Raw genomic sequence first — 53665 nt, forward strand, 5'->3', positions numbered from 1 at the left:
GCGCACGCGCTCTCGCTGGTTCCCGAGCGCGTCGAGACGGTAGACATCAGCGAGTCGTAGAAGAAGTGCGCTCCCGTCAGCCCGACCGTATCTCCCGCCACAGCGCGACCGCGGCGAGGCCGACCATCCCGCCGAGCACGAAGCTGTCGACCGCGACCGCCGGCGGGTCGACCGCGGCGTGGAACGCCCACGCCGCGCCCGCGAAGCCGAAGATGACGAGGGCCCGACCGATGGCACCGACTGACCGGAACCACGCCCCGACCCGCCGGCCGTAGCTGCTCGCCGCGGCCGGTCCCACAGCCGTCCCCCACGCGACGGCCCCGACCGCGAGCCAGCCCCACGAGACCGTTCCGGCCTCGTAGAGGTCGTAGGCGGGCGAGACGGCGACCAGCGCGGCGAGCGCCAGCGACCACGCCAGCGACAGTCCGCGCGACCGCGACTCGCCGCGGTCGGTCGCGTCCGATTCCATTTGTCGAGCGATTTCACCTCTGTCGGATAATGACTTCGGTCCGACGGACGGCCGAGGCGGATTCGGACGGCCCGGACGGGACCCGCGATCTCCGCCGACGCCGCCGAGCGCTCGGCTACAACGCATATCCGTGTGTGCGTGGTACCGGGGTGCATGAGCACAATCGCGCAACTCGGCGTCCCGGCCGAGGCGTTCGCGCTCCGGGAGACTCTGCCCCGGGTCTCGGACGTGGCGGTCGAGGCCGAGCGCGTCGTCGCCCACGACGACGGCCGCGTGATGCCGTTCGTCTGGGCGTCGGGCGACGACCTCGGGGAGTTCGAGGACGCGCTCGCCGACGACCCCTCGGTCGAGAACGAGCAGCGGCTCACCGAGCTGGCCGACGGCCGGTTCTACCGGATGGAGTGGGTCGAGTCGGTCGAGGTCCTGCTCCACTCGATGACCGAGCACGGCGCCGCGGTGCTGAAGGCCCGCGGGAAGGGCGACAGGTGGCACCTCCGCATCCTGTTTCCCGACCGCGAGGCCGTCTCCCAGACGGAGGACTTCTCGCGGGACCGCGAGCTCGGCATCGACGTCGAGCAGATACACGAGCTCGACCGGCGCGACACGCAGGGGCAGTTCGGGCTGACGACCCAGCAGTACGAGGCGGTCACGACCGCGCTGGAGACCGGCTACTACAACGTGCCCCGGGGGACGTCGGCCCGCGACCTGGCCGACGACCTCGACATCTCCCACCAGGCGCTGTCCGAGCGGCTCCGGCGGGGCCACGGCAACCTCGTCGCGAACGCGCTGACCGTCCGGATGGAGCCCGGCGAGGGCGAGGACGAGCCCGAGCGGGTCGTCGAGTAGCCAGTCCGTCTCGCAAGATAGTTGCCCGTCGGCCCCCGACCCGGAGGTATGACCGACTACTTCGAGGTCCACGAGCGCGACGGACCGGCGCGGATCGCCGAGTTGCGCCTCGCAGACTCGGTGACGACGCCGGCCGTCGCCGACGGCCTGCTGGCCGACGCCGGCAGCCTCTGGACCGCCGACCGCGAGCTCCCGGAGGGGAGCGACGACGTGCTCACCATCCTGCCCCACCGCGGCTTCCCGAGCGGGACCGACGAGGAGGTGATGGAGTCGTTCGCGGTCGAGTACCCCGACGTCGACTACCCGAGCGCCGCCGTCGTCGCGCCCGAGACCGCCGACGACTACGGCGCCGACGCCTACGTCCTCTCGGGCGCGCAGGGGTTCGTCGGCCACGGCGCGGGCTTCAGGGACGCTATCATCGAGACCCGCGAGGCGATTCCGGGCGACAGCGCGCTCTACCTGCCGGGCGTCGCCACCCCCGCGAACGTCGCCACGCTGGTCTACGCCGGCGTCGACCTCGTCGACACCGACCGCGCGGTGGTTGCGGGGACGCAGGGCAAGTACCTGACGAGCGAGGGGACCCACTACCTGGAGGACCTCTCGGAACTGCCGTGCGCCTGTCCGGCGTGTCGGCAGCCCGTCTCGGAGTTCACCCGCGAGGACTGCGCCGACCACAACGTCAACGCGCTCCGCGCGGAGCTCGGCATCGTCCGCGAGCGCGTCCGGAGCGGTCGGCTGCGGGACTACATCGAGGGCCAGGCCCGCCACGACCAGTGGCTCACCGCCGCGTTCCGGGAGTTCGACCAGCAGTGGTCGTACCTCGAGCAGCGCACGCCCGTGCTCCGGGACGCCGAGCTCTCGGCCGCGACCGAGGACACCATCCGCCGGGTCGAGATCCAGCGGTTCGCCGAGCGCGTGACCACCCGGTACCGCAGCCGGTTCGACAACCCGCTGGTGCTGGTGCCCTGCTCGGCCACCAAGCCGTACAGCGAGTCCCAGAGCCACGGCCAGTTCCACGACGCCGTCCAGTTCCGGGGGCACACCGTCTCGATGACCTCGCCCATCGGCGTGGTGCCCCAGGAGCTCGAGCTCACCTACCCCGCCCAGCACTACGACTCGGTGGTGACCGGCCGGTGGTCCGAGGACGAGAAGCAGTTCGTCGCCGAGGTGCTCCGGCGCTACCTCGAGCGCAACGACTACCCGCGGGTCGTCGCCCACGTCCCGCCGGAGGGGTACCGCGACGTCTGCGAGCGCGTCGAGGTCGACCTCGGAATGGAGTTCGAGTACACCGTCGAGGACCACCCGACGACCACCGAGTCGCTCGGCAACCTGATGCGGACGCTCGACGGCGAACTCAAGTTCGGCAAGCGCGAGCGCCAGCACAACACCGTCAAGGCCATCGCCGACTACCAGTTCGGGGACGGTGCGGGCGACGCCCTCTTCGAGGACGTGCAGACCGAGGCGCGCTACCCCAAGCTCCGGGTGCACGACCGCGAGGGGGAGCAGCTCGCGGCGATGGTGCCACAGTACGGCGTGCTCTCGTTCACCCTCGCCGGCGCGCGCCGGTGGGTCGAGTCGGACGCCCCGACCAAGCGCGTCGAGATCGACAGCTTCGCGCCCCACGGGAGCGTGCTCGCGCCGGGCGTGGTCGACGCCGACGACGACATCCGGGTCGGCGACGAGGTGGTCATCGAGGGACCGAAGGCGTTCGCCGTGGGTCGCGCCGAGATGTCCGGCCCGGAGATGGCCGAGAGCACCCGCGGCATCGCGGCGTCGGTCCGGCACGTCGAGGAGAAGTAGACCGGGCGTGGGGCGTCCGTCGGCTCCGGTCGGGGACGGACCGGCACCGGCGCGACGTTCGATTCAGTTTTCACTCGGCAGTCAGTAAATGCTCGGACGTATCCGTCGCATACCCCGCCGTATCCGGTGAATAACCTTGGTCCCGGACGGCGTACCCACGGCCGACATGGGCACACCGCAACTGGAGTTCGAGAGCGACGTCACCGACCGCGTCTACCGGTACGTCGAGCGCCACGGGTCGGCGACCCGCGAGGAGGTCCGCGACGCGGTCAGGGTCGAGGAGACCGTCGGCGCCAAGCCCCCGCGGTCGGGCACCGAGCCCGAGGGCCGGCTCTCGGTCCCGGAGTTCGGCGAGCACGTCGAGGAGCTGCTCGCCGACGGCCTGCTGACCGAGCGCGACGGCCGGCTCTGCGTCTCGCCCGACGCCGAGGAGCGGACCCACGGGGCCGAGGAGTTCGAGTACGTCACGCGACCGGCCCGCGAGGACGACCGCGAGGCGGTCGCCGGCCTCATCCGCGAGACCGCCGACGAGGGCGCCATCGTCGTCGACGAGCGCGTCGCCGACGTCGTCGGACGAACTCCGACGGGCAATCGGACGCAGTCCGATGACGCCATCGAGGGGGACGGCGCGCTCGTCCGGCTCAACGACCGCGAGTCCCGGATGTTCTTCGTGGCCGAGCTCCGGCGCGAGAACGACGGGGGCGCGAGCGAGGACGGGCGCGCCGACCGCGAGATAATCGGGTGGGTCCACCTCCAGGGGTTCGAGCTGCCGGCCCGGAGCCACACCGCGGAGCTGACCGTGGGCGTCGCCCCCGAGAACCGCGAACGGGGGGTCGGCGGGACGCTGCTCGAGCGCGGCATCGAGTGGGCCGAGGAGGAAGAGTGCATCAAGGTCTACCAGAGCCTGCCCGCGACCAACGAGGACGCGCTCGAGCTCCTCGACGAGCACGGCTGGGAGCGCGAGGCGACCCGGGCCGACCACTACGAGATCGACGGCGACCTCGTCGACGAGGTCCAGCTGACGACGCGGCTCGACGAGTAGCGACCGGGCCGGCTCGCGGGCGGAAAGCCCCGAGCGACCGTCACCGCTCGGCGAACACGCCGACGACCAGCCCGGCGAACAGCGCGGCGCCGGCGAGCGCGCTCGCTCGCCCGACCAGGACGACCGCCTCCGCCCCGGCCAGGGCGCCGCCGAGTTCCGCGACGAGGCCGGCGCCGACCAGCGCGATCGAGGCCAACGCAGTCCGGTCGGAGGCCCCGGGGAACGTCCCGACCGTCGGCGGGTAGAACTGGTAGGTCGCGCCGACGATGGTGAGGCCCAGGAACCCGAGGACGTTGAGCCGGAAGTGAGTCTCGATCAGCTCGAACCCCCTTCCGGCGAACGCGAAGTGAAGCCCGACGGCCACGCCGAGCGCGCCGGCCGCGACCCCCGTCAGGACCGCGTAGAACCCGACCCGGCGGCGCTCCGACCGGACGAACAGGACGGCGTAGGCCGCCCCGAATCCCAGGACGGCGAGGGCCTCGAGCGCCGCGCCGGCGCGGAACCACGTCCCGCCGTAGAGGTCGCCCGCGAGCAGCGCCGGGCCGACCGCGCCCGCGGGCAGGACGACCCCGACCAGCGCCCGGGGCGGCGATGCGACGAGAAACCGGGGAAACAGCCGGAACCCCACCGCGAAGACGAGGAGCGCGGCCGCGCCCGCGGCCAGCAGGTGGGCCGTCCGCGCGAACCCGAGCGAGGCGAACCCGGGGAGGCCGAGGGAGGGCGCCGCCGTGGCGTAGGCGCCGGCGAGCAGGTACGCCAGCACGACCGGCACGAAGGCGTTGGCGGCCCGGTCGACCGGCCGGCGCTCCGCGTTGGCGTCGCTCGTCCCGGTCTCCCGACCGGTGGGGTCGTCCCGGACGGTCCAGGCCAGCGCCGCGACGAAGACGGCGGCGCCGGCGGCCCAGAGGACCGCGCCGACCCCGGCGGCGAGGTCGGGGACCCCGGCAAGCGGCCCGGCCGCGAGCCCGAGCGCGCCGACCGTCGTGAGGGGGAACTGGACCGCCGGCGCGCGCGGGACAGCGAGCGACCGGTCGAAGTACGACGGCACCAGCGAGTAGGCCTTCCCGAAGACGGCGTGGAGCACGAACCCGTGGACCGCCAGCGCGACCCGGGTCTGGCGGGGGACCGCCGCGGCGCTCGTCGTCCCGGAGACGGTCGCGGCCAGCGCCGCTATCTGCCAGGCGACCAGGAAGAGCGCGCTCGCGGCGACGAACCGCCGCGCCCACCGGGTCACTGCGCCCGCGCCCATCTCAGCAGCAGAAGATGAACGGGTACATCAGCGAGACCCGGTCGCCGTCGCGGAGTTCCGTGTCGAGACCGTCTAAGTGCTCGTTGAACTGGCCGTCGACCGCGACCCGGGCGTACGTCCGGGTCTGTTCGCCCTCCGGGTTCTTGGCCCATTTGCCCGGGAGTTCCTCGGGCGGTTCGGCCCACCCGCGGGTAGTCGCCTCGTCCTCGGTCTCGGCGATGAGCAGGTCGGCCACGTCGTACTCGGCGAAGAACGCGTCGAGGAACGCCCGGAGCGTGGTCCCCTCGAAGGTGAACTCCTGGGTCGGCTCCCCGACCGCGGTCCGGACGTGACCGGTGCACCTGACCTCGACCGTGGTCTCGGACTGGCGACCGCTCGGCTCGGCGCCTCTCGCAGTGGTGTCCATATCCGTCGGTACGGCGTCCGCCGCCGAAAGAGGTGTTCCGAACATGTTCGGCAAGTTCCGGTCGAGCGAGTGATGCGGTCGGTCCGGGTCGCGGGAGACCGCGACCGTAGGTATTTGGGCCGCGACGGCAAAGGCCCGGGCATGGACGAGATCTCACTGACGGTGCCCGACCCCATCGCGGAATCGCTGCCGGCCGACGGCGACGACGCCGCCCGCGACATGGAGCGGGCGGTCCAGGGCTGGGAGCGCCGGCTCAACCGCGCGTTCGAGGAGGCCGAGAGCGACGACGCCGCCGCGGGCGCGGTGGTCGACGCCCTCGAGCGCTTCGAGGACCGGTGGGAGCAGTACGACGACTTCGTGGCCGAACTCCGCGCCTGGGGCCAGTCGCCCATCTACGCGATGGCGTGGCGCGACCTGATGGGTGCGCTGATGGGCCAACTGTACGACCACGAGGACCTCGGCGAGCGCATCGACCGCGAGCGCCACGCCCGCATCGTGAGCGACGGCATCCGTCCGGGCCGGTAGGACGAGAGCGGCGGTATCTCCCCGAATCCAGATGAGCGACGACAGGTCCGACGCGCTCGACCGGGTTCGCCGGGCGAAGGCCGGCCAGCGCAGCGACCGGTGGCTCGACGGCGGCGCGGTCGCGGCGGGCGTCGTCGCCGCGCTCGGCCCGCAGGCGATTCCCGCGTTCGGGGTCGCGATCAGCGTCCCCGACTCGGTGGCGGCCGCGCTCGCGGCGGCGACCCTGCTGACCGTCCCGCTCGGCGCGTACGTCGCGGGCTACCTCGGCGGGCCGGGCGGTCGCCGGGGCGCGCGCCACGGCGGCGTCGCGATCGCCGCCGCCGCGGTCCTCGGAGCGGCCGCGAGCGTCTGGCTCGCCGGCGGCGACGTGGCGGGCTACCTCGCCGGCGCGTCGTTCCCGGTCGTCGCGGCGTCGGCGGTCGCGGTCGGGTCGCTCGTCGGCGCCCTCGCGGGCGCGATCGGCGGGCGTCGCCGCGGCCCCGACGCACGATAATTTATGCTCCGGGCGTCCCTAGGTGGTGGCGTGACGCTCGAACTTCGCTTCTTCGCCAACTTCCGGGAGGCGGTCGGCCAGAAGACCCTCGAACGCGACTACCCCGACGGGACCACGGTCGGCGAGGTGCTGACCGACCTCCGCGAGGAGTACGACCTCGACGTCCTCGAGGACGGCGACATCCGGCCCCAGCTGTCGGTGATGAAGAACGGCAAGGACGTGGTCCACATCGACGGCCGGGACACTCCCCTCGACGACGGCGACACGCTCAGCGTCTTCCCGCCGGTCGCGGGCGGCGCGGGCGACCAGGCGACGGGGACGGTAGAGACGAATCGATGACCCGGGTCGAGAAGTCCTACCGGGGCATCTCCGAGCGTCTGGCCCGCCGGTACCTCTCGAACCTCGGCGGCGAGATCGCGGACGGCGACGAGGAGGGCGACGCCGACGTGGTCGCCGACGACTGGCGGGCCAGCGTCTCCTCCGAGAAGGTGAGCGTCGGCCCCTCGGTCACGCTGACCGAGGTCACGGTGGCCTTCGAGGGCGAGGAGGCGACGCTGGACTCGCTGGTCGAACAGTTCTCCCAGAAGGCGATGCGGGCCGGCGGATGAGCCCGGTCCGACCGACGACGCGGCGGCGGACGACCGCGCGTCCCCCGACTCCCTCACCAGGATGACCGAGAACAACCCCATCGAGGGCCAGGTGCTGGTCCTGACCGCGGCCAAGGCGAGCGTGGCCGGCGAGCGCGTCCCGGACCTGGTGGCCGAGGGGCGCCGGGCCGCGGAGGTCCGGGCCGACGACCTCCGGCGGCGCTACGAGTGCGTCCACGAGGACGACGTCCGGACCGTGCTGCTCGCGCCCGAGGGGTTCTGGGCCGAGGTGGGTGACGACCTCGGCTGGTCGGAGCGCGAGCGCGAGGCGGTGGCCCGCGCGAACGCCGAGCAACTGCTCCGGGTCGGCCGGCGCGAGGACCGCCGCGAGGAGTTCGAGTCCGCGCTCGAACTGCGCGATGCGGTCGTCGTCGGGAGCGACCGCGAGAGAGAAGAGCAGAGTCGGTGACAGAACTGGAACGACCGAAGTCAGTCGCTGACCGCGGTCCCGGCGTCGGTCGCCGAGACCTCCGCCTCCTCCATCGCCGTGAACCCGCGTTCGAGGTCCGCGACGAGGTCCTTCGGATGTTCGATGCCCACCGAGACCCGGAGCAGCCCGTCGGTGATGCCGAGTTCTGCCCGCTCCTCGGCCGGCAGCGGTGAGTGGGTCATGCTCGCGGGGTGTTCGATCAGGCTCTCGACGCCGCCGAGGCTGACCGCGAGCGTGAACTCCTCCAGCGCGGCGACGAACCGCTCGACCGCGGCGAGGCCGCCGTCGAGTTCGAAGGAGAGGACGCCGCCGTGGCCGTCCATCTGCTCGTTCGCGAGGTCGTGCTGGGGATGGGCCTCGAGGCCGGGGTAGTGGACCGCCGAGACCCGCTCGTGGGCCGCCAGGTACGCGGCGACCTCCGCGGCGTTCGTCTCGTGCTGGCGCATCCGCAGCGGCAGGGTCTTCAGCCCCCGGAGCACCATGTAGGCGTCGAACGGCGCCATCACGTTGCCCATCCCGACCTGCTGGAGGAAGCCGATCTCCCGCGCGAACTCGTCGTCCGAGGTGACCGCGACGCCGCCGAGCGAGTCGCTGTGGCCGTTGATGTACTTCGTGGTGCTGTGGACCACCGCGTCGGCGCCGAGTTCGAGCGGGCGCTGGAAGTACGGGCCCATGAAGGTGTTGTCGACGCCGAGCAGCGCGCCGTGCTCGTCGGCGATCTCGGCCATCGCCTCAACGTCGCAGAGCTTGAGCAGCGGGTTCGTCGGCGTCTCCATCCAGAGCAGCGCGGTGTCGTCGGTGGTGGCGTCCCGGACCGCCTCGGGGTCGGTCGCGTCCACGAACTCCACAGCGACGTTCAGTTTGTCGCGGAACAGCTCCTTCAGCATCGTGTTGGTGCCGCCGTAGAGGTCCTCGAAGGCGACGATTCGGTCGCCGGGTTCGACCGCGGCCGTGATGGTCGAGACCACGGCGCTGGTCCCCGAGGCGAACGCCATCGCGTGGTCGCCGCCCTCCAGTGCCGCGACGCGCTTCTCGACGGCGTGGCGGGTCGGGTTCGAGAGCCGGGTGTAGAGGAACTCGTCGGCGTCGGGATCGAGGTCCTCCAGCGCGGTGTCCATGTCGATGCCGTCGACCGCGTAGGTCGAGGCCAGGTGGATCGGCGACGTGACGTCGCCCACCCCGTTGTCGAGGTCGGGTTCCTCGCCGTGGGTCACCGCGAGGGTCTCGAAGCGCCTGCCGCCGGGACCGGTCGAGTCGTCGGAGGACATACGTAACCACCTGAAATCCGGTAGTCTCCCACATCATTCCTTCGACTGTCTAATGCGTCGAAAGAATATCTCCTCGCGAAAGATTACCGGACAGAATACCGGCAGAAGTTGCCAGCCGGTCGGCGGAAATTTCATCGCGGCGAGCCGCCGGACGGAACTCGCGCGCGGCCCCGGCCGACGATTGGGCGGGCGAGCCCGGACCGGCTCAGTACGCCTTGGCGTAGACGTTCTCGGTCCTGGTCGTCCCGTCGAGTTGGGTCTCGGCCTCGCCGGCCTTCTCGAAGCCGCGGTCCTCGTAGAAGGCGTTGCCCATCTCGTTGTCGGCCAGCACCATCGCCCGGATGCGCTCGGCGCCCATCGCGGTCAGACGGTCCTCCACCGCCTCGAGCAGAGTCGACCCGATACCCTCGCCCCACCGGTCCGGGCTGACCGACAGCCTGAGGACGTCGCCCTCGGTTCCGGAAGACTCGGTTCGCTCGCCTTCCGACGTTCGCGTCGCTTCGCTCCGCTCGCCCCCTTCCGTCGCGCCGTGCGCGAACCCGACGACCGCGCCGTCCTCGTCCGCTGCGACGAGACACACCTGCTCGTCGTCGCCGATGAACCGGTTCATCGTCTCCTCGGCGTACCACTCGGAGACGGCGTCGTCGATGACCGATTCGGGTACGACGTCCGCGTACGCTTCCGACCACGACTCGCGGGCGACCGACCGGATGGCCGGGACGTCGTCGTCGGTGGCGTCTCGAATGTCCATGAGTCACGTTAGCACGAGAAGCCGTTAGCCGTAGCGGTCGGATTCGTCGGCGGTCGTGGCAGAAGGTGGAGAGTTGCGGAGCTCGAAACGGCTAGCGGCCGCCGAGGGCCGCGCGCGACCGCGGAGGAACCCCCGGGCGACGGAATCACTTATGACGGTTCGGCAACGAGTCGGAGCGATGAACGACACCCTGGAGTTCGCCGCCCTCCTCCTGTTCGCCGCCGCGCCGCTCGCCGCGGTTCTCACCGGGTACGCGGTCTTCCGCGCCCACCGCCGGGCGGGCGGTGCCCGGCCGGTCCGGCGGGGCGTCGGCGTCGCCGTCGGACTGCTGGTCGCCGCGCCCGCCGCCTTCCTGCTCGTCGGGCGACTGCTGGTCGGCGGGGGACTCGCGGGCGGGCCACTCGCCGGCGGGCCGGCGGCCGGGCTCGTCGCGCTCGGTCCGCTCGCGCTGCTCGGCGTCGGAGTGTATCTCCTCGCCGGCGGTCGCCGGCCGGCGCTGTCCGAGCGAGCGCGAAAGAAACGGTGATTCGGAATCGACTGCGAGTGCGGTTCAGTCGTCGCCGGAGGCGGCCGCGCCGCCGGAGCTCACGCCGGTTCCGGGGCCGGCGTCGATGCCGAGCTCCTCGAGCTTCTCGTCGGGGACGACGCCGTCCTCCCAGCCGCGGACCTCGTAGTACTCCTCCTTGAGCTGGTCGAGCTCGACGAGCTGGCCCTCCGAGCCGCCCTGGCCCGGGATGGCCTTCTCGTCGCCCTCGACGAACCGGGCGGGCAGGTCGTCGTCGCTGCCGTCGAAGCCAGCGAGGTTGTTGTAGTAGCGCTCGAGGTTGTAGATGCGCTCGCCGGCCTCGAGCAGCTCGTCCTCCGAGAGGTCGAGCCCGGTCATGCCGTTGTACTGCATGATGTACTCCTCGATGCCCTCCGCGAAGGCGTTGAACTTGCAGATGTCGAACGAGTCGCTGATGGCGTGGAGGTCCTGGAACGTCGCACAGAGCTCGCCCTTCCCCTCGGGCTCCTGGGGGTCGACCTTCTCCGGAATGCCCAGAATCTCGGCCGCCGGGGTGTACCCCCGGAGGTGGCAGGCGCCGCGGTTCGAGGTGGCGTAGCCGATGGCCATCCCCTTCATCGAGCGGGGGTCGTAGGCGGCCATGGTCTGGCCCTTCACGTCGAGGGACATGTCGGCGTCGCCCAGCTCCTCGGCGGCCCGCATCGAGCCCTCGGCCAGCAGGTCGGCCAGGTCGTCCTCGCGGTTGGCGACCCGCTCGATCATCTCGATCATGGTGTCGGCGTCGCCCCAGTCGAGCCCCTCGTCGAGGCGGCCCTCCTCGGAGGCCTCCATCGCCATGGCCATCGTGTTGCCCATGTCGATGGTGTCGACGCCCATGTCGTTGCACCGGTCGATCATCATCGCGATCTTGTCCCGGTCGTCGTTCATCGAGTTCGGGCCGAGCGCCCACGCCGACTCGTACTCGTAGGACTCCATCCGGATGTTGTGGTCCTCGCCCTTGTGGCGGACGTTGACCTCGACCTCCTTCTTGCACGCGACCGGGCAGGAGTGGCAGGTCGGCTCGTCGACCAGAATGTTCTCACGGACGTTCTCGCCGGAGACGTTCTCGGCGTCGATGTTGGGCTCGCTGGGGTCCTCCTCGGCCTCGCTGTGGGTTGAGGTGTTCCTCGCGTTCCGGGTCGGCAGGCCGTCCATCTCCTCGGTGAGGTTCATCAGGACGTTCGTGCCGTACATCGAGAGGCCGCCCTCGTTCGGGGCGGTGACGTCCGACTCCTGGATGACCTGCATCGCCTGCTTGTGGCCCTCCTGGAACGTCTCCTGGTCGGCGGGCTTGGGCATCTTGGTCGAGGACTTCACGACGACGGCCTTGAGGTTCTTCGAGCCCATGACGGCGCCGGTGCCGCCCCGGCCCGACGCCCGGTCGTCCTCGTTCATGATGCAGGCGTACCGCACCTGGTTCTCCCCGCCCGGCCCGATGGCCATCACCGAGAGGTTCTTCCCCACCTCACCGTCGACCTCGTCGCCGAGCTCCTCGATGGTGTCGTGGACGCCCCATCCCCACACGTGGGAGGCGTCGCGGAGTTCGACCTCGCCGTCCTCCACGACGGCGTAGACGGGCTCCTCGGCCTTCCCCTCGAAGAGGAGGCCGTCGAAGCCTGCCCACTTGAGTCGCGCCCCCGACCACCCGCCGTGGTGGGAGTCGGTGACGGTGTCGGTGAGCGGCGACTTGGTGCAGACCGCGATCCGGCCGCTCATTACGGTCTGGGTCCCCGTCAGCGGCCCGTTCATGAACGCCAGCAGGTTGTCCGGGCCGAGCGGGTCGACGTCCGGTCCGTTGTCGAACACGTACTTCACGCCGAGGCCGCGCGCGCCGATGTACTTCTTGGCGTCCTCGTCGTCGATGCTCTCGTAGTCTACCTTGTCGTCACCGAGGTCGATCCGGGCGACGTGGTCTTGAAATCCGCCGAGGTCAGTCATAGTAACGGTCTATCATTGTATTAGGCCGGTATCCTGTTAGTCGTTGTCGTGAGCGCGTAACCGGGACCGGTTACGTCGACAGGCTTCCCGGCGGCTCGCGCGGGGCGGGCCCGGCCGCCGCCGACCGTCGGCTTTTACACCCCCGGGCGAGAATCTCGACGGGATGGTCCTCGCCGACGTCCGACCGCCGCGCTGGCTGCGCTGGGCGACCGTCGTCCTGATCGCGGGCGGCATCCTCTACGCCTCGGTGCTCGACTCGCCGTCGTCGGGGCTGCCCGCGCTCGGCCCGCTCGGCCTCGTCGAGATCGACAAGTGGCTCCACGCGCTGGCGTACGCCGCGCTCGCCGGGTCGCTCGCGGTCGCCCTCGCGCCCGGCCGGAGCCCCGCGGTCGTGGCCGGCGTCGCGGCCCTGCTCGCGGTCGGCTACGGCGTCGGCGTGGAGTTCGTGCAGGCCCCGCTGGCCGCGCGCCACTTCTCGGTCGCGGACATGGTCGCCGACGCTGTGGGAGCGGGTATTGCGGTTCTGGGCTACCGCGTGCTGGTAGGGCTGATGGGCGGGTCTCGAACGGAGTCGCGACCCGAGTCGGACGTGTGATACGGTCTCAGTAGGTCACGGCGCGCGGGACACTGACTTCTGGGTTTTCTGGTGCGCGTGAGCAACGCGCGCGAGGGACGACTGAGCGACCGAAGGGAGCGAAGGAGGAGGCTGGGGAGGACGAGGGTCGGTCTAATAGCGGTGCGGAAATTCACAGGTGACGGCAGTAGCTAGCGCATTCTCGGCCTGGAAAAACAGCGTGACGCTAGCTACTCCCGTCACCTATGTACAGCACAGCCCCGCAACCGCCCTGCGACAGCCACACACCTCCCCAGCCTCCTGCGTTGCTCGGCCAAAGGCCTGCGCTACTCGTCCCTCGCGCATAACGGCGCGACCACGAGGGTCGCGCCAGCACGCGCCTGAGCACAGATTTAGCTCTGCGTACGGTGACAGTCATCACCGCTTAACGGGGAACACCCAGCATATCGGACCCGAAGCCGATTTACGCGCCGGGCCGCTACCCGCCGGTAATGAGCAAGCCGACGCCCGAGGTCTACGAGCAGGGCCGGGGCATGGACGCCCACAACAAGGTGATGCGGGACATCCGGGCCCAGAAAGACAAGACGTACGACCCCCACGAGCCCACCCGGGTCTGGATCGACGAGGACCGGACGCCCGGCGGGGTCTACCAGAGCCTCACCATCATCCTCAACACCGGCGGCTGTCGGTGGGCCCGGGCCGGCGGCTGCACCATGTGCGGCTACGTCGCCGAGTCGGTCGAGGGCGGGTCGGTCGCCCACGACGCGCTGATGGACCAGATCGAGGTCTGCCTCGACCACGAGCGCGAACAGATAGAGGCCGGCGAGGCCGACGGGGAGTCGGGCCTGATCAAGATCTACACCTCCGGGTCGTTCCTCGACGAGCGCGAGGTCGGCGCCGAGACCCGGCGGGCCATCGCCGAGACGTTCGGCGACCGCGAGCGCATCGTGGTCGAGAGCCTGCCCGACTTCGTCGACCGCGAGAAGCTCGAAGACTTCACCGAGCAGGGCCTCGACACCGACGTCGCCATCGGCCTCGAGACCGCGACCGACCGGGTGCGCCACGACTGCGTGAACAAGTACTTCGACTTCGAGGACTTCGTCGCGGCCAGCGAGCAGGCCGACGAGGCGGGCGCCGGCGTGAAGGCCTACCTCCTGATGAAGCCGCCGTTCCTCAGCGAGTCCGAGGCCGTCGAGGACATGAAGTCCTCGGTCCGGCGGTGCGCCGAGTACGCCCACACCGTCTCGATGAACCCGACCAACGTCCAGCGCTACACCATGGTCGACGAGCTCTACTTCCGGGACGGCTACCGCCCGCCGTGGCTCTGGTCGGTCGCCGAGGTGCTCGAGGACACCGCGGACGCCGACGCCATCGTGGTCTCGGACCCCGTGGGCCACGGCAGCGACCGCGGCCCGCACAACTGTGGGGAGTGCGACGACCGGGTCCAGACCGCCATCAAGGACTTCGACCTCCGGCAGGATCCCTCGGTGTTCTCGGAGGTGTCCTGCGAGTGCGAGGCGACCTGGGAAGCGGTCGTCGAGCGCGAGACGAGCTTCAGCCTGCCGCTGGCGCGGTAGGTCGGGGGCGTTAATTCTCTCGCGATTGCTCGGCTTTTCATCGTCGGCGCGTCTTCCATCGTCGGCGCGTGCGAGTAACGCGCGCGAGGGACGACTGAGCGACCGAAGGGAGCGAAGGAGGAGGCTGGGGAGGACGAGGGTCGGTCCAGTTGCGGTGGGGAAATTCAGAGGTGACGGCAGTAGCTAGCTTCTCTCGTTCTTCCGCCATCGGAACCGCCCGTATTGATTTACCCAGTTCCGACAATACACCGCTTACAGTCCGCCGCACGCCATCGACGTCGAGATCGACCGGCTCTCGATGCCGTCCTCCCGGATCGCCACGTCGGTCGCCGAGTTGTTGCAGTCGAACCGTGATTTCGGAACGTCGACCGTCTTCGACCGCTCACCGACGCGGACCGTAACCGCGTAGTGTCGCGGGTCCCGCAGGTCGACGATGAGATTCGTGTCGGCGTCGAGGGCGTACTCCCCGCGGAACCACGGCTCGGCGTCGCCTTCACCGGCGATTTCGAGCGCGACGTCGCGGCTCCGGTCGGTCACGTTCCAGGCTGTGACCGGGTGGTTGTTCCCACCGCGGCCGACAGCGAGCGTCGTGAGCGTCGACTCCGCCGAGAGTGTAGGCATGGCCGACGGCGCGCTACTGTCGGGACGCAGACCCGGCACCTCCCTGACGTCGGGCGGTCCGTCGTCGACCGACAGCGACGACGTACACCCGGCGAGCGACCCGACCAGCGCCGACCCGCCGAGCGCGAGCAGGCGCCGTCTGGCGGGCCGCGCCGCGTCGTGACAGTCGTCCGGTCGCATCGCTACCCTCCTCCCGAGGCATCCGAAGTGCTCTCAGTCCCGGGCGTCGTCGTGCAGGCCATGTCGGTCGTGACCGTCCCGGTCTCGACGTCGTCCGGTTTCACGATAACGTCGGTCCCCGTGGCGTTGCACCGGAAGCGGTCCTGCCCGACCTCGACCGTCCCCTCGCGGTCGCCCGTCTCGACCGACAGTTCGTAGGCGCCGCGGTCGCGGAAGACGACCGCGAGGGGCGCGTCCGCCGGGAACTCGGCAGTCGTCCGCCGGAGTTCCGTGCCGCCGGTCGACACCGTCACCGTCATCGTCGCCGACTCGCCGGTGAGGTTCCAGACCCAGACGTGGGGCGTCTGGTAGAGGCTGCCCGGCGAGTCCGGTCGCTCGCCGACGACGAAGGCGCGGAAGGGTTCGTACGTGTCCGAGTCGATGGTCGGCGAGCGCGGGACGCCCCGGTCGGCGACCCCGGCGGGGTCGACCTCGCGGACCTCGGGCGGGCTCTCCGCGGTCGTCTCCGTTTGGGCGGTCGTACTGCCGGTTACGCCGGTCGTTCCGCCCGGCGAGCCGCCGCCGGCACCGAGACAGCCAGCGAGGCCGAGCGACACGCCTGCTCCGCAAACCCGGAGGAGTCGGCGTCTGGAGGGCACGCCCGAGCAGAGAACCCCGGCTGCCAAGTGCTTTCTGTCGCGCCCCGGACCGTCAGCGACCGCCGAGCTGTTGGACCGTCGACACGGTAAGCGGCCGCGGACGGCGTTCAATGCGGCGTTCGCGCGGCTAAGGCCGACCTACGGCCGCGCTACTCACCGGATAACAAAGTCCGCACCGACCCACTGGTTCGACCGGGGGTGGCACATCGAGGGCGGCGCCCGGCGACCCGGGGAGTTCGCCGGACGCCGCCGACCCGGTGTGTCGGGCACAATGTCCGAGGGTTGGGGCGACTACGAAACGATCTTCTGTTCGAACGGCTGGATCGAGATCCGGAACAGCGACGAGACCGACGACCAGTGGATCGCCAGCGACACGCCCGTCTCGATAGAGCGATGACGGTGACCGCAGGACCGCTCACGCCGTGGTCGGTGGTGGCGGTCGTCGGCTGGCTGGTCTGCGTCGTGGTCGTCTGGGTGCTGTTCTACGCCTACGGTCGGAGCCAGAAGCGGGGTTCGCGGTACTGACCGAGTACCACGGTGCCGTGCGACGGTAGTGTCCGAACGGATTTCCGCGCCGAGCCGTCAGGCCTCGAAGCCCCGCAGGATACCCTGGCCGTCGGTCCCGCCGACGTCGGGCAGCGAGATGCGCTCGGGGTGGGGCATCAGCACCGCCACGTTCTCGGCCTCGCCGGCGACGCCCGCGACGTTGTCTTTCGAGCCGTTGGGGTTGGCCTCGTCGGTGACGTTGCCGTCCGCGTCGCAGTACCGGAAGAGCACGCGGTCCGCGTCCGTCAGTTCCGCGAGGCGATCGTCGGCGATCTCGAAGCGGCCCTCGCCGTGGGCGATCGGGAGTTCGACGACCTCGCCCTCGTCGTAGGACGCCGTCCACGGCGTGTCGGCGTTCTCGACTCTGACGTGGACGCGCTCGCACTGGAACCGGGCGGAGGCGTTGGTGGTGAACGCGCCGGGAGTCAGCCGCGACTCCGAGCCGATCTGGGCGCCGTTGCAGACCCCGAGGACCGGCGTGCCCGCCGCGGCGGCCTCCCGGACCTCGGCCAGTACGGGGCTGTTGGCCGCGATGGCGCCGGCCCGGAGGTAGTCGCCGTAGGAGAACCCGCCGGGCAGCATCACGCCGGTGGTGTCGTCGGGCAGGCCGTCCTCGTGCCAGACGAGTTCGGCGTCGATGCCGAGGTGGTCGAGCGCGCGCCGGGCGTCGCGGTCGCAGTTGCTCCCGCCGAACTGGACGATGGCGACCGTCACGCCGACCGCCTCCCGTGGCGTCGGCAGACGGTCGGTATCGTCGAGATGGCGACCGTCACTGGAGCCACCTCCAGTGGTGGCGAACGGTCGCCATCAGAGATATCGCAACAGTCATTCTCGGGGCTCGACCTCGACGTCGTAGTCGTGGATGGTCGGGTTCGCCAGGAGGCGCTCGGCCATCTCGCCGGCGCGGTCGGCGGCCGAGTCGGCCGAGTCGGCGTCGACGTCGAGCTCGAACCGGTCGGCCGACCGCAGGCCCTGGAGCTCGAAGCCGAGCCGCTCCAGCGCCCGCTTGGTCGTCGCTGCCTCGGGGTCGAGGACGCCCTCCTTCAGGCGGACCGTGACCGTGGCGGTGTAGGCGGTCATCGGGTGAAGGTGGTCGTCCGTGCTCAAAAGCACTTTCGGAATCCGCGTTCGCACCACGAACGTGCATACCGAAGCGTCGGTGCGGCCCGGACGAACCGGCGGTGCTCCCCGAAAGTGTGCCACGAATCGGCACGCACTCGGGAATCTTGCACGGAAGCAGTAGCTTTTATCTCCGAGCGTCGTCCAGACATACGACTATGTCCTCCGCGCAGGTGAGACGATGAGCGAGCGCGAACTGACCGAGATCACCGTCATCGGCGACGACGACACCGGACTCGTCGCCAGGGTCACGAGCCTGCTGTTCGAGCGCGGAATCAACATCGAGGACCTCGACCAGGCGGTCCGCGACGACCTGTTCCGGATGACGATGCGGGTCGACGCCGCCGAGATGGAGACGACCCGTGAAGCGCTCCGGGACGACCTCGACGAACTGGGCGACGACCTCGGGGTCGACGTGCGGGTCCGGTTCCCGTCGGACCGCGAGACCCGGCGGGTCGCGGCGCTGGTCACCAAGGAGAGCCACTGCCTCCGGCGGCTCTGCGAGGCCGACGCCGCCGGCGAGCTCGACGCCGAGCTCTCGGTCGTCATCGGCAACCACCCCGACCTCCAGCCCGTCGCCACGGAGTACGGCATCCCCTTCCACGACGTGGGCGACGCCGACGGCAACCCCGACGAGGACGAACTGCTCGACCTGCTGGCGCAGTACGACATCGACCTCGTGGCGCTGGCCCGGTACATGCGCATCCTCGGCCCGAACGTCGTCTTCCGGTACGAGGGCCGCATCATCAACGTCCACCCGAGCCTGCTGCCGGCGTTCCCCGGCGCGAAGGCCTACCGGCAGGCCAAGGAGGCGGGCGTCCGCATCGCGGGGGTGACCGCTCACTACGTCACCACCGACCTCGATCAGGGACCCATCATCGCCCAGCGGGCGTTCAACGTCCCGGACGGCGCTCCGGTCGAGACCCTCAAGGAGCGGGGCCAGCCCCTCGAGGCCGAGGTGCTGCTGGAGGCGGTCCGGCTCCACCTCGCCGACGACGTCGCAATCCACCGCGGCCGGACCGAGCTCCGGGACGACGCCGCAGAGGAGCGCGAGGACTCCGACGGCTACCGGCTGGGGATGGGCCCCGAACTCGACCGGGCGACCCCCGACGAGCCGACCGACGGGAGCGTCGTCGCGCCGCCGGACGCCGGCAACTGACGCCCGACCGGCGGAATGCCGGGAGCCTATCGGCTCTCGACTGCTTCTGCTGCCGTAGTAACGAGAAACGGGGCGACGTCCGTCGACGACTCAGAGGTCCCGGACCGCGGCCACCGCGTCCACGAGCGCGGGCGCGTCGAACAGGTCGCGGCCGACGTAGGCGTTGGTGCCGGCCGTGTAGAGGTCGCGGGCCGCCCGGACCACCTCGGCGTCGAGCGGTTCGGGCTCGGCCTCGCACAGCGACTTCCAGTCGGCGACGTCGCGCTCCTTCGCCTCTCGCTTGGCGGCCTCGACCGCCTCGACCCACTCGGGCTGGGTTCGCTTGTGGTACTGCCGGACGAACTCCTTGCTGACCTGCTGGCCGTGGAACGTGAAGCGGTTCTCGTCGAACGTGCCGACCACGTCGGCGACCCGGACCTCGCCGTCGACGTAGAGGCACTCGATCTTGCCGTCCTCGTGGACCAGGTCGGCCTCGGCGGCGCGCTCGGTCACGACCCGGTTGACCTCGCGGGCGACCGCCTCCAGCTCGTCGACGTCGGCCAGCCCGGCGATGCCGTCGGCCTCCTCGCGGTCGAGGTAGCGGTCGCTCTCCTCGAACTTGGTGGAGAACTCCACGATGGGCTCCTCGAGCTGGACGACGCCGTCGGGCCACTCCGCGAAGTCGAGCGCGTGGTCTGCGGGGTCGGTCCGCCTCCGGAGGCTCGACCCGACGGGGACGCTGTTCCGGAAGACGACCTCCAGGGGAACCAGGTAGTTGTCACCCGCCGCGGCGTGGAACGCCTCGTAGTCGTACGCCCGGCCCTCGTGGGGCAGGTCGGGCACCTGGGTCAGGTCGATGGCCATCTCGACCGGCGGCGCGTCTGCCTCGGCGAGCGGGACGACCTCGTCGGTCCGAGGGTCGACGACCCCCCGGTAGTGGGTCGGGACGCCCTCGTCGGCCAGCAGCTCGAAGTTGAACGCGCCCATCGCGCAGAGGCTCGCGCCCTTGTCCGGGATCTCGTCGGGCATCTTGCCCCAGTCGAACACCGAGTAGTCGTCGGTGAACACGAACGCCCCGCGGCCCGGGGTGGTCGCGGTCGGTTCGCGTTCGACCCGGAACTCCTTGACGCTCGTCACCGCAACCACCTCGACGCCGTCGCGCGCGCCCCGTCGCTGTCGGACATGTGGGAGGGGTGGCCACGGTGAGACTAAGGCGTTTCCATTCCCGTGAGCACTTCCGCGAAGCACCGGGGAGAAATACGCATGTTCGTGCATCAAGCAGTCTCCGAATCGGCGCCAGTGATGCCCGATACTGCTCATCCGGCGCACCCCGCCGCCGGACGGCCGCCCTGCCGTAACCCGTCGGTTTTTACCGCTGCCGGTCCTCGTACCGGGTGATGGAAGACGCGGCCCGGACGAACGTCCCGCGGGGACGGTTCGACTTCGAGTGCGTGCCCGAGACCGACCAGTCGTTCGAGAATGCGCTGGCGAAGGCCCGCGACGGCGAGCGACTCACCGTCGCCGACGGGGTCGAACTCATGACTACCGGCACCGACCGCGAGGGCGTCGACCTCGCGCGCAAGGAGCGGGTGCTGGAGGCCGCCGACCGCAGGCGCGCGGAGGTCGTCGGCGACGACGTCACCTTCGTCGCCAACCTCAACAACAACGTCACCACCGCCTGCAACACGGGCTGCCTGTTCTGCAACTTCAAGGACACTGCACAGCACTTCGAAGTGAAGAACGGCGAGGACCACGCCGGCTTCACGAAGACGCCCGAGGAATCGCGGGAGATCGTCGAAGCGGCCCGCGAGACGGGCATCTACGAGGTCACGTCGGTCAGCGGGCTCCACCCCGCGCTCGCGCTCGACGACGAGCACGTCGAGATACTGGAGGCCAGCGACCGGGGCGATCTCAACTACAAGCCCGCCGACGCCTACGAGACCGACCCGGGCACCTACGTCGACCAGATGGAGGCCATGGACGTCGACGGCATCCACCTCCACTCGATGACCCCCGAGGAGGCGTACCACGCCCGCCGGGGCACCGACTGGTCGTACGAGGAGGTCTACGGCCGCCTGAAGGACGCGGGCCTCGACAGCGCGCCCGGCACCGCCGCCGAGATTCTGGTCGACGAGGTCCGGTCGGTCATCTGTCCCGGCAAGATCGGCACCGACGAGTGGATAGAGGCGATGGAGGCCGCCGCGGAGGTCGGGCTCGACACGACCGCGACCATCATGTACGGCCACGTCGAGAACGAGGCCCACCGCGTGCGCCACCTGAAGCGCGTCCGGGACCTCCAGGACCGGACCGGCAACATCACCGAGTTCGTCCCCCTCTCGTTCGTCCACCCGAACACGCCCCTCGCGGAGCGCGGGATGATCGACGCGGGCGCGACGACCCACGAGGACGAACTGATGATCGCGGTCTCCCGCCTGTTCCTCGACAACGTCGACAACATCCAGTCGTCGTGGGTCAAGTACGGCGACGAGCAGGGGCTCAAGATGCTCTCGTGCGGCGCGAACGACTTCATGGGCACCATCCTGAGCGAGGAGATCACCAAGCGCGCCGGCGGCGAGTTCGGCGAGGCCCGGTCGTTCGCGGAGTACGTCGAGATGATAACGGCGATCGGCCGGACCCCGGTCGAGCGCTCGACCGACTACCGCGAGACCCGCGAGATAGACCCGTCCGACCCGCCGTTCGGCCCCGAACTCGGTCCCGCGGCCGACGGGACGCCGCTGGTCGACGCCGCCACGGGGCCGGCCGCCGCCGAGGACCGCTCGCCGGCCGACGACTGAGGACTCGCCGCCATGATGAACACCACCCACGCCGCGATGGGCGTCGCGTTGGCGACCCCGCTCGCCGTCCTCGCGCCCGAACTCGCCCCCGCGGCCGCGCTCGCCGGGTTCGCCGGCGGCGCGTTCCCCGACCTCGACCTGCTGTCGGGCCAGCACCGCCGGACGCTCCACTTCCCGGTGTACTACTCGGTCGCCGCGATTCCGGCGGGCGCGCTGGCGGCCCTGTTCCCGACCGCGGCCACGGTCGCCGCGGCGTTCTTCCTGCTGTCGGCCGGCCTCCACTGCGTCGCCGACGCGGCCGGGGGCGGCCTCGAACTCCGGCCCTGGGAGGCCACCGACGACCGCGGCGTGTACGTCCACCCGAAGGGGGCGTGGATTCCGCCCCGCCGGTGGATCCGCTACGACGGCGCGCCCGAGGACCTCGTGCTCGCGGGGGTGTTCTCGCTGCCGGGGCTGCTGGTGTTCGACGGCGCGGTCCGGACGCTGACGGTCGTCGGCCTCGCGGTGTCGGTGGTGTACGTCGCGGTCCGGAAGCGACTGCCGGAGGTCGAGACCCGGTACTTGCGGTAGCGTCCGCCCGTCCGGGCCACTCGACGTTCCGCCGGAGCGCCAACCGACGCCGTGATCGCCCGTTCAGCCGCGTAGTTTCAAAGATAAACAAGATTGTGGGCGAGTTCAGTACACTTATAAAATGAGATACGAACCTGCCAGACACATGGACACCTCTATAAGGGTGTTGGTAGTCGACGATAGCAGTTTCTACGCGCAGATCGTCGCCGACACGCTCGCGACAGACTACGACATGACGACGATGAAGGCGAACGACGCCCGCAATGGCCTCGACCGCCTCGACTCCGCGGACGTCGACTGCGTCGTCACCGACTACCAGATGCCGGAGATGAACGGGATCGAGTTCCTCGAAGCGGCGCGCGAGCGCGGCTTCGAACAGCCGTTCATCCTGTTGACCGGTACCGGGAGCGAGGCAGTAGCGAGCGAAGCCGTCGCCGCCGGTGTCACCCACTACTTCCAGAAGGAGGAAGGCGAACAGCAGTTCGAGAAACTGGCGAACCAGATAGACAACGCGGTCGAACAGCGCCGCACCGAGCAGAAGTACGAACTGCTGGTGAACAACTCCCCGGACCTGATCGCGCAGTTAAACGCCGACGGGGAGTTCGTGATGGCGAACGCCGCGATGGCGGAGGCGCTCGACTCGACGCCGACGGCGTTGACGGACCAGTCGCTGTTCGACGTCGTTCCCGAAGACGTGGCCGAGCGGCGACTCGAAATCGGCCGAGAGGTCATCGAGACCGGGGAGACCAGGCGGTTCGAGGACGGCTACGAGGGCGAGTACTTCCACAACGTCTTCGCATCGGTGGACCTGCCGGGCGAGCGCGAGACCTTCCAGGTCATCACGCGGGACATCACCGACCGCAAGGAGGCCGAGATAGAACTGAAGGAGACGGTGGAGAAACTGGAGGAGTCGAACGCCCAGTTGGAGCAGTTCGCCTACGTGACCTCTCACGACCTCCAGGAACCGCTCCGGATGGTGTCGAGTTACATGCAGTTGCTCGAACGCGGGTACAAGGACGACCTCGACGAGGACGCCCAGGAGTTCATCGACTACGCGGTAGACGGGGCCGACCGGATGAAGGAGATGATAAACGACCTCCTGAAGTACTCCCGAGTGGACTCCCGCGGCGGCGAGTTCGAGCGGACCGACTTCGAGTCGGTCGTCGAACAGGCGACCGACAATCTCCAGATGGCAGTTCACGAGAGCGGTGCCGAGGTGACCCACGACCCGCTCCCGTCGGTAGTGTGCGACGAGAGCCAGATGGTCGTGTTGCTCCAGAATCTCGTGGGCAACGCCATCAAGTACTGCGACGAGGAGACGCCCCGGATTCACGTGTCGGCCGAACGCGACGACGAGGAGTACGTGTTCTCGGTGAGCGACAACGGTATCGGCATCCCCGAGGACGATGCGGACGAGGTGTTCCGCATCTTCTCGCGGCTTCACGGCAACGACGAGTACTCCGGCACCGGCATCGGACTCGCCATGTGTCAGAAGATACTCGACCGCCACGAGGGCGACATCTGGCTCGAATCCGAGGTCGGCGAGGGTTCGACGTTCTACTTCGCCCTCTCCGCCGGAGGTGCGGGCGATGAGTAGCGAACCGCCCGGAGAGGCGATTGAGATACTGCTAGTCGAGGACAACCCCGGCGACGTTCGGTTGACCGAGGAGGCGCTCAAACGGGGCGACGTCATCAACAACCTCCACGTGGTCAAGGACGGCGTGGAGGCGATGCGGTTCCTCCGTCGCGAGGGCGAGTACGAAGACGCCCCGCAACCCGACCTCATCCTGCTGGACCTGAACCTCCCCCGGAAGGACGGCAAGGAGGTCCTCCGCGACATCGACGAGGACCGCGAACTCCGGCGCATCCCGGTCGTCGTGCTGACCAGTTCCGAGGCCGAGGAGGACATCGTGAAGAGCTACGAGCTCCACGCCAACGCCTACATCACGAAGCCGGTGGACATCGACCAGTTCATCGACGTGGCGCAGAACCTCGAACAGTTCTGGCTCTCGATAGTCAAGCTTCCCCCGAACGATGAGTGAACAGGACAAGACGACGGTGCTGCTGATCGAGGACAACCCGGGCGACGCCCGGCTCTTCGAGGAGATGCTCCAGATGAAGGGGAACATCCTGGACGACAGCGACAACCTCTCGCCGAACCTCTCGCTGGTCCACGAGGAGCGCCTCGAAGACGGCCTCGAACGCCTCGAATCCGAGCCGGTCGACATCGTCCTGCTCGACCTGATGCTCCCGGACAGCAGCGGCGAAGCGACGTTCGACGCGGTCCTCGACCGGACCCGCGAGGTTCCCATCGTCCTGCTCACCGGACTCAACGACCGCGAGTTCGGGGTCAACGCGGTCCAGCGCGGCGCCCAGGACTACCTCATCAAGGGGGAGATCGACGGCGAGCTCCTCGTCCGCACGATGCGGTACGCGATAGAGCGCAAGAAGAACGAGCGCGAACTCGCCCGCCGGACCGAGCAGCTCGCCATCATGAACCAGATCCTCGAACACGACATCCGCAACGACATGAACGTCATCTCCGGGATGGCCGAACTCCTCCGGGAGCGAGTCGACGACCCCGACCACGAGGAGTACCTCGACCGGATGCTGGAGAACAGCGACCACGTCGTCGAGCTCACCGAGACCGCCTCGACGCTGCTGGAGACGGTCGCCGGCGAGGAGGACCCCGACCTCGAACCGGTGGACGCCGCCCGAGTCCTCGAGAGCGAGGTGCGGAAGGCCCGGACCTCCCACGACGGCGCGACGTTCGTCGCGCCCGACGACCTCCCCGAGATACGGGTCCGGGCGAACAGCATGCTGTCGTCGGTGTTCGGGAACCTCCTCAACAACGCGGTCCAGCACAACGACGCCGAGGAGCCGCGGGTCGAGGTCGACGTCGCGACCCGCGACAACGCCGACAACGACGCCGGCGACGGCACCGCCGAGATCCGCATCGCCGACAACGGACCGGGGGTCCCGGCCGACCAGCGCGACGCCGTCTTCGGGCGAGGCGAACAGGGTATCGACAGTTCGGGGACCGGTATCGGACTGTACCTGGTAGACACGCTGGTGGGCCAGTACGGCGGCAGCGTCCGAATCGAGGACAACGACCCGCGCGGCGCCACCTTCGTCGTCGAACTGGCGGAAGTGTAGACGGGTCGGAACCGCGGGGCGCCGTCGGGCGTCTTCGCGTCGACAGGCGCAGCCCGTCAGATGACCGACTGATTTTAACAGCGTGGACCGAGTACGCCCACTCGATGTCCGAGGCCCTCCGCGACGAACTCCGGGACCGAATCGGCCTCCGCCCGCTCCTCTTTAGCGCAGGACTGTTCGCGGTGCTGCACGTCCTGTTCGACGCGTCGGTCGCGCAACTCGCGGTCACGGCGATTACCGGCGCCGTGGTCGGCCTGTCGGAGGCCGTCGAGGAGGCGTACGACCTCCAGGCGGGCGTCCGGTCGCTCGGACTCGCCGTCGTGACGCTCGTCTCCGGGGTCGCGCTCCTGGCGTTCGAGGACGGAATTTGGTGGCTTCCGGCGGCGTTCCTCGTCGTCGGCGGGTGGCTCCTGCTCGACTCTGTCCAGACGCTGCGCCACGACGGCCTCGCGGCGGACGACGACGACGTCCGCGACGGCGAGGCGGTGTACCGGAGCTACGTCGAGCGGCGCGTCCACGAGACGCTGACCGAGCGGCCGCGGACCCGCCGGGAGCTGTTCGGGGCGCTCGACGCAGACGACCGGGACATCGAGCGCGCCCTCGACGCGCTCCGGGAACGCGGCGTGCTCGACCGCGAGGGCAGTGAACTCCGCGTCTCGTCGTTCGAGAAGGGACGACTCGCGGCCGCCCGCGAGCGTCTCGGCGACGGGACCAGGCGGCTGGCCCGACCGCTCGCGCTGGAGCGGGAGAAGTAGCGGGAGCCGTCCGGCCGAGAGACAACCGATTCAGTCCCCGACCACGGCGTGGTACTGTTCGTCGGTCTCGATGGCCTCCCGGATTCGTGCCGAGACCCACCCGTCGTCGGCGTCGCCGTCCGCTTCTTCGTCGATGTACCGCCGGTACACCGGGAGTCGCTCGCGCAGCGGGACGCCCGCCTCGTCGGCGATGTCCTCTAGCTCCCGGAGCGCGGGCCACGCGTAGTCGGGATTGATGTGGTCGTCGGTGACCGGCGAGACCCCGCCCAGGTCGTCGACGCCGCAGTCCAGCAGGTCGCGGGTCGGCGAGAGGTTCGGCGGCACCTGCACCGACACCTCCTCGGGGAGGGAGTACCGGGCCATCGCCACGGCCCGGCGCATGGTCTCGACCGAGGGCCGGTCGAACGACGACCGCTCGTTGGGCACGACGTTCTGGACGATGACCTCCTGGACGTGACCGTACCGCTCGTGGAGGTCGCGGATGGCCAGCAGGCTCTCGGCCCGGTCGCGCCAGTCCTCGCCGATGCCGACCAGGATGCCCGTGGTGAACGGGACGCCGAGTTCGCCGGCGTTCTGGATGGTGTTCAGCCGCTGACCGGGCGACTTCACCCGCGGGCCGGCGTGGGCGTCGACGTCGGCGGTCGTCTCGAGCATCACGCCCATCGAGGCGTTGACGTCCGCGACCAGTTCCATCTGCTCGCGGGTCTGGTCGCCGGGGTTGCTGTGGGGCAGCAGCCCCTCGTCGAGCGCGATCTCGCAGACCTCCCGGAGGTAGCTGTGGATGGAGTCGTGGCCCCACTCGGCGAGCTGGTCGTGGACCGCCGTGTACCGGTCGTCGGGGTCGTCGCCGAAGGTGAACAGCGCCTCGGTGCAGCCGGCGTCGACGCCGGTCCTGACGATATCGCGGACCTCCTCGGGCGAGAGCAGCGACGCCTCGCCGGGCGCGTCGAAGTAGGTGCAGTAGGTGCAGGTGTACCGGCAGGCGGTCGTCAGCGGCACGAACACGTTCTTCGCGAAGGTGAGCTCGTCGGCCGGGTCGACGTCCGCGGGCTCGACCCCGAACAGTCGCTCGACCTCGTCCTCGTCGACGGTGACGTCAACGCCGTACTCGTCGGCCCCCGGAATCATCGTTCCCTCGTTTCCCCGCGGCGCGGAAAACGGTTGCTACTCCGGAACCGCGTCACTCCGTCCGGACCACGCCGACTCTGCTCTCGTCGCCCGCCAGTTCGAATCCGGCCTCCCGTAGCCACCCGTAGGACGCCGACGAGCATTCCCCGTGGATCAGCACCTCCGCGAGGTCCGCGCGTTCGTCGACGTCGGTCGCCAGCCGGTGGGAGTCGACCACCGCGACCGACGCGCCGACCCCGCGGGCGGCGGCGAGGTGGTCCAGGAACGAGGTCCCGTGGTAGTCGACCCGGAACTCCGGGTGGCGGACCGCCAGGGCGTTGGTGCCGCCGCCGCGGCCGGGCGCGACGACCACGTCGCCGTCGCCGTCGAACAGTCGGCCGAGCGCGTCTGGCGTCGCCAGCGCGAGGTCGGCCATCACGACCGCGACCGGTCCGTCGGTCCCGGCGAGCACCGCGTTCACCGCCTCGGTGAGCGGGCGGTCGTCCACCGTCACCGACGCGTCCGCGTCGACCGGCGCGGTGGCGAGGACCTCCGGCTCGCGACCGGTGGCTCGCACCGCGGCCAGCACGTCGGTCAGCATCGCCTCGGCGAATGCGGTCCGCTCGTCGGCCGACAGCGCGTCTGCCAGTCGCGTTTTGGGCTCGGCCGCGGCGTACGGGACGACGACTCGCATACCTGCGTATGCTCGCGCGGCGCGGCTATAGGCCCTGTGGAATCGGGTTCGCTCGCGGCAGTCGACCTGGGTCCGCGAGGGTTTAAATCCGGGGAGGCGACGAACCCGGTCCGTGACCTGAACCGCGCCGCGAGGGCGTCGAGGCGGAAGCGCGGCCCACCCCTCGCGGTCGACCGCGGGCCGCCTGTTCGCTCAACTCGAAGCCGCGGCTCCGCGTCGTCGCGCAGCGATGTCCGGACCGAGTCGCGGTCCGGTAGAACGTCGAAGAACCCCTGCCCCCGGAATACGGTCCGGAACGACGGGACGCCGTCAGCGGAGCTTGTCGTAGCTGTCCTGCTGGGAGCGGTACCAGAGCGCGCCGCCCACCACGACGACCAGCGCGAGCAGGCCGGCGCCGCCGTAGAGCAGCATCTTCGTCTGCTGGCTCGACTGCTGGGACGAGCTGGCGCTCTCGGCGGCCTTGCCGGCGAGGTCGTTGGCCAGGCCGAAGTTCTCGCCGTCGAACGCCGAGATGGCGTCGGCGAGCGTGCTCTCGGCCTCGTCGACGTTCGCCCCGCTGTCCGCGGCGTCCTGGACGGTCGCCTCGGCGTCCTCGATCGCCGCGCGGGCGTCGCCGCTCTCCTCGGTGTACGGGCGGAACGTCCACGGGTCGGCGATGGAGTCGCTACTCCCGCCCTCTCGGACCTGGTCCAGTTCGGCGAGCAGCAGCGACTGGGCCGGGTCGTAGGTGAAGTTCTCGACCTCGGGGACGGTGCCCTCGAGCTTCACCTCGACCTCGTAGGCGTCGCTCTTCTCCAGCGCGTGGTCGAACGACTGGCCGTCGTACGACTGCTGGCCGATCTTGTCGCCGCCCTGGTCGTAGAGCTTGACGGTCCACGTCACGTCGGTCAGTCCGGTCGTCCCGTTCAGCGTCCACGAGTCGTACTCGCTGAACGGCTTCTCTACCGTGAACGTCGTCGTCACGTCCGATCCGACCTTCGCCTCGTCGGGCGCGCCGCTCGCCGACGCCGAGATGGCCGCGGCGGGACCGACCGCCGAGACGACCAGCGCGGCCGCGAGCAGCAGCGTCAGGAGCCTAGAACAGTGGTTCGAGTTCATCGTCGTCGTCCTCCACGAGTTCTTCCAGATTCTCCTCGCTCTCCTCCTGAATCTCGTCGATGTTGTCCTGGGCCTCGATGGCGACCTCCTGGAGCTCCTTGATGCGCGGGACGTTGTTGACGCCCGACAGGAGCACGACGCTGGCGACGTACTGGGAGTCGGCCACCGGGTAGTCGCCGCCCCGGACCTCCATCGAGCCGGTCTGCTCCTCGAGCCACTTCCGCCCGCGCTCTATTCCCTTCCGATTGAGGTGCCGCGGCGGCCCGCTGAGAACCAGCAGCGCGCGCTCGGTGCCCTCGATCTCGCAGGGGAGGGTGAGCCGGCCGAGCGCGGCCTTCCGAACGAGACTGGTGATGCGGTTCGTGGTGTTGGCGGTGTCGGTCTGGCTCTCCTCGCCGCCGGTGAACCGCGAGAGCAGGCCGCTCGAGGAAGCGTCGTTCTCGACCTCCTCGGCGGCGTAGCCGATGGTCGAGACCCCGCCGCCGGCGAGCGTGTTGATGATCTCGCTGGAGTCGACCACGCTCTCGGCGACCTCGTCGTCGCCGCCGACCTCCCCCGCGCCGAACAGGATGCCGAACCGCCGGACGATCTCCTCGTTGATCTCGGCGTAGCCGCCCTCGATGGACTCGCCGGACTGCCGCCAGGCGTCGTTGTCGAACACCATCAGGTTGTCGACCTCGCGGACGAACGTCTGGAACGACCGGGCGGCGTTCAGGGTGTAGATGCCGCCCTCGTCGCTGCCGGGCAGGATGCCGAGCCCGTAGACGGGTTCGGTGTAGATGCGCTTGAGATGCTTCGCGAGCACCGGCGCACCGCCCGACCCGGTCCCACCGCCCATGCCGGCGACGATGAGGAACGCGTCGACCTCGTGAACCGGGATGTTGTCGATGGCCCCCTGCACCTCGTCGATGTCCTCCTCGGCGATTTCCGCGCCGAGCTCGTTGTCCGCGCCTACGCCGTGCCCCTTCACTCGGGACTGGCCGATGAGGACCCGATTGTCCTGCGGGACGTTATCGAGTCCCATGAGGTCGGCCTTCGCGGAGTTCACCGCGACCGCCGACCGCACTATTGCGCTCCCAGTTCGCTGGTCGTACTCCAGGAACTGGTCCACGATCTTCCCACCGGCCTGCCCGAAACCAATCATTGCGAGCTTCATTTTCCGGACCGTACTCCGTTGGGAGAAATACAACCACGTAGGGGTGATAATCCTTTTGGTCCATTCCACGCCGACCCGAAACGTCTCGTTACGGGAAATCGCAAGACAGTAAGCCGACGTTTATCGTGAGCTCGAAAACAACACCAGAAGTCGAACATGTCCCTTTAAGTTTATCGGTGAGTGGAGGTGTCGCAGATCGGGAGGAGTGCGGCCGCGTCCGACGACCGTCTGACGGACGTTTCGGCCGGTTCGGCGGTGACGATTACTCGGGGAGGTCGAGATACGACCGGAGGGTGATCAGATCGGCTTCGTCGACGCCGAACGCGTCGACGTCGTTGTGAGATACCGTGTTGTCCACGTTCAGCGAGCGGTACTGGTCGGTTCCGAACGGGACGAACGGCAACGGGTCCGCGACGGCCAACCCGAGACGCGCCAGCGGCATCGGCAGCGGCAGAACCGTCACCGGCTTGCCCTCGGCGCGGTAGGCCAGCTTCGCCACGTCGGCCATCGTCAACACCTCCGGGCCGCCGAGTTCGTAGGTCTCGCCGTCGTGTTCCGCCTCGATCGACGCCGCGAGCATCGGCGCGAGATCGCCGACCCAGATGGGCTGGAAGCGGGTGCGTCCGCCGCCGGGAAGCGCGGCGACGTACGGGGTCGTCAGCAGTTTCGTGAACCCGACGAACTCGTCGCCCTCGCCGAACACCACCGACGGGCGGATGATGGTCGCCGCCAGGTCGGACTCCGCGACGATCCGTTCTGCGAGTCCCTTCGTGCGGAGGAACGAGGTCGGGGCGTCCGGGTCGGCCCCCAGGCCGCTCATCTGGACGATCTTCCGCACGCCGTGGCTCTCCGCGGCCTCGACTACGTTCCGAGTACCCCCGAGATGAACTTCCTCGTGGCTCAGCCCGCCGGTGGGTTTGAACAGCGGGGAGAGCGAGACCAGATTGACGACCACGTCCTGGTCGTCGAACGCCGCCTCGATGGAGTCGTAGGCGGTGACGTCGCCCCGCGCACGGTCGACTTCGCTCGGAAGGTCCGACTCGTCGGGGTCCCGAGCGAGCACGGTCACGTCGTGGTCCCGCTCGACCAGTTCGGCCACGAGGTTCGTCCCGATGAACCCGGTTCCGCCGGCGACGAGCACGTTCATGTAACGAACACGGGACGCGCGCAAAGTAAAGGTACGTGCTCGTCGGCGTCCGCCGCGACTCGCAGGGCTTTATACCGCGGCGAAACCACCTCCGAACATGCTGATAACCCTGGAGGGGCTCGACGGGAGCGGGAAGACGACCGTCTGGGAGGTGCTCCGCGAGGAGTTCCCCGAGTTCGTCTACACCCGCGAGCCGACCGAGTCGTGGTACGGCGAGGCGGTCGAGCGCTCCATCTCGGACGACGACGCCGACCCGGTGGCCGAGCTGTTCCTCTACACCGCCGACCACGCCGCCCACCTCTCGGAGACGGTCCGGCCCGCGCTGGCCGACGGCGAGGTCGTCGTCTCGGACCGCTACTCCGACTCCCGGTACGCCTACCAGGCGGTGAGCATCGAGGACCGGGTCAAGCGACCGCTGGAGTACATCCGCGGGGTCCACGGCCCCTGGACCCGGCCGCCCGACGCCACCCTCTACTTCGACGTCGACCCCGAGACGGGCGCGGCCCGGAGCGGCGCGACCAACAAGTTCGAGCAGGCCGCGTTCCTGAGCCGGGTGCAACAGAACTACGAGCGACTCGTCGACGCCGAGCCCGAGCGGTTCGTCCGCATCGACGCCACCCGGTCGCCCGAGGCGGTCATCGAGTCGGCGGTCGAGGCGGTCGAGCGACTGCTCGACGACCGCGGGGACGAGTCGCCCGCGGACGGGCCGGAGCGCGACGAATAGCCTTTGGCGCTCGGTGACGTACTCCGGGGCATGGCAGACGAGGACGCCGGACGGACTCGACGCCGGGACCGGACCGGAGGCCCCGAGAGTCCGCGCGAGCGCGACCCCGCCGACCGGGGCGACTCCTCCGGGTTCAGCTTCTCGCTCCCGCCGATCTCCCTCCCGGAGATGCGCCTGCCGGAGCGCATCCGCCTGGTGTTCCCCGTTCCCGAGCCGCCGGAGAGGGTCACGCACCCGACCCGCGTCAGGGTCTCGTGGGTCCTGCTGGCCGTGGTCCTCGCGGACGTGCTGGACGCGCTCGCGGTGCTCTGGGCCGGCCCCGAGACGCTGGCCTGGGTGCGCGCCGCGGTCGGCGTCCTCGTCGGGGTCGTCCTCGTCGGCGGCCCGGGGCTGCTCTACGCGTGGGAACTGTTCGCGATTCTCGGCGGATTCGGCGCGCTCTCGTTCGCGCCGACGCTGGCTGCGCTGGTGCTCGCGCGACTCGTCCTGTCGGAGTAGCGGAGCCGGGACACAGACACCGCACCCCGGACAGCCGGCTTTTTACTCCCGCGACGTCTCGGGTCGGGTATGGACGAGGCAACGCTCGCCGCGAAGATCGACCACACCGTCCTCGGGCCCGAGACCGCGATGACCGACGTCGAGCGCGTCCTCGACGATGCCGCCGAGTACGGCATGAACGCCTGCATCCCGCCGTGCTACGTCGCGGAGGCCGACGAGTACGCGCCGGACACCACTCTGGCGACCGTCATCGGCTTCCCCCACGGTCAGCACGCCACCGCGGCCAAGCGCGAGGAGGCGATCATCGCCGAGGACGACGGCGCCGACGAGCTCGACATGGTCATCAACGTCGGCCGCCTGAAGGCCGGTGACCGTGAAGCCGTGCGCGAGGACATCGAGGAGGTCGTCGCCGCGGTGCCGATTCCGGTCAAGGTCATCGTCGAGACCGCGCTGCTCACCGACGAGGAGAAGCGCCGCGCGTGCGAGGCCGCGAGGGACGCCGACGCCGCGTTCGTCAAGACCGCCACCGGGTTCGCCGACGGCGGCGCGACGGTCGCGGACGTGGAGCTGATGAGCGAGTACCTGCCGGTCAAGGCCAGCGGCGGCGTCGGGAACTACGAGCAGGCGAAGGCGATGCTCGACGCCGGGGCCGAGCGCATCGGCGCGAGCTCGGGCGTCGACATCGTCGAGGACTTCCGGCGGAACTACTGACCGGTCGACCGATTCCAGCAGCCACCGGAACGTCCGGACGGGGTCGGTCGCTCCGACCGTCTCCAGCAGGGACCGCCCGACGAGCGTCGCGGGAGTCGCCAACAGCCAGTCTGTCTCGACAGCTTCGAGTCACGAACTTCCGGCCAGATGACGCCGGTCGAGACGGCGGCCACGCCCGATGGCCGCGCGAGCAATGGGGAAAGTGTCGAACGCCGCCGGAAAGGTCGGTCGTGTGCGCGGTCGAAGTCCCGACGGAAAATGCTAAACCCCTCGACAGTAAACGTCCGGACATGGTTGGCGCTTCTGTCGCCGGGGCGGTCGAATCGATGTCGGACGACGTGGTCGGCGTCTCGGCGGTCATCGCCGGGCTCGCGTTCCTCGCCATCGGCTACGCCGCCGGGAGCGTGCTCGCCGGCGAGTCGGTCGAATCGCAGACGAGGCTGATTCCGGTCGTCGTCGGGTCCGTGGTGTCGCTGTCGTTGTACGCGCACGCTGACGAGGAGTAAGGGCCGTGGAACCGACTGTCGGCCCGGCGGCGACGTACGACCCGGACCCGTCGAGAGGCCGCGGTCCGACGGTCGTCCTGCGTTCAATCCGTCGCGCTTTTGCCCGCGTAACCGAAAGGAACCCACAGCGAATGGCCCGCTACCACATCGAGACCTACGGTTGCACGTCGAACCGGGGCGAGAGCCGCGAGATCGAGCGGCGGCTCCGCGACGCGGGCCACCACCGCGTCGACGGTCCCGAGGCGGCCGACGTCGCCATCCTCAACACCTGCACCGTGGTCGAGAAGACCGAGCGCAACATGCTGCGCCGGGCCGAGGAACTCGAAGACGAGACCGCCGACCTCATCGTGACCGGCTGCATGGCGCTCGCGCAGGGCGAGGAGTTCCGGCAGGCCGGCGTCGACGCCGACGTGCTCCACTGGGACGAGGTTCCCACGGCGGTCACGAACGGCGAGTGTCCGACCACCACGCCCGACGCCGAGCCGGTGCTCGACGGCGTCATCGGCATCCTCCCCATCGCCCGGGGCTGCATGTCCGACTGCTCGTACTGCATCACCAAGCGGGCGACCGGCAAGATCGACTCCCCGCCCGTCGAGGAGAACGTCGAGAAGGCCCGCGCGCTGGTCCACGCCGGCGCGAAGGAGATCCGCATCACGGGCCAGGACACCGGCGTCTACGGCTGGGACGACGGCGAGCGCAAGCTCCACGAGCTGCTCGACCGCATCTGCGACATCGACGGCGAGTTCCGGGTCCGGGTCGGGATGGCCAACCCCAAGGGCGTCCACGGCATCCGCGAGGAGCTGGCCGAGGTGTTCGCCGAGAACGAGGAGCTCTACAACTTCATCCACGCGCCGGTCCAGTCGGGGTCGAACGACGTGCTGGGCGACATGCGCCGCCAGCACCAGGTCAGCGAGTACGTCGACATCGTCGAGACGTTCGACGAGCGCCTCGACTACTGGACGCTCTCGACCGACTTCATCGTCGGCTTCCCGACCGAGACCGACCGAGACCACGCCCAGAGCATGGCGCTGCTCCGCGAGACCCGCCCGGAGAAGATCAACGTCACCCGGTTCTCGAAGCGGCCCGGCACCGACGCCGCCAAGATGAAGGGGCTAGGCGGCACCCTGAAGAAGGAGCGCTCGAAGGAGATGACCGACCTCAAGATGGACGTGGTGGCCGAGGCCTACGACGCGATGGTCGGCGAGACCCACGAGGTGCTGGTCGTCGAGGAAGGTACCGGCGACTCAGTGAAGTGCTACGACGAGGCCTACCGCCAGGTCATCGTCCAGAACGCCTCCGAGCGCGGCGTCGAGCCCGGCGACTTCCTCGACGTCGAGATCACCGGCCACAGTACGGTGTACGCGTTCGGCGAACCGGTGTGACGGCCCGCCGGCCGGCCCGCGGCGCGCACTGCGACTACTTCTCGTCTTTCTCCCCGACCACGATAGCGCCGACCATACCGACCGACCGATGGGCCAGGCAGTAGAACCAGTAGACGCCGGGCGTCTCGAAGGTGTGGCCGTGCTCGTGGCCCTCGTCGTACATCTCGTCGGCGTCGCCGGTCGTCCCCGTCCAGTCGGCCCCTTCGGGCCGGTCGCGGACCCTGATATTGTGGGTGTCGGAGTCCCAGACGAACTTCACCTCGGTCCCGGTCGGGACCTTCAGCGGCCGGACAGTGCCCGGCGAGAAGGTGAGGGCGCCGCCCGGCCCGACGGTCACCGGGAGGCCGTCCTCGGTGGCGTACTCCGGGGTCACGCCCTCGGGAGTAACGAATATCGCGCCCGTCATCCCGACCGTCTCGTGGGCCTCGCAGTGGAACTCGTAGATTCCCGGCTCCTCGAAGGTGTGCGAGAAGGAGTACCCCTCGTCGTAGACCTCGCCCGCGCCGCCCGGCGACCCCTGCCAGTCGGCGTGGCCGGGCTGGCGGTCGACCACGACGCTGTGGGAGTCGGACTTCCAGACGAACTCGACGGTCGTTCCCGCCCCGACGACCAGCGGCCGGTCGCCGCTCGGCTCGAAGGCGAGTCGACCGCCGGGGCCGACCTCGACCGTCACGGACTCCCCCGAGGAGGCGGTCGTCTCGGCGTCGGTCGGCTCCTCAGCGTCCGTAGTGGTAGCGTCGCCGGCCGGGGTGGTACCGGAGCCGCTCGTGGGCTTCCCGGGGCTGTCCTGACCGCCCGCGGTACAACCGGCGAGCCCGCCGGCGACGAGGACTGCACCGCCGGCCTTCAGCATCGCGCGTCGGTCGGAACGGAAGTCGCGTGACATGGGGACCACGGTCGAACGTGTTCGCCAAGATGTATAAGAATCCCAATCAGTTCTCAGCGACTGAAAACGATGCCGACCGCCATTCGGTCCGGACGGTGACGACCGGCGGCACTTCGGCGGTACGACCGGAAAATCTCCGCGGAGTGCAACCGACGACGCGCCCGATATCACCGCGCGGGCGGCTCGTCGCCGACCAGTTCGTCGACCGTCTCGTCGGCCTTCCACTCGCCGAGCTCCTTCGGGTCGATGTGGACGAACACGTCGTCGACCTCGTCGAGCTCCCGGATCGACTCCACCACGTCGGTCTCGATGTCGTGGGCCTCGAACAGGGTGCGGTCGCCCTCGACCTCGATGTGGAGGCTCACGTCGATCTCCGGGCCGACGTAGTGGGCGATGACGTCGTGGGCGCCCTCGACGTCGGGGTGGTCGAGCGCGCGACGGACGATCTCGGCCCGGAGCCCCTCCGGCGGGGCGCTCCCGACCAGGTAGTCGACGTTGTCCTGGACGATCTCGTAGCCGGTGTAGAGGATGCCGACCGAGACGACGCCCGCGGCGATGGGATCGAGCACCGGCAGGCCCACGCCCGACCCGAGGACGCCGACCAGCGCCGCGGCCGCGGTCAGGATGTCGTTGCGGTTGTCGAGCGCGGTGGCGGTCAGCGCCGGCGAGAGCGTCCGGTCGGCCGCCCGCAGGCAGTACCGGTAGAGGCCGAACTTCACGCCCGCGGTGGCGACCAGCACGGCGACGGCGGCCGGGGAGACGCCCGCGGCCGCCACATCGCCCGAGAGCACCGAAGTGGTCGCCCGCCAGAGCACCGCCCCGCCCGCCGCGAACACGCCCACGGCGATGAACAGCGAGACGAACGGCTCGATGCGCTCGTGGCCGTGCGGGTGGCTGAAGTCGGGCGGCCGAGTCGTCAGGTAGAGGCCCGCGAGGATGACGACGCTGTAGGCGACGTCGGCGAGGCTGTTGACCGCCTCGGAGCCGACCGCGAGGCTGCCGGTCGTCCACCAGACGGCGCCCTTGGCGACCACCAGCAGCACGTTGACCGCCAGAACGACCGCACCGACCCGGCGGACCGCGCGTTTGCTCATCGCGTAGGTGTTCGACTTCCGGGATGAAGGCAGTGTCGTTCGCGGACGGGGAAGGTCAGAACCGGAGGCGAACCGCGCCGTCCCCGTCGTCCGGAATCTCCGCACCGTCCTGGTCGGCGAACGCCTCGCGCGTCCGGTCGTACGTCTCGTCGACGGCCTCGACGATGACCTTCGTGTCCGAGATGACCGGCATGAAGTTGGTGTCGCCCTCCCACCGCGGGACGACGTGGGTGTGGAGGTGGTCGTCGATGGAGCCGCCGGCGCCCCGCCCGAGGTTGAGGCCCGCGTTGAAGCCGTCGGGCGAGAGCGCCGACTCCAGCGCGTCGAAGGTCCGCTGCTTGAGCCGGGCGTGGTCGAGCAGCGTCTCCTCGGGGAGGTCGCGGTAGTCGCCGGTGTGTTCGCGGGGGATGACCATCGCGTGACCGGGGTTGTAGGGGTAGTTGTTGAACATGACGAAGGCGCGGTCGCTCCGGGCGACCACGAGGTTCTCCCGGTCGTCGTCGCGCTCCGGCAGTTCGCAGAAGACGCACCCCTCGACGTCGTCGTCCCCGTCGCGTTCGACCCACTCGATGCGCCACGGCGCGAAGACCTGGTCCATGTGTCGTCGTTGGGAGACCGCGGGTTTATACTGTCGGCTGACGGTGGACGGTCCGCGCCCGCTCGCGGCGCGGACGATGCGTCCGCGACTGTCCGACCCCGGCGCTCCGAACGCGAACCCCGGCCGATTCCGGAATCGACGAGATCCCGGGCGGTCCCGGAACTCTCGAGCCAGCCGCGGCCGAGCGTGCTCGGAACGACTCGTTACCGGCGCGCGTCCGCAGGTAATGGAGCGTTGGCACGTCAACACCGGCGAGTCACCGACGGCGTAACGACGCGGAACCGTCGGCGACGGATCGCGGAGCCGCCCCACGACGACGGCGCCGACGATACTTCCCGACTCGGGTCGGAGTGGCGCTCGCGGACAGACTCGCGTTCGAGCGCGTCGCTCGCAGTCCGGTCAGTTTCCCGAGGTCGACTGGTCGGCCGACTCCGCCGAGGCGCCGGCGACTTCGGCGTTCGTTTCGCGCCTGGTGTTCCGTGAGTTACAGTACTGCGGCGGTGACACCATCGGAGAGTGGGCGACACGAAGGTCGGCAGACGTCGCCGAGAACGGATGAAGCGGACGACCCGGACGCCCCTTCGCGATGGGGCTCGTCGGTTCTGTAGTTGGGTCTGAACGCGGGAACCGGCGCGCGGCGACGTCGGCACACCGCTCGTCGTCCCGACGTTCTCCGCGCCGGCGTTCGACGATAGCCGATTACGGAGCGGCAGAAGCTATATTTAACTGTTCCGGCCGTTGCAGGCAGTTTTCGTTTCATTACTCCCGCAAACGAGTCTATAAACGGTTTCGGGCGATTTCCACCAGGTATTCGGTAAAATCGCAAGACGCGGGCCGAATGAACGGTTCGAACGCCCCCCAACGGATTGGGGTTTTTATGCTCCTATCAGCGCAAGGAGAAAGCGAGAGGAAGGTCACGATGGCTACACAAAACCAGAGTTTCCAGGCGATTACGGAAGCGTGCGAGGAATGCGGACGCGAGACGCCACACGACGTCTCCGTCCAGATCCGGACCGAGAGCCAGAAGCGGGAGAACGCCGAGTTCTCCCGGGAGCCCTACCGGGTCACCGAGTGCCAGATCTGCGGCTCGGAGTCGAGCCAGCGGATGAACAACGCGTAGCGCCGCCGTCTCCTCGCGTCCGACGGGGGTGGACCGGCGCGCGACCTGCCCGTGCGAACTATCGTCCTCTCTTGCGTTCGGGGACGGGGGCCGGGGACGCACCGTTTCTTCTTCTGAGCGCCGGAGTGTCGGGATGCGAGACGAACCGGAGCATCGTTCCGGTCGTCGCTCGACGTCGAAGCCGGACCGAGAGGAGAACTGTACACGGTCTACAGCGCCGATACGCGCCGGTGTCCTCCGATACGAGTCGGTATCGTGCGATACGCCGCTCGGTTCCGAGCGCTACCGCTCGGTCGTCACTTCGCAGCCGTCCTCGGTCACGATGAGGGTGTGCTCCTTCTGACTGACGAGGTTGCCGTCGTCCTCTTTGAGCACCGGGTAGCCGTGGACGAGGTTGTTCATCTTCAGCCGGCGCAGCGCCATCCCGGCCCGGGAGGCGTCGAGCCACCGGGTGGCGAACGGGAGCGTCTTGAACTCGTCGGTGATCTGGTCGAGCACCTGCCGGGCCGACCGGTCGCGGACCGACCCCTCGCGCTCCAGCGCGAAGATCTCCTCGTCGTTGCCCTCGTGGACCTTGCCCGTCCCGTCGGTGGCGAACGGTTCGATGGCGACCACGTCGCCGACTTCGAGCTCGACGCCCTGGGAGACGGCGCGGTTCGGGATGTTGGGCGCGACGTGCTGCTGGTACTGGTCGAGGCCGTGGCCGGTGAGGTTGACCACGGGGTTGAAGCCGTAGCCGTCGATGACCGACTCGATCTCCGCGCCGATGTCGCCGGTCTCGACGCCGGGCTCGACGGCGTCGATGGCGGCCTCCAGCGCCTCCGCGCTGGCCTCCTGGAGCTCGGGGTTGCCCGAGAGGTCCACCGTGATGGCGGTGTCGGCGATCCACCCGTCGACGTGCACGCCGATGTCGAGGTTGACCATCTCCTCGCCGAACTCGGCGTCGTCGTCGGCCGCGGGCGTGGCGTGGGCGGCCTCCTCGTCGACGCTGATGTTGACCGGGAAGGCGGGCTCACCGCCGAGCTCCCGGATGCGGTCCTCGGCGTACTCCGCGACCTCGAGCTGGGACGCGCCGACCTCGACCCGGTCGGCCGCCTCCTCGCGGACCTGGGCGAGGATCTCGCCGGCCTCGCGGTGCTTCTCGTACTTTTCGGCGTCGAGGTCCACGTCGGTGCTGCTCATGGTCCCACGTTGGCCTGAGTCCCGGAAAGAGTTTGCGTCTCGGGTGCCGACCGTGCGACCGCGCGCAGGCCGGGAGATACGTGTTTAAGTTCTTTCACTTTCTGACCGTCGATTAGGGGTGTCGTACCCGCGAGACAACTCCGTGGTAACGGCAGTAATAGCCCGTCAAAACCCCAAACGATGCGAAACGGTTGGTCCCGTTTATTGGCGACTCCGCCGATATGATTGGCTGCATATGCAACGAGAAACCGGCGCAGTGCTGATCATGACAGCCCTCGTTCTCGCCAGCGTCCCGCTGGCGACGCTCGGGGGGACGTCGGCATCCGCGCCCGACGCAGGGACGACGAACGGCGTAACGCTACAGGACGTGCAAGTCGACCAGCTGCAGGTCGGTAACGTCACGGTCGAGAACGCACAGATCCAGTCGATGCACGCCAGCAGCATCGAGGTCGAGGCCCAGAACCGGACGCTGGAGAACGCGACGCTCCAGAACGTCCGGTTCGAGCGCCTCACGCTCTCGAACCTCTCGGTCGCGGGGCTGGAGACCGACGACCAGGCGCTCGCGCAGGCGCTGAGCGGGAGCGCGTCGGCCGGGAACGTGACCGTCCAGGACCTCACCGTCCAGCAGATGAACGTCTCGCAGCTGACCGTCCAGAACTTCCGCGTCCAGACCAGCGCGGGCCAGCAGGACGGCGCCGCGGCCCAGCAGACGACGACCGAGGAGGCCGCGTTCCAGGAGGAGACCACCACCACCGCGATGGGTGAGGAGACCACCGCCGCGGAGGAAGAGACGACCGCCGCCGCGGAAGGGGAGACCACCGCCGCCGAGGCGGAGGCACAGGAGACCACGACTACGACGACGGCGGAGCAGACCCAGGTCGGTGACGTCAGCATCGACAGCGCCACCATCCAGACCGTCGACGTCCAGGAGCTGGAGATCGGGACCCTCGTCCTGATGAGCGTGAACACCGGCGGCGTCTCGACGCCGACCCAGGAGACCACCACCGAGGCAGCCGAGGAGACCACGACGGAGGAGGCTGCCGAGGAGACTACCACCGAGGCCGCCGAGGAGGAGACCGAGATGGCCGAAGAGACGACGGCGGCTGCGGAGGAGACGACCGCGATGGCCGAGGAGACGACGACCGAGGAGGCCGCGTTCCAGGAGGAGACCACCACCGCGATGGGTGAGGAGACCACCGCCGCGGCCGAAGAGGAGACCGAGATGCAGGCCGAGGAGACCACCGTCGCAGCCGATGAGGGCGCCCAGGAGACCACGACCGCCGCGCAGGCCGGCGACGGGACGACCGTCAGCAGCGTCTCCGTCGAGAGCGCGACCGTCAACCGCGCCACCGTCGGCGGCCCGACGGTCGGGTCGCTCCAGGTCGGCGACGGCCAGCTCGCCATCGTCGCCATCCAGAACCTCGACGCTCCCGCGGAGGTCCAGCAGGGCGAGGAGTACAACGTGAGCGCGACCCTCGTCAACCTCGGTAACGCGGGCGCCACCAAGCAGGTGTCCTACCGCATCGCCGGGAACGTCATCGAGGCCAACCTCGTGGAGGTGCCCGCCCAGGGCGCCGCGACCGTGACCTTCGAGGTCAGCTTCGGTCAGTTCCCCGAGGGCACCTACACCCACGGCGTCTACACCGACGGCGCGCGGGCCACGGGCGAACTCACCATCGCCGCGGGCAACCAGACCGACGGCGAGATGAACGTCGAACAGGAGACGACGACCGCGGCCGGTCAGCAGACCACGACCGCCGCGGCCGAGGAGACCGAGATGGCCGAGGAGACCACCGCGATGAGCGAAGAGACGACCGCGAGCGAAGAGACCACGACGTCGGAAGCGTAACGCGGCCCGCCGGTTCCGACTCTTTTTTCGAGCGCGACCGGAGGTCGGGCGGTCCTGACCGTCGAACTACTCGCCGGCAGTCCGCCCGTCGACCGCGGTCTGCATCGCGTCGCTGTTGTAGGCGCTCCCGGCGTTCCCGTCCCGGTCGAGGACGATGACGCCCGCCGACGAGCCGGTGAGTTCGGCGAACTCCTCGATCGCCAGGTCGGCGGCGGCCGAGGCGTCCCGACCAGATTCGAGGTGGCGGACCGCCCGACGGGTCAGCGTCGCCTTCGCGATGTCCTCGCCCGCGCCGGTCGCGCTCGCGGCGCCGGCAGGGGCGGCGTAGAACCCGCTGCCGATCTGCGGGACGTCGCCGACCCGACCCGCCAGCGCGAGCCACCGGCCGCCGGTCGAGGTGGCGGTCGCGAACGCCTCGCCGTCCGTGGCGACAGCGCCAACCGTGTCGTGGTCCTTCGGGTCGCGGTTCGGGGCGTCGTCGCCTGCCGCCGCGCCGTCCCCGGACGCGCCGTCCTCCGCGCTGTCGGGGCTCCCGCCGAAGCGGTCCCGAAGCCAGTCGAGGTGCTCGCGGGGCGTCCCCTCCGGCCTGTCGTCGAGGTCGGCCCACTTCTCGCGGGTCTTCGCCGACCAGAGGTCGACGCCGGTCTCGACCCCGTAGTCGCCTGCGAGGTCCGCCGCGTGCTCGCCCGAGACAAGGACGTGGGGCGTCTCCGCCAGGACGACCCGGGCGGCGCTCACGGCGTGCTCGACGCCCGGCATCGAGCAGGCCGCGCCCGCCTCGCGGTCGTCGGTCATGACGCCGGCGTCGGTCCGGATCACGCCGTCGCTCTGGACCGCGCCGCCGACCCCGGCGTTGAACCGGGGCGAGGACTCCAGCACGCGCACGGCGGCCTCGACCGCGTCGAGCACCGTCGACTCGGCCGCGCCGGTCGCCGCCGCCTCGTCGAGCACTGCCTGCCTGGGTTCGGGTTCGTCGGGGGCGCCGCCGGCCCCGCCGTGGACGATGACCTTCATGCCCTGGGGTGGTCCGCGCGGGTCCTTAACTTCCGGTCAAACGGGCGGGATTCGACGGGGTCGGTGTGGTTGCGGGGCCGGTCGGACGGCACCGAACTGCCTATCAGTGGTTCGCGTTCACAAACTAGGAATTTAAGGTCGTTTATCGCGTGCCGCGGCCAAACGGCAGGCCTTTTATCCCTCTCTCTCGCACGTTCGACTGTTATGAGCTACGACAAGGTTGAAGTCCCCGAGAGCGGGGAGAAGATCACCGTGGCCGACGCCGAGGACGGGCTCGACGTGCCCGAGAACCCCATCATCCCCATCATCCACGGGGACGGCATCGGCCAGGACGTCGGTCCGGCCGCTCAGAAGGTGCTCGAGACGGCCGCCGAAGCCACCGGCCGCGAGGTCAACTGGATGCGGCTCTATGCCGGCGAAAGCGCCCGCCAGAAGTACGGCGAGGACGTCAACCTGCCCGACGAGACGGTCGACGCCATCCGCGAGCACCGCGTCGCCATCAAGGGGCCGCTCACGACGCCCGTCGGCGCCGGCTACCGGTCGCTCAACGTCGCGCTCCGCCAGACGCTCGACCTCTACGCGAACGTCCGACCCACCTACTACCTCGACGGCGTCCCGTCCCCCATGAAGGCGCCCGAGGAGATGGACATGGTCACGTTCCGGGAGAACACCGAGGACGTCTACGCCGGCATCGAGTGGAAGGCCGGCACCGACGAGGCCGAGCAGGTCCGGGACTTCGTCGAGGACGAGATGGACTTCGACGGCGTGATGCACGAGGGCCCCATCGGGCTCGGTCTCAAGCCCATCTCCGAGAAGGGTAGCAAGCGCCTCGTCCGCGAGGCCATCGACTACGCCATCGAGAACGACCGCGACAAGGTCACGCTGGTCCACAAGGGCAACATCATGAAGTTCACCGAGGGCCAGTTCGGCGACTGGGGCATGGAGGTCGCCGAGGAGGAGTACCCCGACGACGAGGTCTTCGCCGCGCCCGACTCGCTCTGGGAGGAGCAGGACGAGGTCGACATCCCGGAGGACGCCGTCATGGTCGAGGAGCGACTGGCCGACGCGATGCTCCAGTGGATGCAGCTCCGGACCGACGAGTTCGACGTGCTCGCCATGCCGAACCTCAACGGCGACTACCTCTCTGACGCCGCGGGCGCCCAAATCGGCGGCCTCGGCATCGCGCCCGGTGCCAACTTCGGCGAGAACCGCTGTCTGGCCGAACCGGTCCACGGCTCGGCGCCCAAGCGCGCCGGCCAGGACATGGCCAACCCGACCGCGCTCATCCTCTCGGGTCGCCTGCTCTTCGAGTACCTCGGCTGGGACGACACCGGCGCGCTCATCCGCGACGCCGTCGAGCAGACCATCGACTCCGGCACGGTCACGTACGATCTCGCCCGCCAGCGCGAGGACGCCGAGAAGGTCGGCACGACCGAGTACGCCGAGGCCATCTGCGAGAAGATCGAGGACCTCGCGTAGAGCCCACTCGACGACGCACACTCTTCTTTCGCGAGCGATCCCCGACTGCCGAATCTGCGCGAAATCTCTCCGCTCTACCGCCCGGGCGAGACCACCCAGTCAGTCCTGCCAGTCCGGGTTCGTGCGAGGCGGACTGAAGATGTCGACGCCCTCCACGGGCACGTCGCCGCGGTTCTCGGCGGCGTGGGGTTCGTCGGCGGGGACGGCGTAGGAGTCGCCCGCGCTCACGTCGATCTCCTCGCCGCCCACGATGAACGTCAGCGTGCCCCGCGTGATGTAGCCGGTCTGCTCGTTGTCGTGGCTGTGCTCGGGCACCTCCGCGCCGGGTTCGATGTCGAAGTGCTGGACGTTCATCCGCTCGTCGCCGGCCAGCAGCGAGAGGTGGACGCCCTCGACCGCCTCGGTGGACTCCTCCGCGTCTTTGGGTACGACTTCCATGACCGGTCGTACCGAAGGCGGCGAGGTACCTAAAGGTTCGACCGGCGGTAAGAACGTCCGGCGCGGACGGCCGGACGTTTTTGTCGAACCCCTGCGAGTGGCGAGTATGGACGAGGACGTGCGGACCGAGGGTGAAGAGCACCCCGACCGCCCGAGAACTAACGGCGGCGCCCCGGCCGGACTGCTCCACCACGTCGAACTGTACGCCGCGGACTTCGAGGCCGCAGTCTCGTTCTGGGAGTGGTTCCTCGGCGACCTCGGCTACGAGCGCCATCAGGACTGGGCCGACGGCCGGTCGTGGAAGCTGGGGCCGACGTACCTCGTGGTTGCGCGCGCTCCCGAGGAGTACGCCGACGAAGGATTCCATCGTCGGCATCCGGGGCTGAACCACCTGGCGTTCCACGCCGAGTCGCGGTCCCACGTCGACGAGACGACCGAGAAGTTGCGAGCGCGCGGGATGAAGATTCTCTACGAGGACGACCACCCCCACGCGGGCGGCCCGGACCACTACGCGGTCTACTTCGAGGCGCCCGAGCGCGTCAAGGTCGAACTGGTCGCGCCGACGGAGAGTGGAGTCGAGGAGTAATGCTGTGGAGGAACCCGAGGAAGGGAATGACGACTCGTCAGAGCTAGCTACTGCCGTCACCTCTGTCCCGCACAGCCCCGCAACCGCGCCGCGAGCGCGGGCCTCATCCCTCCCCAGCCTCGGCGGTCGCCTGAACGCCGTCGGACAAACCGCGTCCGACGAGCCTGCGCTCACTTCGCTTGCGCAGACGCGACCGCCTCCCTCGCGCGGCCGGTGCGACGAACGAGCCGTCGCACCGGCGCGCGCCGATTCGGAACCTCGGGACAGTGCGAGACCGAACGTCGAGAACGCGCGAGTCCGAACATTCACGTACGAACGAGCCCGACCCGGGAGTATGTACGCCGTCGTTGGGTGTAGCGACTGTCAGGCGCTCAAGATCGTGGAGGGGCGCCCCGAGACCACCCAGTGTCCCCGGTGCGGCAAGCGCCGGAAGTTCGAGAAGCTCAAGAAGTTCGTGGAGACCGACGACGAGGACCACGCTCGCGAGGTCCGGTCCTCGATGCTCGCCAACCGCCAGGGCGAGGGCGAGGCGTTCGCGGAGCTCGACTCCTTCACCGAGATGGAGGCGCGGGTCGACGACGCGGGCGTCTCCGACGAGGAGTTCCTGGAGGCCTCGGGCATCGACACCGAGGAGGTCGAGGCCGCCGCCGAGCGCGTCGAGAACCGGTCGGCCAGCACGCGCGGCACCTCGCGGAAGGACACCGTGCTGGCGGCGCTTCGCGACCTCGACCGGCCGACCGAAGACGAGGTGGTCGAGTACGCCGGGGAGCGCGGCGTCCCGGGCGACTACGTTCGGTCGGCGTTAGAGAAGCTGACCCGCCGGGGCGAGGTCAGCGAGAGCCGCGGTCGGTATCGATTGCTGTGAGGGCCGCGCCGTCTCGGTCGCCGGCGCTCAGGCCAGTCCCAGCGCCTTCAGCAGCGAGACGGCCAGCGTCAGGACGGTCAACAGGAGCTTCAGCAGGCGGAGCGCGCGGGCGAACCGCGAGTCGGTGAGCGACTCCTCGCTCTCGGATGCTGTCGCGGTCATGGCTGACGGCCCCCGGCGCCGCGGCGCGGCGTCGGGTAGGGGTGACAGGCCACGAGTCCGGGGTGGAGACCGAATCGAACTCGTCGCCGCGCCGGAACGGAGGCGGGCGGTCGGGGCGGGAGTCATCCACCGGCTCCGTCGGCCGCTCGGGGGCCGAGTACGACTATGCGCGAGAGCGCAATAAACCTCGGCCAGACGCGCGGTGAAACTAAAAGTGGTCGGAACGGGGGTCACCCCGGCGCGGGAGCGTCGGTCGGCCCGAATGGGAACTGTTAGGGGCCGCCCGGCAAACCGTTCGGACATGAGCGACGATGCCGGCTCCGCCGACCCGGACGCCCTCGCCGAGGCAGTCCGGGCGGGCGAACTGCGACTGCACGAACTGGACGACTGCGCCGACGCCGAGACCGCCGCGGCGGCCCGGCGGCGCCTGCTAGCGGCCGAGACCGGCGCCGACCTCGACGCCGTCGGCGACCACGCGATCGACGCCGAGCAGGCCGCCGACGCCAACGTCGAGAACATGGTCGGCGCAGCCCAGATTCCGATGGGCGTCGCCGGTCCCGTCGAGGTCTCGGGCGGCGCCGCGGACGGCGAGTACTACCTCCCGCTGGCGACCACCGAGGGCGCGCTGGTCGCGAGCGTCAACCGCGGGCTGTCGGTCGTCACCTCGGCGGGGGGCGCGGACGCCCGCGTCACCAAGTCGGGGATGACTCGCGCGCCGGTGTTCCGCGTCGCGGGCATCGCGGAGGCTGAGGAGGTCGTCTCGTGGGTAAGCGACCACACCGACGACCTCCGGGAGGCCGCCGAGTCGACGACCAGCCACGGCGAACTCATCGACGTCGAGCCCTACGTGGTCGGCGACTCGGTCTACCTCCGGTTCGTCTACGACACCAAGGACGCGATGGGGATGAACATGGCCACCATCGCGACCCGCGAGGCGGCCGACCTGGTCGAGGACGAGACTCCCGCGTCGCTGGTGGCGGTCTCGGGCAACCTCTGCAGCGACAAGAAGCCCGCCGCCATCAACGCCGTGGAGGGCCGGGGCCGGAGCGTCACCGCGGACGTGACGATTCCGGCCGAGACGGTCCGGGACCGGCTCCACACCACGCCCGAGGCCATCGAAGAGGCCAACACCCGGAAGAACCTCGTCGGCTCCGCGAAGGCCGGCAGCCTGGGATTCAACGCCCACGCCGCGAACGTGGTCGCCGCGGCCTTCCTCGCGACCGGCCAGGACCCCGCGCAGGTCGTCGAGGGCGCCAACGCCATCACGACGGTAGAAGCCCGGGAAGACGAACTGTACGCCAGCGTGAGCCTCGCCAGCCTGGAGGTCGGCACGGTCGGCGGGGGCACGAAGCTCGGGACCCAGTCGGAGGCGCTGGACCTGCTAGGCCTCCGGGGCGGCGGCGACCCCGCCGGCAGCAACGCCGACGCGCTCGCCGAGATTATCGCCGTGGGCGCGCTCGCCGGCGAACTCTCGCTGCTCGCGGCGCTGGCCTCCCGGCACCTGTCGAGCGCTCACGAGGACCTGGGCCGGTAGGCAATCGGGAATCAAACCACTCGGCGCGCGCTAGCGGCCCCTCGTGGGCCGCCACGCCGCGCGAGGGACGAGTGAGCGAAGCGAACGAGGAGGCTGGGGAGGCGTGAGGTCTGCGGTTGCAGTGCTGCGGGGTGGATGAAAGGGGCCGCCCGGTCGCGTCCGGAGGACGTGGTCGTCTCAGCGACAGCTATCCGAGGCGACCGGAGGGAGCCGAGGATATGTCGCTGAGACGACCGCGACCGGGCGGGGGCTTTCCGGGCGTTCTTGATTCAGCTGGAATCGACTCGTAGCGACCGGGCGGGGGCTTTCGGAGCGTTCTTCACCACGTCGTCGCCGTCAATCGACACCGAACCACCGATTTCTCTCCCATCCGGTAGCCACAAGAGCGCCGAGTCCCAACCCCCACGTAGCAATGGCCTCAGTCGCGACGGTCTTCGGGTTCCTGCTCATCATGGTCGTCAACACCGTGCTGGCGGCGGTCGCCATCCGGTTCTTCCGCCTCCGGCTCTCGACGGACTGGGGAGCCGTGGTGTACACCGCCGTCCTCATCCCGCTGCTGTACCTCGCCACCACCATCCTGCTCTCGGGATTCGTCGGCTTCGGCGGCAGCGGCGTCCGGGACAGGGGGACCGCCCTCATCCTGGTCTGGGTCCTGCCGTTCACGCTCGCGGTGTCGCTGGACGTCTTCTGGATGCCCTCGCCCGAGGAAGTGGACCTGCCCGACCAGGCGAGCTGACGCCCCGCCGCCGGCCCCTCGGCGTGGACCCACGCGGCCATCGAATCGACCGTCTCGCCGCCGCGACCGGAGAGACCCGTTCGTTTTTCCCGCCCTGGCCCGTACGTCGCGGCAATGAGCCGGACCGACCCCGACCTTCACGAGAGCGTCGAGGAGGCCGCCGCCGACATCGCCAGCATGGAGATCCGGGGCGCGGCCACCATCGCCGACGCCGCGGCCGAGGCGCTGGCAGCGCAGGCCGAGGACAGCGCCGCCGACGACCCCGAGGCGTTCCGGGCGGAGATGCGGGCGGCCGCCCGCCGACTCCGGGAGACCAGACCGACCGCGGTCAGCCTGCCGAACGCGCTGCGGTACGTCCTCCGCGGGATGGAGGGGAGCACGGTCGACGAGCTCCGCGAGAGCGTGGTCGACAGCGCCGCGGAGTTCCGGCGGGAGCTCGACCAGGCCCAGGCCAACCTCGGGCGCATCGGCGCGAACCGCCTCCGGGACGGCGACACCGTGATGACCCACTGCCACTCGACCGACGCGCTATCGTGCGTCGAGCGGGCCCTCGACCAGGGCAAGGACATCTCGGCCATCGTCAAGGAGACCCGGCCGCGCAAGCAGGGCCACATCACCGCCCGCCAGCTCCGGGAGTGGGACGTGCCCGTGACCCTGGTCGTGGACAACGCCGCCCGCCGGTACCTCGACGACGCCGACCACGTGCTCGTCGGGGCCGACTCCATCGCGGCCGACGGCTCGGTCATCAACAAGGTCGGGACCTCCGGACTGGCCGTCAACGCCCGCGAGCGCGGCGTCCCCATCATGGTCGCGGCCCAGACGCTGAAGCTCCACCCCGACACGATGACCGGTCACACCGTCGAGATAGAGATGCGCGACGAGCGCGAGGTGCTGACCGAGGCGGAGGAGGCCGAGATAAACGGCGACGCTGACGCCGATGGCCTCACGGTCGAGAACCCCGCGTTCGACGTGACGCCGCCGCGGTACGTCGACGCCATCGTGACCGAGCGGGGCCAGTTCCCGCCCGAGAGCATCGTGACGCTGATGCGCGAGTTGTTCGGCGACCAGCAGGGCAGCGAGCCCTGGGAGGAGTAGGCGAAACGCCCGGTTGACCGGCGGCGGCCCACCGAATCCCTCGTTTCGCCGGCGGATTCGCCCGGATAACTTTCAGTCGCAGCGTCGTCGTCCCGGCGAGCCATGAACGAGCCAGAGCGACGCCGGTTCCTCAGGACCGCGCTCGCGGGCGCGGGCCTCGCGCTGGCCGGCAGCGCGGCCGGCCAGGAGACCACGACCGCAGGCGAGGAGACGAACGGGGGCGACCGGACGACGACCGCGGACGGCGAGACGGCCACCTCGGACGGCGAGGAGACCACCAACGCAGCGCCGGACGCCGACGCGGGGCTCGTCACCGTCTCGAGCACCGAGAGCGTGGGCGCGACCGTCGAGCGCATCGAGGAGGACATCGAGGACAACGACGACCTCATCCTCGTGACGACGGTCGACCACGCGGGGAACGCCCGGAACGCCGGCCTCGACCTGCGTCCGACGACGCTGATCCTGTTCGGGAACCCCAACCTGGGGACGCAGTTGATGCAGGCGTCCCGGACCGCGGGCATCGACCTGCCCCAGAAGCTGCTGGTCTGGGCGGCCGAGGACGGGACGGCGAACGTGACCTACAACGACCCGCAGTGGCTCGCCGAGCGCCACGACATCGAGGGCCAGGAGGACGTGGTGGGCACTATCGCCGCCGCGCTGGAGAGCCTGGCGACCGGGCGGTGAGACCCCGACTCGACGCCGTCCCCTCCGTCGATTTCCGCGGCCGTTCCATTCTTCGGTGTCGGTCGGCTAGCCGGTCCCGCCGTGCTTGGACAAGACACTTCCGAGAAGCGGTCGCACGCGGGACGGAATTCGATAGTCGACGACTTTCTGCGGACCGAGAACAGCACCAGCCGCGACGCCGAGTGCGAACTCTGCGAGTCGACGACGGTGACCCAGGTGGAGTACGGCATCCGGGTGTGCCAGACCTGCGAGCGGACCTACCTTCCCTGACCCCGCAGTTCTCCCGCAGCCGTCGGACGAACCGCTCCGCGCGGGAAACGCACACCGGGACGCCGCCCGGCTGACCCCCTTCGAGCCGACCCCGATCCTCAGTCGGTCAGCCCGTAGCCGCGCTTGAACAGCGCGACGTCGAGCGCGATGACCGCCGCGGTCAGCGCCGAGAGGACCGCCAGCGACCAGTTCGGGTCGACCTCCGAGACGCCCAGGAAGCCGTACCGGACGCCGTTGACCATGTACACCATCGGGTTGAGCATCGAGAGCTCCTGGTACGGCGAGGGGAGCTCGCGGACCGCGTAGAACACGCCGCCGAAGAACACCAGCGGGCGGACGATGAACTGGTTCATCATGGTGAGGTTGTCCCAGTCGTCGGCCCACAGCCCGCCGACCACGCCGAAGCTCGAGAACAGCAGCGTGATGACCAGCGCGAACGCGACCAGGTAGCCCGGCCGGGCGACCCCGACCGGCGTGAAGAACGCGCCGATGACCGCGATGAGGCTCCCGACCAGCAGGCCCCGGGTCGCGCCCGCGACGATGTAGGCGACCACCATCCGGGAGTAGGACATCGGCGAGGTCAGCGTCTCCTCGATGTAGTCGTTCCAGCGCCCGTGGAAGATGGAGAACGAGGCGTTCTCGAAGGCGTTCGCGATGGCGCCCAGCACCACGAGCCCCGGCAGGATGAACAGGATGTACGGGATGGGCTCGCCGCCGAGGCTGACCCCGCCCACGCGGTCGCCCAGGATGACCCCGAACACCGAGAAGTACAGCACGTTAGTCACGAACGGCGGGACGAAGGTGTTTCGCGGCCGCCGGAGGAACCGCAGGATCTCCCGGCGGGCGAGCGTCTTGAAGCCGGTGAGGCCCGAGAGATTCACGCCGAGTCACCTCCCGCCTCCGAGCCGGACGCCCCCGCGGCGTCCGACGATTCCACGCCGGCGTCGGTCCCGGACCCGTCGCGGTCGGTTCCGACCTCGCCGCCGTCGGTCGCCGGGACCGCCTCGGCCGACTGCTCGCTGCCGCCCTCTCGGGTCATGTCGACGAACACCTCCTCCAGGGAGGTCCGGGAGATGTCGAAGTCGACGATCTCGTGGCCGGCGCGGTCGAGCGCCCGGACCAGGTCGGGGGCGACCAGCCCGCCCTGCGTGGCGGTGACGACCAGTTGGTCGCCGTCGAGGTCGACGCTCTCGACCCGGCCCTCGCGCTCGCCGGCCGACAGCGTCGGCAGGTCGGGCGCGGTCGCGGGCGCGTCGCGGAGCGTGACCCGAATTTTGTCGGGGCCGCGGTCCATCAGCTCCTCGGGGCTCGCCACCGTGAGCAGGTTCCCCGAGTCGAGGATGGCCACCTCGTCGCAGAGCCGCTCGGCCTCCTCGATGTAGTGGGTGGTGAGCAGGATGGTGGTGCCCGACTCGTTGAGCTCGGTGATGAGGTCCCAGAGGTCGTGGCGCAGTTGCACGTCGACGCCCGCGGTCGGTTCGTCCAGAATCAGGAGGTCGGGGTCGGTGATGAGCGCCCGCGCCAGCATGAACCGGCGCTTCATCCCGCCCGACAGCCAGTTGAACCGGGTGTCGCGCTTCTCGTAGATGCCGACCTTCCGGAGCACCTCGTCGGCGCGCTCGCCGGCCTCGTCGGCCGGGATCCCGTGGTAGCCCGCCTTGTGCTCCAGCACCTCGCGGATGGGGAAGAAGTGGTCGACGTTGAACTCCTGGGGCGCGAGCCCGATGGCGTCGCGGGCCTCGCGGTAGTCGGCCTCGACGTCGTGGCCGAACACCGCGGCCCGGCCGCCGGTCCGACGGACCAGCCCCACGAGGATGTTGATGAACGTGGTCTTGCCGGCCCCGTTCGGTCCCAGCAGGCCGAAGAAGCTCCCCTCCGGCACCGACAGCGACACTCCGTCCAGCGCCTGGACCCCGTCGTAGCGCTTCCGGAGGTCCTCGACTTCGATGGCGGCGGTCATCGGCGGAACGTAGGCAACTCCGAGCGAAAAGGGCGTTGGTAGCGGTCGGCCGTCAGGCGACCTCGCGCTCGAACTCGCGAATCGCCGCGTCGGTGCCGGCCGCGATCAGCCGGTCGGCCGAGTCGACGACCACCGACCGGTCGGTGAGGAGTTCGCCGTCGCGCTCGACGCCGACGAAGACGCACCCCGCGTCCGTCCCGCGCTCGGCCTCGTCGAGCGACCGGCCGGCGAACGGCCCGGCCTCGACCCGGACGACCCGGAGCTGCTCGACCGGCGTGAGGACGTCCTCGCCCCGGAGCTCCCGGGCCAGCAGCCGGGCGCTGACCCGCTGGGTCGAGAGGACGTAGTCCGCGCCCGCGTCGAAGGCGGTTGGGGACTTGGCCGTGTCGTCGACCCGGACCAGGATCTCGATGTCGTCGGTGAGCGTGCGGGCGATGGCGACCGCGAGCAGCGCGGTCGAGTCGTCGCCGACGGTGACGACGAGCGCGCTGGCGTCCTCGATGCCGGCCGTCTCCAGGGTCTCGGGGTCGCGCACGTCGCCGACCACGTCCACGCGCCGGCCGTCCTCGCGGTCGATGGCGGTCGCGTCGACGCCCTCGCCCAGCGCGTCGTCGGCCGCCCGACCGCCGGTGCCCATCCCCGCGATGACGACGCTGGAGTGGCTCCGGGGCGGCCGGAGCCCGGCGGCGAACTCCTGGACGTCGTCGACGGCGTCCTCGGTCCCGACCACGATGAGGACCGAGTTCGGCGTGATCACCGCGGCGGGGTCGACGGGCAGTCGGAGGTCGCCGTCGATCCACGCCCCGACGAGCGTGAGGTCGCTGCGGCCGGCGAGCGCGGTGTCCTCGATCCGGACGCCGGCCAGCGGGCTGTTGCGCCGGACCAGCACCTCCCGGATGCGGACGTCGCCGACGGTCGCGTCACCCATCGGCTCGGGCGACTGGGCCCACGCGTTGGTCTTCTGGCCGAGGCGCCGCCCGATGAGTGCATCGGGCGACAGCACGGTGTCGGCG

The 53665-nt window shown here is 69.8% G+C and carries 62 protein-coding genes (2 of these 62 running past the window's edge); 36 read left to right on the top strand and 26 right to left on the bottom strand.

The features are described 5' to 3' along the window. Positions 1–60, top strand: partial view of a tRNA guanosine(15) transglycosylase TgtA gene (tgtA, locus tag DVR07_RS12380; RefSeq protein WP_115797595.1) — the final stretch only. Its footprint begins 1410 nt before the window's first position; only the last 60 of its 1470 coding nucleotides appear in the window; its start codon lies off the left edge, out of view; the stop codon is at positions 58–60. 16 nt (positions 61–76) lie between these two features. On the opposite strand, the gene DVR07_RS12385 is transcribed toward tgtA, so the two are convergent. Beyond that, the gene (locus DVR07_RS12385) at positions 77–469 is read right to left on the bottom strand and encodes a hypothetical protein (protein WP_115797596.1); all 393 of its coding nucleotides are present in this window, start codon (positions 467–469) and stop codon (positions 77–79) included. A 153-nt stretch (positions 470–622) separates the two neighbouring features. On the opposite strand from DVR07_RS12385, the gene DVR07_RS12390 reads away from it, so the two are divergent. From DVR07_RS12390 to DVR07_RS12400, 3 genes are all read left to right on the top strand, one after another. Continuing rightward, positions 623–1315 (top strand): helix-turn-helix domain-containing protein, encoded by a 693-nt coding sequence (locus DVR07_RS12390; RefSeq protein ID WP_115797597.1) that lies wholly within the window; start codon positions 623–625, stop codon positions 1313–1315. Positions 1316–1363: 48 nt separating this feature from the next. After that, positions 1364–3115 carry an archaeosine synthase subunit alpha gene (arcS, locus tag DVR07_RS12395; RefSeq protein WP_115797598.1) on the top strand — a complete coding sequence of 584 codons (1752 nt, stop codon included), beginning with the start codon at positions 1364–1366 and terminating at the stop codon, positions 3113–3115. Positions 3116–3281: 166 nt separating this feature from the next. Further along, a complete protein-coding gene (locus DVR07_RS12400; RefSeq protein ID WP_115797599.1) occupies positions 3282–4157 on the top strand; it encodes a GNAT family N-acetyltransferase in 876 nt (291 codons plus the stop codon). A gap of 40 nt (positions 4158–4197) precedes the next feature. On the opposite strand, the gene DVR07_RS12405 is transcribed toward DVR07_RS12400, so the two are convergent. Further along, entirely contained in the window at positions 4198–5406 is a 1209-nt protein-coding gene (locus DVR07_RS12405; protein ID WP_115797600.1) for a hypothetical protein, read from the bottom strand. Between the two features lies 1 nt (position 5407). Next, a complete protein-coding gene (locus tag DVR07_RS12410) occupies positions 5408–5812 on the bottom strand; it encodes a MoaD/ThiS family protein (protein ID WP_115797601.1) in 405 nt (134 codons plus the stop codon). Between the two features lie 141 nt (positions 5813–5953). Here DVR07_RS12410 and DVR07_RS12415 point away from each other — a divergent pair, with 141 nt between their 5' ends. The 5 genes from DVR07_RS12415 to DVR07_RS12435 all read left to right on the top strand — a co-directional run bounded on the left by DVR07_RS12415 (position 5954) and on the right by DVR07_RS12435 (position 7886). Then, a complete protein-coding gene (locus DVR07_RS12415; protein ID WP_115797602.1) occupies positions 5954–6337 on the top strand; it encodes a hypothetical protein in 384 nt (127 codons plus the stop codon). 31 nt (positions 6338–6368) lie between these two features. Then, positions 6369–6830, top strand: a complete 462-nt coding sequence (locus tag DVR07_RS12420; protein WP_115797603.1) for a hypothetical protein — start codon at positions 6369–6371, stop codon at positions 6828–6830. Positions 6831–6860: 30 nt separating this feature from the next. After that, positions 6861–7169, top strand: a complete 309-nt coding sequence (locus DVR07_RS12425) for a ubiquitin-like small modifier protein 1 (RefSeq protein WP_115797604.1) — start codon at positions 6861–6863, stop codon at positions 7167–7169. After that, a complete protein-coding gene (locus DVR07_RS12430) occupies positions 7166–7438 on the top strand; it encodes a hypothetical protein (RefSeq protein WP_115797605.1) in 273 nt (90 codons plus the stop codon). Before DVR07_RS12425 ends, DVR07_RS12430 begins: the two co-directional genes overlap by 4 nt. A gap of 61 nt (positions 7439–7499) precedes the next feature. After that, a complete protein-coding gene (locus DVR07_RS12435; protein WP_115797606.1) occupies positions 7500–7886 on the top strand; it encodes a hypothetical protein in 387 nt (128 codons plus the stop codon). A gap of 20 nt (positions 7887–7906) precedes the next feature. On the opposite strand, the gene DVR07_RS12440 is transcribed toward DVR07_RS12435, so the two are convergent. Together DVR07_RS12440 and DVR07_RS12445 are read right to left on the bottom strand one after the other, a co-directional pair. Further along, a complete protein-coding gene (locus DVR07_RS12440; protein ID WP_115797607.1) occupies positions 7907–9175 on the bottom strand; it encodes a trans-sulfuration enzyme family protein in 1269 nt (422 codons plus the stop codon). 205 nt (positions 9176–9380) lie between these two features. Continuing rightward, complete coding sequence (locus DVR07_RS12445) at positions 9381–9926, bottom strand: GNAT family N-acetyltransferase (RefSeq protein ID WP_115797608.1); 546 nt, start codon at positions 9924–9926, stop codon at positions 9381–9383. Between the two features lie 178 nt (positions 9927–10104). Between DVR07_RS12445 and DVR07_RS12450 the strand changes: the two genes are divergently transcribed. After that, positions 10105–10452, top strand: a complete 348-nt coding sequence (locus DVR07_RS12450; protein WP_115797609.1) for a hypothetical protein — start codon at positions 10105–10107, stop codon at positions 10450–10452. Positions 10453–10476: 24 nt separating this feature from the next. Here the strand turns inward: DVR07_RS12450 and DVR07_RS12455 are convergent, their stop codons facing one another. Beyond that, positions 10477–12408, bottom strand: coding sequence for an aldehyde ferredoxin oxidoreductase family protein (locus DVR07_RS12455; protein ID WP_115797610.1), 1932 nt, complete (start codon positions 12406–12408; stop codon positions 10477–10479). Positions 12409–12571: 163 nt separating this feature from the next. Here DVR07_RS12455 and DVR07_RS12460 point away from each other — a divergent pair, with 163 nt between their 5' ends. Both DVR07_RS12460 and DVR07_RS12465 read left to right on the top strand, forming a co-directional pair. Beyond that, on the top strand, positions 12572–13003 hold the full coding sequence (locus DVR07_RS12460) for a VanZ family protein (protein WP_115797611.1): 432 nt from the start codon (positions 12572–12574) through the stop codon (positions 13001–13003). 470 nt (positions 13004–13473) lie between these two features. After that, positions 13474–14559 carry an archaeosine biosynthesis radical SAM protein RaSEA gene (locus DVR07_RS12465; RefSeq protein WP_115797612.1) on the top strand — a complete coding sequence of 362 codons (1086 nt, stop codon included), beginning with the start codon at positions 13474–13476 and terminating at the stop codon, positions 14557–14559. A 252-nt stretch (positions 14560–14811) separates the two neighbouring features. Here DVR07_RS12465 and DVR07_RS12470 read toward each other — a convergent pair whose 3' ends face one another. Next, a complete protein-coding gene (locus tag DVR07_RS12470; protein WP_115797613.1) occupies positions 14812–15360 on the bottom strand; it encodes a hypothetical protein in 549 nt (182 codons plus the stop codon). Between the two features lie 2 nt (positions 15361–15362). Then, complete coding sequence (locus DVR07_RS12475; RefSeq protein ID WP_115797614.1) at positions 15363–15956, bottom strand: hypothetical protein; 594 nt, start codon at positions 15954–15956, stop codon at positions 15363–15365. 313 nt (positions 15957–16269) lie between these two features. On the opposite strand from DVR07_RS12475, the gene DVR07_RS22515 reads away from it, so the two are divergent. Next, positions 16270–16395 carry a hypothetical protein gene (locus DVR07_RS22515; protein WP_255457533.1) on the top strand — a complete coding sequence of 42 codons (126 nt, stop codon included), beginning with the start codon at positions 16270–16272 and terminating at the stop codon, positions 16393–16395. Between the two features lie 2 nt (positions 16396–16397). Then, on the top strand, positions 16398–16523 hold the full coding sequence (locus tag DVR07_RS22520) for a hypothetical protein (protein WP_255457534.1): 126 nt from the start codon (positions 16398–16400) through the stop codon (positions 16521–16523). Positions 16524–16580: 57 nt separating this feature from the next. On the opposite strand, the gene purQ is transcribed toward DVR07_RS22520, so the two are convergent. Beyond that, the gene (gene purQ / locus DVR07_RS12480) at positions 16581–17258 is read right to left on the bottom strand and encodes a phosphoribosylformylglycinamidine synthase I (protein WP_115797615.1); all 678 of its coding nucleotides are present in this window, start codon (positions 17256–17258) and stop codon (positions 16581–16583) included. Positions 17259–17369: 111 nt separating this feature from the next. Then, positions 17370–17624 (bottom strand): phosphoribosylformylglycinamidine synthase subunit PurS, encoded by a 255-nt coding sequence (gene purS / locus DVR07_RS12485; RefSeq protein ID WP_115797616.1) that lies wholly within the window; start codon positions 17622–17624, stop codon positions 17370–17372. 220 nt (positions 17625–17844) lie between these two features. On the opposite strand from purS, the gene DVR07_RS12490 reads away from it, so the two are divergent. Beyond that, positions 17845–18822, top strand: a complete 978-nt coding sequence (locus tag DVR07_RS12490) for a formyltetrahydrofolate deformylase (protein WP_115797617.1) — start codon at positions 17845–17847, stop codon at positions 18820–18822. A 90-nt stretch (positions 18823–18912) separates the two neighbouring features. Here DVR07_RS12490 and DVR07_RS12495 read toward each other — a convergent pair whose 3' ends face one another. Continuing rightward, positions 18913–19938 carry a phosphoribosylaminoimidazolesuccinocarboxamide synthase gene (locus DVR07_RS12495; protein ID WP_115798330.1) on the bottom strand — a complete coding sequence of 342 codons (1026 nt, stop codon included), beginning with the start codon at positions 19936–19938 and terminating at the stop codon, positions 18913–18915. A gap of 260 nt (positions 19939–20198) precedes the next feature. Here DVR07_RS12495 and cofH point away from each other — a divergent pair, with 260 nt between their 5' ends. From cofH to DVR07_RS12525, 6 genes are all read left to right on the top strand, one after another. Continuing rightward, the gene (gene cofH / locus DVR07_RS12500) at positions 20199–21596 is read left to right on the top strand and encodes a 7,8-didemethyl-8-hydroxy-5-deazariboflavin synthase subunit CofH (RefSeq protein WP_115797618.1); all 1398 of its coding nucleotides are present in this window, start codon (positions 20199–20201) and stop codon (positions 21594–21596) included. 12 nt (positions 21597–21608) lie between these two features. Further along, positions 21609–22166, top strand: a complete 558-nt coding sequence (locus tag DVR07_RS12505; protein ID WP_115797619.1) for a metal-dependent hydrolase — start codon at positions 21609–21611, stop codon at positions 22164–22166. A 145-nt stretch (positions 22167–22311) separates the two neighbouring features. Beyond that, a complete protein-coding gene (locus tag DVR07_RS12510; RefSeq protein ID WP_162829545.1) occupies positions 22312–23763 on the top strand; it encodes a sensor histidine kinase in 1452 nt (483 codons plus the stop codon). Beyond that, positions 23756–24208 (top strand): response regulator, encoded by a 453-nt coding sequence (locus DVR07_RS12515; protein WP_115797621.1) that lies wholly within the window; start codon positions 23756–23758, stop codon positions 24206–24208. The genes DVR07_RS12510 and DVR07_RS12515 overlap by 8 nt, the downstream gene beginning before the upstream one ends. Continuing rightward, positions 24201–25322 (top strand): hybrid sensor histidine kinase/response regulator, encoded by a 1122-nt coding sequence (locus DVR07_RS12520; protein WP_115797622.1) that lies wholly within the window; start codon positions 24201–24203, stop codon positions 25320–25322. The genes DVR07_RS12515 and DVR07_RS12520 overlap by 8 nt, the downstream gene beginning before the upstream one ends. A 104-nt stretch (positions 25323–25426) precedes the next feature. Beyond that, positions 25427–26077 carry an MFS transporter gene (locus tag DVR07_RS12525; RefSeq protein WP_115797623.1) on the top strand — a complete coding sequence of 217 codons (651 nt, stop codon included), beginning with the start codon at positions 25427–25429 and terminating at the stop codon, positions 26075–26077. Positions 26078–26107: 30 nt separating this feature from the next. On the opposite strand, the gene cofG is transcribed toward DVR07_RS12525, so the two are convergent. The 5 genes from cofG to DVR07_RS12550 all read right to left on the bottom strand — a co-directional run bounded on the left by cofG (position 26108) and on the right by DVR07_RS12550 (position 31279). After that, positions 26108–27205 (bottom strand): 7,8-didemethyl-8-hydroxy-5-deazariboflavin synthase subunit CofG, encoded by a 1098-nt coding sequence (gene cofG, locus DVR07_RS12530; protein WP_115797624.1) that lies wholly within the window; start codon positions 27203–27205, stop codon positions 26108–26110. 52 nt (positions 27206–27257) lie between these two features. Continuing rightward, a complete protein-coding gene (cofC, locus tag DVR07_RS12535; RefSeq protein ID WP_115797625.1) occupies positions 27258–27878 on the bottom strand; it encodes a 2-phospho-L-lactate guanylyltransferase in 621 nt (206 codons plus the stop codon). A gap of 309 nt (positions 27879–28187) precedes the next feature. Then, on the bottom strand, positions 28188–28976 hold the full coding sequence (locus DVR07_RS12540; protein WP_115797626.1) for a hypothetical protein: 789 nt from the start codon (positions 28974–28976) through the stop codon (positions 28188–28190). Further along, complete coding sequence (locus tag DVR07_RS12545; RefSeq protein WP_115797627.1) at positions 28954–30132, bottom strand: tubulin/FtsZ family protein; 1179 nt, start codon at positions 30130–30132, stop codon at positions 28954–28956. The genes DVR07_RS12540 and DVR07_RS12545 overlap by 23 nt, the downstream gene beginning before the upstream one ends. 262 nt (positions 30133–30394) lie before the next feature. Beyond that, entirely contained in the window at positions 30395–31279 is an 885-nt protein-coding gene (locus DVR07_RS12550; RefSeq protein ID WP_115797628.1) for a complex I NDUFA9 subunit family protein, read from the bottom strand. A 97-nt stretch (positions 31280–31376) separates the two neighbouring features. Between DVR07_RS12550 and tmk the strand changes: the two genes are divergently transcribed. From tmk to DVR07_RS12575, 5 genes are all read left to right on the top strand, one after another. Continuing rightward, positions 31377–32003 (top strand): dTMP kinase, encoded by a 627-nt coding sequence (gene tmk / locus DVR07_RS12555; protein ID WP_115797629.1) that lies wholly within the window; start codon positions 31377–31379, stop codon positions 32001–32003. 30 nt (positions 32004–32033) lie between these two features. After that, the gene (locus DVR07_RS12560) at positions 32034–32501 is read left to right on the top strand and encodes a hypothetical protein (RefSeq protein ID WP_115797630.1); all 468 of its coding nucleotides are present in this window, start codon (positions 32034–32036) and stop codon (positions 32499–32501) included. 69 nt (positions 32502–32570) lie between these two features. After that, positions 32571–33212: a deoxyribose-phosphate aldolase gene (deoC, locus tag DVR07_RS12565; RefSeq protein ID WP_115797631.1), complete on the top strand. Its 642-nt coding sequence runs from the start codon at positions 32571–32573 to the stop codon at positions 33210–33212. Positions 33213–33502: 290 nt separating this feature from the next. Continuing rightward, positions 33503–33718, top strand: a complete 216-nt coding sequence (locus tag DVR07_RS12570) for a hypothetical protein (RefSeq protein WP_162829546.1) — start codon at positions 33503–33505, stop codon at positions 33716–33718. 131 nt (positions 33719–33849) lie between these two features. Continuing rightward, the gene (locus DVR07_RS12575; RefSeq protein WP_115797633.1) at positions 33850–35100 is read left to right on the top strand and encodes a tRNA (N(6)-L-threonylcarbamoyladenosine(37)-C(2))-methylthiotransferase; all 1251 of its coding nucleotides are present in this window, start codon (positions 33850–33852) and stop codon (positions 35098–35100) included. 34 nt (positions 35101–35134) lie between these two features. Here DVR07_RS12575 and DVR07_RS12580 read toward each other — a convergent pair whose 3' ends face one another. The 3 genes from DVR07_RS12580 to DVR07_RS12590 form a co-directional block, all read right to left on the bottom strand. Next, positions 35135–35986 carry a plastocyanin/azurin family copper-binding protein gene (locus tag DVR07_RS12580; protein ID WP_115797634.1) on the bottom strand — a complete coding sequence of 284 codons (852 nt, stop codon included), beginning with the start codon at positions 35984–35986 and terminating at the stop codon, positions 35135–35137. A gap of 167 nt (positions 35987–36153) precedes the next feature. Continuing rightward, entirely contained in the window at positions 36154–37080 is a 927-nt protein-coding gene (locus DVR07_RS12585; RefSeq protein ID WP_115797635.1) for a cation diffusion facilitator family transporter, read from the bottom strand. A 55-nt stretch (positions 37081–37135) separates the two neighbouring features. Continuing rightward, positions 37136–37678 (bottom strand): HIT family protein, encoded by a 543-nt coding sequence (locus DVR07_RS12590; protein WP_115797636.1) that lies wholly within the window; start codon positions 37676–37678, stop codon positions 37136–37138. A gap of 919 nt (positions 37679–38597) precedes the next feature. Here DVR07_RS12590 and DVR07_RS12595 point away from each other — a divergent pair. Then, positions 38598–38798, top strand: a complete 201-nt coding sequence (locus tag DVR07_RS12595; RefSeq protein WP_115798331.1) for a DUF7835 family putative zinc beta-ribbon protein — start codon at positions 38598–38600, stop codon at positions 38796–38798. A gap of 282 nt (positions 38799–39080) precedes the next feature. Here the strand turns inward: DVR07_RS12595 and map are convergent, their stop codons facing one another. Then, positions 39081–39980, bottom strand: coding sequence for a type II methionyl aminopeptidase (gene map / locus DVR07_RS12600; protein ID WP_115797637.1), 900 nt, complete (start codon positions 39978–39980; stop codon positions 39081–39083). A gap of 235 nt (positions 39981–40215) precedes the next feature. On the opposite strand from map, the gene DVR07_RS12605 reads away from it, so the two are divergent. After that, a complete protein-coding gene (locus tag DVR07_RS12605) occupies positions 40216–41829 on the top strand; it encodes a hypothetical protein (RefSeq protein WP_115797638.1) in 1614 nt (537 codons plus the stop codon). 66 nt (positions 41830–41895) lie between these two features. On the opposite strand, the gene DVR07_RS12610 is transcribed toward DVR07_RS12605, so the two are convergent. Beyond that, entirely contained in the window at positions 41896–42843 is a 948-nt protein-coding gene (locus tag DVR07_RS12610; RefSeq protein ID WP_115797639.1) for an isoaspartyl peptidase/L-asparaginase, read from the bottom strand. A gap of 204 nt (positions 42844–43047) precedes the next feature. Between DVR07_RS12610 and icd the strand changes: the two genes are divergently transcribed. Beyond that, the gene (icd, locus tag DVR07_RS12615) at positions 43048–44322 is read left to right on the top strand and encodes an isocitrate dehydrogenase (NADP(+)) (RefSeq protein WP_115797640.1); all 1275 of its coding nucleotides are present in this window, start codon (positions 43048–43050) and stop codon (positions 44320–44322) included. A 99-nt stretch (positions 44323–44421) separates the two neighbouring features. On the opposite strand, the gene DVR07_RS12620 is transcribed toward icd, so the two are convergent. Beyond that, a complete protein-coding gene (locus tag DVR07_RS12620; protein WP_115797641.1) occupies positions 44422–44760 on the bottom strand; it encodes a cupin domain-containing protein in 339 nt (112 codons plus the stop codon). Between the two features lie 106 nt (positions 44761–44866). On the opposite strand from DVR07_RS12620, the gene DVR07_RS12625 reads away from it, so the two are divergent. Both DVR07_RS12625 and DVR07_RS12630 read left to right on the top strand, forming a co-directional pair. After that, entirely contained in the window at positions 44867–45346 is a 480-nt protein-coding gene (locus DVR07_RS12625; RefSeq protein WP_165881755.1) for a VOC family protein, read from the top strand. A gap of 334 nt (positions 45347–45680) precedes the next feature. Next, the gene (locus tag DVR07_RS12630) at positions 45681–46211 is read left to right on the top strand and encodes a DUF5817 domain-containing protein (RefSeq protein ID WP_115797642.1); all 531 of its coding nucleotides are present in this window, start codon (positions 45681–45683) and stop codon (positions 46209–46211) included. 27 nt (positions 46212–46238) lie between these two features. Here the strand turns inward: DVR07_RS12630 and DVR07_RS22525 are convergent, their stop codons facing one another. Next, on the bottom strand, positions 46239–46373 hold the full coding sequence (locus DVR07_RS22525; protein WP_255457537.1) for a hypothetical protein: 135 nt from the start codon (positions 46371–46373) through the stop codon (positions 46239–46241). A gap of 301 nt (positions 46374–46674) precedes the next feature. Between DVR07_RS22525 and hmgA the strand changes: the two genes are divergently transcribed. The 5 genes from hmgA (at position 46675) to DVR07_RS12655 (ending at position 50692) form a co-directional block, all read left to right on the top strand. Continuing rightward, a complete protein-coding gene (gene hmgA / locus DVR07_RS12635) occupies positions 46675–47907 on the top strand; it encodes a hydroxymethylglutaryl-CoA reductase (NADPH) (protein WP_115797643.1) in 1233 nt (410 codons plus the stop codon). Positions 47908–48319: 412 nt separating this feature from the next. Next, positions 48320–48643 carry a hypothetical protein gene (locus DVR07_RS12640; protein WP_115797644.1) on the top strand — a complete coding sequence of 108 codons (324 nt, stop codon included), beginning with the start codon at positions 48320–48322 and terminating at the stop codon, positions 48641–48643. A gap of 114 nt (positions 48644–48757) precedes the next feature. Beyond that, positions 48758–49738 carry a ribose 1,5-bisphosphate isomerase gene (locus tag DVR07_RS12645; protein ID WP_115797645.1) on the top strand — a complete coding sequence of 327 codons (981 nt, stop codon included), beginning with the start codon at positions 48758–48760 and terminating at the stop codon, positions 49736–49738. A 102-nt stretch (positions 49739–49840) separates the two neighbouring features. Continuing rightward, positions 49841–50422, top strand: coding sequence for a DUF302 domain-containing protein (locus tag DVR07_RS12650; protein WP_115797646.1), 582 nt, complete (start codon positions 49841–49843; stop codon positions 50420–50422). An 81-nt stretch (positions 50423–50503) separates the two neighbouring features. Beyond that, on the top strand, positions 50504–50692 hold the full coding sequence (locus DVR07_RS12655; RefSeq protein WP_115797647.1) for a hypothetical protein: 189 nt from the start codon (positions 50504–50506) through the stop codon (positions 50690–50692). A gap of 98 nt (positions 50693–50790) precedes the next feature. On the opposite strand, the gene DVR07_RS12660 is transcribed toward DVR07_RS12655, so the two are convergent. The 3 genes in view from DVR07_RS12660 to DVR07_RS12670 are tightly spaced (at most 52 nt apart) and all read right to left on the bottom strand, a layout consistent with a single transcriptional unit that may run on beyond the window. Further along, positions 50791–51573: an ABC transporter permease gene (locus DVR07_RS12660; protein WP_115797648.1), complete on the bottom strand. Its 783-nt coding sequence runs from the start codon at positions 51571–51573 to the stop codon at positions 50791–50793. Then, positions 51570–52652 carry an ABC transporter ATP-binding protein gene (locus tag DVR07_RS12665; RefSeq protein WP_115797649.1) on the bottom strand — a complete coding sequence of 361 codons (1083 nt, stop codon included), beginning with the start codon at positions 52650–52652 and terminating at the stop codon, positions 51570–51572. The genes DVR07_RS12660 and DVR07_RS12665 overlap by 4 nt, the downstream gene beginning before the upstream one ends. Positions 52653–52704: 52 nt before the next feature. Next, positions 52705–53665, bottom strand: partial view of a potassium channel family protein gene (locus DVR07_RS12670; RefSeq protein WP_165881756.1) — the 3' portion only. The gene runs 707 nt beyond the window's last position; only the last 961 of its 1668 coding nucleotides appear in the window; its start codon lies beyond the right edge, outside the window; its stop codon occupies positions 52705–52707.

Origin of the sequence: Halorussus rarus, assembly GCF_003369835.1 — an archaeon.
GTDB classification, from domain to species: Archaea; Halobacteriota; Halobacteria; order Halobacteriales; family Haladaptataceae; genus Halorussus; species Halorussus rarus.

What these genes read in the sequence shown, in the direction of transcription:
- DVR07_RS12385 (WP_115797596.1), bottom strand. Translation starts at nt 469, where the DNA reads ATGGAATCGGACGCGACCGACCGCGGCGAGTCGCGGTCGCGCGGACTG.
- DVR07_RS12390 (WP_115797597.1), top strand. Translation starts at nt 623, where the DNA reads ATGAGCACAATCGCGCAACTCGGCGTCCCGGCCGAGGCGTTCGCGCTC.
- arcS (WP_115797598.1), top strand. Translation starts at nt 1,364, where the DNA reads ATGACCGACTACTTCGAGGTCCACGAGCGCGACGGACCGGCGCGGATC.
- DVR07_RS12400 (WP_115797599.1), top strand. Translation starts at nt 3,282, where the DNA reads ATGGGCACACCGCAACTGGAGTTCGAGAGCGACGTCACCGACCGCGTC.
- DVR07_RS12405 (WP_115797600.1), bottom strand. Translation starts at nt 5,406, where the DNA reads ATGGGCGCGGGCGCAGTGACCCGGTGGGCGCGGCGGTTCGTCGCCGCG.
- DVR07_RS12410 (WP_115797601.1), bottom strand. Translation starts at nt 5,812, where the DNA reads ATGGACACCACTGCGAGAGGCGCCGAGCCGAGCGGTCGCCAGTCCGAG.
- DVR07_RS12415 (WP_115797602.1), top strand. Translation starts at nt 5,954, where the DNA reads ATGGACGAGATCTCACTGACGGTGCCCGACCCCATCGCGGAATCGCTG.
- DVR07_RS12420 (WP_115797603.1), top strand. Translation starts at nt 6,369, where the DNA reads ATGAGCGACGACAGGTCCGACGCGCTCGACCGGGTTCGCCGGGCGAAG.
- DVR07_RS12430 (WP_115797605.1), top strand. Translation starts at nt 7,166, where the DNA reads ATGACCCGGGTCGAGAAGTCCTACCGGGGCATCTCCGAGCGTCTGGCC.
- DVR07_RS12435 (WP_115797606.1), top strand. Translation starts at nt 7,500, where the DNA reads ATGACCGAGAACAACCCCATCGAGGGCCAGGTGCTGGTCCTGACCGCG.
- DVR07_RS12440 (WP_115797607.1), bottom strand. Translation starts at nt 9,175, where the DNA reads ATGTCCTCCGACGACTCGACCGGTCCCGGCGGCAGGCGCTTCGAGACC.
- DVR07_RS12445 (WP_115797608.1), bottom strand. Translation starts at nt 9,926, where the DNA reads ATGGACATTCGAGACGCCACCGACGACGACGTCCCGGCCATCCGGTCG.
- DVR07_RS12450 (WP_115797609.1), top strand. Translation starts at nt 10,105, where the DNA reads ATGAACGACACCCTGGAGTTCGCCGCCCTCCTCCTGTTCGCCGCCGCG.
- DVR07_RS12455 (WP_115797610.1), bottom strand. Translation starts at nt 12,408, where the DNA reads ATGACTGACCTCGGCGGATTTCAAGACCACGTCGCCCGGATCGACCTC.
- DVR07_RS12460 (WP_115797611.1), top strand. Translation starts at nt 12,572, where the DNA reads ATGGTCCTCGCCGACGTCCGACCGCCGCGCTGGCTGCGCTGGGCGACC.
- DVR07_RS12465 (WP_115797612.1), top strand. Translation starts at nt 13,474, where the DNA reads ATGAGCAAGCCGACGCCCGAGGTCTACGAGCAGGGCCGGGGCATGGAC.
- DVR07_RS12470 (WP_115797613.1), bottom strand. Translation starts at nt 15,360, where the DNA reads ATGCGACCGGACGACTGTCACGACGCGGCGCGGCCCGCCAGACGGCGC.
- DVR07_RS22515 (WP_255457533.1), top strand. Translation starts at nt 16,270, where the DNA reads ATGTCCGAGGGTTGGGGCGACTACGAAACGATCTTCTGTTCGAACGGC.
- purS (WP_115797616.1), bottom strand. Translation starts at nt 17,624, where the DNA reads ATGACCGCCTACACCGCCACGGTCACGGTCCGCCTGAAGGAGGGCGTC.
- DVR07_RS12490 (WP_115797617.1), top strand. Translation starts at nt 17,845, where the DNA reads ATGAGCGAGCGCGAACTGACCGAGATCACCGTCATCGGCGACGACGAC.
- cofH (WP_115797618.1), top strand. Translation starts at nt 20,199, where the DNA reads ATGGAAGACGCGGCCCGGACGAACGTCCCGCGGGGACGGTTCGACTTC.
- DVR07_RS12505 (WP_115797619.1), top strand. Translation starts at nt 21,609, where the DNA reads ATGATGAACACCACCCACGCCGCGATGGGCGTCGCGTTGGCGACCCCG.
- DVR07_RS12510 (WP_162829545.1), top strand. Translation starts at nt 22,312, where the DNA reads ATGGACACCTCTATAAGGGTGTTGGTAGTCGACGATAGCAGTTTCTAC.
- DVR07_RS12515 (WP_115797621.1), top strand. Translation starts at nt 23,756, where the DNA reads ATGAGTAGCGAACCGCCCGGAGAGGCGATTGAGATACTGCTAGTCGAG.
- DVR07_RS12520 (WP_115797622.1), top strand. Translation starts at nt 24,201, where the DNA reads ATGAGTGAACAGGACAAGACGACGGTGCTGCTGATCGAGGACAACCCG.
- DVR07_RS12525 (WP_115797623.1), top strand. Translation starts at nt 25,427, where the DNA reads ATGTCCGAGGCCCTCCGCGACGAACTCCGGGACCGAATCGGCCTCCGC.
- cofG (WP_115797624.1), bottom strand. Translation starts at nt 27,205, where the DNA reads ATGATTCCGGGGGCCGACGAGTACGGCGTTGACGTCACCGTCGACGAG.
- cofC (WP_115797625.1), bottom strand. Translation starts at nt 27,878, where the DNA reads ATGCGAGTCGTCGTCCCGTACGCCGCGGCCGAGCCCAAAACGCGACTG.
- DVR07_RS12540 (WP_115797626.1), bottom strand. Translation starts at nt 28,976, where the DNA reads ATGAACTCGAACCACTGTTCTAGGCTCCTGACGCTGCTGCTCGCGGCC.
- DVR07_RS12545 (WP_115797627.1), bottom strand. Translation starts at nt 30,132, where the DNA reads ATGAAGCTCGCAATGATTGGTTTCGGGCAGGCCGGTGGGAAGATCGTG.
- DVR07_RS12550 (WP_115797628.1), bottom strand. Translation starts at nt 31,279, where the DNA reads ATGAACGTGCTCGTCGCCGGCGGAACCGGGTTCATCGGGACGAACCTC.
- tmk (WP_115797629.1), top strand. Translation starts at nt 31,377, where the DNA reads ATGCTGATAACCCTGGAGGGGCTCGACGGGAGCGGGAAGACGACCGTC.
- DVR07_RS12560 (WP_115797630.1), top strand. Translation starts at nt 32,034, where the DNA reads ATGGCAGACGAGGACGCCGGACGGACTCGACGCCGGGACCGGACCGGA.
- deoC (WP_115797631.1), top strand. Translation starts at nt 32,571, where the DNA reads ATGGACGAGGCAACGCTCGCCGCGAAGATCGACCACACCGTCCTCGGG.
- DVR07_RS12570 (WP_162829546.1), top strand. Translation starts at nt 33,503, where the DNA reads ATGGTTGGCGCTTCTGTCGCCGGGGCGGTCGAATCGATGTCGGACGAC.
- DVR07_RS12575 (WP_115797633.1), top strand. Translation starts at nt 33,850, where the DNA reads ATGGCCCGCTACCACATCGAGACCTACGGTTGCACGTCGAACCGGGGC.
- DVR07_RS12580 (WP_115797634.1), bottom strand. Translation starts at nt 35,986, where the DNA reads ATGTCACGCGACTTCCGTTCCGACCGACGCGCGATGCTGAAGGCCGGC.
- DVR07_RS12585 (WP_115797635.1), bottom strand. Translation starts at nt 37,080, where the DNA reads ATGAGCAAACGCGCGGTCCGCCGGGTCGGTGCGGTCGTTCTGGCGGTC.
- DVR07_RS12590 (WP_115797636.1), bottom strand. Translation starts at nt 37,678, where the DNA reads ATGGACCAGGTCTTCGCGCCGTGGCGCATCGAGTGGGTCGAACGCGAC.
- DVR07_RS12595 (WP_115798331.1), top strand. Translation starts at nt 38,598, where the DNA reads ATGGCTACACAAAACCAGAGTTTCCAGGCGATTACGGAAGCGTGCGAG.
- map (WP_115797637.1), bottom strand. Translation starts at nt 39,980, where the DNA reads ATGAGCAGCACCGACGTGGACCTCGACGCCGAAAAGTACGAGAAGCAC.
- DVR07_RS12605 (WP_115797638.1), top strand. Translation starts at nt 40,216, where the DNA reads ATGCAACGAGAAACCGGCGCAGTGCTGATCATGACAGCCCTCGTTCTC.
- DVR07_RS12610 (WP_115797639.1), bottom strand. Translation starts at nt 42,843, where the DNA reads ATGAAGGTCATCGTCCACGGCGGGGCCGGCGGCGCCCCCGACGAACCC.
- icd (WP_115797640.1), top strand. Translation starts at nt 43,048, where the DNA reads ATGAGCTACGACAAGGTTGAAGTCCCCGAGAGCGGGGAGAAGATCACC.
- DVR07_RS12620 (WP_115797641.1), bottom strand. Translation starts at nt 44,760, where the DNA reads ATGGAAGTCGTACCCAAAGACGCGGAGGAGTCCACCGAGGCGGTCGAG.
- DVR07_RS12625 (WP_165881755.1), top strand. Translation starts at nt 44,867, where the DNA reads ATGGACGAGGACGTGCGGACCGAGGGTGAAGAGCACCCCGACCGCCCG.
- DVR07_RS12630 (WP_115797642.1), top strand. Translation starts at nt 45,681, where the DNA reads ATGTACGCCGTCGTTGGGTGTAGCGACTGTCAGGCGCTCAAGATCGTG.
- DVR07_RS22525 (WP_255457537.1), bottom strand. Translation starts at nt 46,373, where the DNA reads ATGACCGCGACAGCATCCGAGAGCGAGGAGTCGCTCACCGACTCGCGG.
- hmgA (WP_115797643.1), top strand. Translation starts at nt 46,675, where the DNA reads ATGAGCGACGATGCCGGCTCCGCCGACCCGGACGCCCTCGCCGAGGCA.
- DVR07_RS12640 (WP_115797644.1), top strand. Translation starts at nt 48,320, where the DNA reads ATGGCCTCAGTCGCGACGGTCTTCGGGTTCCTGCTCATCATGGTCGTC.
- DVR07_RS12645 (WP_115797645.1), top strand. Translation starts at nt 48,758, where the DNA reads ATGAGCCGGACCGACCCCGACCTTCACGAGAGCGTCGAGGAGGCCGCC.
- DVR07_RS12650 (WP_115797646.1), top strand. Translation starts at nt 49,841, where the DNA reads ATGAACGAGCCAGAGCGACGCCGGTTCCTCAGGACCGCGCTCGCGGGC.
- DVR07_RS12665 (WP_115797649.1), bottom strand. Translation starts at nt 52,652, where the DNA reads ATGACCGCCGCCATCGAAGTCGAGGACCTCCGGAAGCGCTACGACGGG.